This window comes from Winslowiella iniecta (assembly GCF_001267535.1).
Lineage (GTDB): Bacteria > Pseudomonadota > Gammaproteobacteria > Enterobacterales > Enterobacteriaceae > Erwinia > Erwinia iniecta.
Genome location: NZ_JRXE01000028.1, coordinates 1 through 57,671, shown reverse-complemented (window position 1 = coordinate 57,671; position 57,671 = coordinate 1). Strand labels below are relative to the sequence as shown.

Annotated in this window: 53 protein-coding genes and 1 tRNA gene (1 of these 54 running past the window's edge); 19 read left to right on the top strand and 35 right to left on the bottom strand. The window is 50.2% G+C overall.

Going from position 1 to position 57,671, the window contains the following annotated elements; translation table 11 throughout:
• From tssC to NG42_RS17750, 12 genes are all read right to left on the bottom strand, one after another.
• Window positions 1-965, bottom strand: partial view of a type VI secretion system contractile sheath large subunit gene (gene tssC, locus NG42_RS17805; RefSeq protein ID WP_156322217.1) — the 5' portion only. Its footprint begins 529 nt before the window's first position; 965 of the gene's 1,494 nt are visible here — the first part of the coding sequence; it begins with the start codon at window positions 963-965; the stop codon falls past the left edge of the window.
• Window positions 966-968: 3 nt separating this feature from the next.
• Complete coding sequence (gene tssB / locus NG42_RS17800) at window positions 969-1,505, bottom strand: type VI secretion system contractile sheath small subunit (protein WP_052901608.1); 537 nt, start codon at window positions 1,503-1,505, stop codon at window positions 969-971.
• 60 nt (window positions 1,506-1,565) lie between these two features.
• Complete coding sequence (gene tssA, locus NG42_RS17795; RefSeq protein WP_052901606.1) at window positions 1,566-2,582, bottom strand: type VI secretion system protein TssA; 1,017 nt, start codon at window positions 2,580-2,582, stop codon at window positions 1,566-1,568.
• Between the two features lie 20 nt (window positions 2,583-2,602).
• The gene (gene tagF / locus NG42_RS17790; protein ID WP_052901604.1) at window positions 2,603-3,313 is read right to left on the bottom strand and encodes a type VI secretion system-associated protein TagF; all 711 of its coding nucleotides are present in this window, start codon (window positions 3,311-3,313) and stop codon (window positions 2,603-2,605) included.
• Window positions 3,314-3,329: 16 nt separating this feature from the next.
• Window positions 3,330-6,968, bottom strand: a complete 3,639-nt coding sequence (gene tssM / locus NG42_RS17785) for a type VI secretion system membrane subunit TssM (protein WP_052901602.1) — start codon at window positions 6,966-6,968, stop codon at window positions 3,330-3,332.
• Between the two features lie 3 nt (window positions 6,969-6,971).
• A complete protein-coding gene (locus NG42_RS17780) occupies window positions 6,972-8,213 on the bottom strand; it encodes a DotU family type VI secretion system protein (RefSeq protein WP_052901600.1) in 1,242 nt (413 codons plus the stop codon).
• Window positions 8,214-8,227: 14 nt separating this feature from the next.
• On the bottom strand, window positions 8,228-9,571 hold the full coding sequence (gene tssK / locus NG42_RS17775) for a type VI secretion system baseplate subunit TssK (RefSeq protein ID WP_052901598.1): 1,344 nt from the start codon (window positions 9,569-9,571) through the stop codon (window positions 8,228-8,230).
• A 30-nt stretch (window positions 9,572-9,601) separates the two neighbouring features.
• Complete coding sequence (gene tssJ, locus NG42_RS17770) at window positions 9,602-10,108, bottom strand: type VI secretion system lipoprotein TssJ (protein WP_052901596.1); 507 nt, start codon at window positions 10,106-10,108, stop codon at window positions 9,602-9,604.
• A gap of 24 nt (window positions 10,109-10,132) precedes the next feature.
• Window positions 10,133-10,636: a hypothetical protein gene (locus NG42_RS17765; protein ID WP_052901652.1), complete on the bottom strand. Its 504-nt coding sequence runs from the start codon at window positions 10,634-10,636 to the stop codon at window positions 10,133-10,135.
• Between the two features lie 848 nt (window positions 10,637-11,484).
• On the bottom strand, window positions 11,485-12,165 hold the full coding sequence (gene yjjG, locus NG42_RS17760) for a pyrimidine 5'-nucleotidase (RefSeq protein ID WP_052901594.1): 681 nt from the start codon (window positions 12,163-12,165) through the stop codon (window positions 11,485-11,487).
• A 41-nt stretch (window positions 12,166-12,206) separates the two neighbouring features.
• Window positions 12,207-12,647 carry a ribosomal protein S18-alanine N-acetyltransferase gene (rimI, locus tag NG42_RS17755; RefSeq protein ID WP_052901592.1) on the bottom strand — a complete coding sequence of 147 codons (441 nt, stop codon included), beginning with the start codon at window positions 12,645-12,647 and terminating at the stop codon, window positions 12,207-12,209.
• Complete coding sequence (locus tag NG42_RS17750; protein ID WP_052901590.1) at window positions 12,610-13,029, bottom strand: DNA polymerase III subunit psi; 420 nt, start codon at window positions 13,027-13,029, stop codon at window positions 12,610-12,612. The genes rimI and NG42_RS17750 overlap by 38 nt, the downstream gene beginning before the upstream one ends.
• A 179-nt stretch (window positions 13,030-13,208) precedes the next feature.
• Here NG42_RS17750 and rsmC point away from each other — a divergent pair, with 179 nt between their 5' ends.
• A complete protein-coding gene (gene rsmC, locus NG42_RS17745) occupies window positions 13,209-14,243 on the top strand; it encodes a 16S rRNA (guanine(1207)-N(2))-methyltransferase RsmC (protein WP_052901588.1) in 1,035 nt (344 codons plus the stop codon).
• 175 nt (window positions 14,244-14,418) lie between these two features.
• Window positions 14,419-14,505: transfer RNA gene (locus tag NG42_RS17740), tRNA-Leu, on the top strand.
• Window positions 14,506-14,569: 64 nt separating this feature from the next.
• Here the strand turns inward: NG42_RS17740 and NG42_RS17735 are convergent.
• Window positions 14,570-14,806, bottom strand: coding sequence for a DUF1435 domain-containing protein (locus NG42_RS17735; RefSeq protein WP_053115951.1), 237 nt, complete (start codon window positions 14,804-14,806; stop codon window positions 14,570-14,572).
• Between the two features lie 267 nt (window positions 14,807-15,073).
• Between NG42_RS17735 and NG42_RS17730 the strand changes: the two genes are divergently transcribed.
• The 3 genes from NG42_RS17730 (at window position 15,074) to NG42_RS17720 (ending at window position 17,745) form a co-directional block, all read left to right on the top strand.
• On the top strand, window positions 15,074-16,171 hold the full coding sequence (locus tag NG42_RS17730; protein WP_052901583.1) for a GGDEF domain-containing protein: 1,098 nt from the start codon (window positions 15,074-15,076) through the stop codon (window positions 16,169-16,171).
• Between the two features lie 211 nt (window positions 16,172-16,382).
• Window positions 16,383-17,177: a siderophore-iron reductase FhuF gene (gene fhuF, locus NG42_RS17725; protein ID WP_052901581.1), complete on the top strand. Its 795-nt coding sequence runs from the start codon at window positions 16,383-16,385 to the stop codon at window positions 17,175-17,177.
• Window positions 17,178-17,277: 100 nt separating this feature from the next.
• Window positions 17,278-17,745, top strand: coding sequence for a YbaK/EbsC family protein (locus NG42_RS17720; protein WP_052901579.1), 468 nt, complete (start codon window positions 17,278-17,280; stop codon window positions 17,743-17,745).
• A 37-nt stretch (window positions 17,746-17,782) separates the two neighbouring features.
• On the opposite strand, the gene NG42_RS17715 is transcribed toward NG42_RS17720, so the two are convergent.
• Window positions 17,783-18,208, bottom strand: coding sequence for a VOC family protein (locus tag NG42_RS17715; RefSeq protein ID WP_052901577.1), 426 nt, complete (start codon window positions 18,206-18,208; stop codon window positions 17,783-17,785).
• 205 nt (window positions 18,209-18,413) lie between these two features.
• Between NG42_RS17715 and NG42_RS17710 the strand changes: the two genes are divergently transcribed.
• Both NG42_RS17710 and NG42_RS17705 read left to right on the top strand, forming a co-directional pair.
• The gene (locus NG42_RS17710; RefSeq protein ID WP_052901575.1) at window positions 18,414-18,845 is read left to right on the top strand and encodes a DUF2946 domain-containing protein; all 432 of its coding nucleotides are present in this window, start codon (window positions 18,414-18,416) and stop codon (window positions 18,843-18,845) included.
• A gap of 74 nt (window positions 18,846-18,919) precedes the next feature.
• Window positions 18,920-20,347 (top strand): PepSY-associated TM helix domain-containing protein, encoded by a 1,428-nt coding sequence (locus tag NG42_RS17705; protein WP_052901573.1) that lies wholly within the window; start codon window positions 18,920-18,922, stop codon window positions 20,345-20,347.
• A 118-nt stretch (window positions 20,348-20,465) separates the two neighbouring features.
• Here NG42_RS17705 and NG42_RS17700 read toward each other — a convergent pair whose 3' ends face one another.
• The 3 genes from NG42_RS17700 to NG42_RS17690 form a co-directional block, all read right to left on the bottom strand.
• Window positions 20,466-21,452: a nucleoside hydrolase gene (locus NG42_RS17700; protein ID WP_052901571.1), complete on the bottom strand. Its 987-nt coding sequence runs from the start codon at window positions 21,450-21,452 to the stop codon at window positions 20,466-20,468.
• 11 nt (window positions 21,453-21,463) lie between these two features.
• A complete protein-coding gene (locus tag NG42_RS17695; RefSeq protein ID WP_052901569.1) occupies window positions 21,464-22,498 on the bottom strand; it encodes a LacI family DNA-binding transcriptional regulator in 1,035 nt (344 codons plus the stop codon).
• Window positions 22,499-22,576: 78 nt separating this feature from the next.
• Complete coding sequence (locus tag NG42_RS17690) at window positions 22,577-23,971, bottom strand: MFS transporter (RefSeq protein WP_052901567.1); 1,395 nt, start codon at window positions 23,969-23,971, stop codon at window positions 22,577-22,579.
• Between the two features lie 613 nt (window positions 23,972-24,584).
• Here NG42_RS17690 and NG42_RS17685 point away from each other — a divergent pair.
• Window positions 24,585-25,139, top strand: coding sequence for a histidine phosphatase family protein (locus NG42_RS17685; protein WP_052901650.1), 555 nt, complete (start codon window positions 24,585-24,587; stop codon window positions 25,137-25,139).
• On the opposite strand, the gene NG42_RS17680 is transcribed toward NG42_RS17685, so the two are convergent.
• From NG42_RS17680 to NG42_RS17665, 4 genes are all read right to left on the bottom strand, one after another.
• Window positions 25,136-25,771, bottom strand: coding sequence for a CatB-related O-acetyltransferase (locus tag NG42_RS17680; RefSeq protein WP_420911316.1), 636 nt, complete (start codon window positions 25,769-25,771; stop codon window positions 25,136-25,138). The genes NG42_RS17685 and NG42_RS17680 overlap by 4 nt on opposite strands.
• A gap of 118 nt (window positions 25,772-25,889) precedes the next feature.
• Window positions 25,890-26,099 carry an isocitrate/isopropylmalate family dehydrogenase gene (locus NG42_RS23785; RefSeq protein ID WP_052901563.1) on the bottom strand — a complete coding sequence of 70 codons (210 nt, stop codon included), beginning with the start codon at window positions 26,097-26,099 and terminating at the stop codon, window positions 25,890-25,892.
• Window positions 26,100-26,168: 69 nt separating this feature from the next.
• The gene (locus tag NG42_RS17670) at window positions 26,169-27,119 is read right to left on the bottom strand and encodes a beta-propeller fold lactonase family protein (protein WP_052901561.1); all 951 of its coding nucleotides are present in this window, start codon (window positions 27,117-27,119) and stop codon (window positions 26,169-26,171) included.
• A gap of 73 nt (window positions 27,120-27,192) precedes the next feature.
• Entirely contained in the window at window positions 27,193-28,119 is a 927-nt protein-coding gene (locus tag NG42_RS17665; protein WP_052901648.1) for a LysR family transcriptional regulator, read from the bottom strand.
• A 115-nt stretch (window positions 28,120-28,234) separates the two neighbouring features.
• On the opposite strand from NG42_RS17665, the gene NG42_RS17660 reads away from it, so the two are divergent.
• From NG42_RS17660 to NG42_RS17635, 5 genes are all read left to right on the top strand, one after another.
• Entirely contained in the window at window positions 28,235-28,624 is a 390-nt protein-coding gene (locus tag NG42_RS17660) for a tautomerase family protein (RefSeq protein WP_052901559.1), read from the top strand.
• A 196-nt stretch (window positions 28,625-28,820) separates the two neighbouring features.
• Window positions 28,821-31,124 carry a phosphatidylglycerol--membrane-oligosaccharide glycerophosphotransferase gene (gene opgB / locus NG42_RS17655; RefSeq protein WP_052901557.1) on the top strand — a complete coding sequence of 768 codons (2,304 nt, stop codon included), beginning with the start codon at window positions 28,821-28,823 and terminating at the stop codon, window positions 31,122-31,124.
• A 322-nt stretch (window positions 31,125-31,446) separates the two neighbouring features.
• Window positions 31,447-32,313: a peptidoglycan-binding protein gene (locus NG42_RS17650; RefSeq protein WP_241488376.1), complete on the top strand. Its 867-nt coding sequence runs from the start codon at window positions 31,447-31,449 to the stop codon at window positions 32,311-32,313.
• Window positions 32,310-32,771: a DUF1311 domain-containing protein gene (locus NG42_RS17645; protein ID WP_053116022.1), complete on the top strand. Its 462-nt coding sequence runs from the start codon at window positions 32,310-32,312 to the stop codon at window positions 32,769-32,771. Before NG42_RS17650 ends, NG42_RS17645 begins: the two co-directional genes overlap by 4 nt.
• 550 nt (window positions 32,772-33,321) lie before the next feature.
• The gene (locus NG42_RS17635; protein ID WP_052901555.1) at window positions 33,322-33,777 is read left to right on the top strand and encodes a lysozyme inhibitor LprI family protein; all 456 of its coding nucleotides are present in this window, start codon (window positions 33,322-33,324) and stop codon (window positions 33,775-33,777) included.
• A gap of 109 nt (window positions 33,778-33,886) precedes the next feature.
• Here NG42_RS17635 and NG42_RS17630 read toward each other — a convergent pair whose 3' ends face one another.
• Window positions 33,887-35,065: a 5-methyltetrahydropteroyltriglutamate--homocysteine S-methyltransferase gene (locus NG42_RS17630; RefSeq protein ID WP_206541925.1), complete on the bottom strand. Its 1,179-nt coding sequence runs from the start codon at window positions 35,063-35,065 to the stop codon at window positions 33,887-33,889.
• A 606-nt stretch (window positions 35,066-35,671) separates the two neighbouring features.
• Between NG42_RS17630 and NG42_RS17625 the strand changes: the two genes are divergently transcribed.
• Together NG42_RS17625 and NG42_RS17620 are read left to right on the top strand one after the other, a co-directional pair.
• The gene (locus tag NG42_RS17625) at window positions 35,672-36,391 is read left to right on the top strand and encodes a flagellar brake protein (RefSeq protein WP_052901550.1); all 720 of its coding nucleotides are present in this window, start codon (window positions 35,672-35,674) and stop codon (window positions 36,389-36,391) included.
• Window positions 36,392-36,628: 237 nt separating this feature from the next.
• Window positions 36,629-37,354: an EAL domain-containing protein gene (locus NG42_RS17620; RefSeq protein ID WP_052901549.1), complete on the top strand. Its 726-nt coding sequence runs from the start codon at window positions 36,629-36,631 to the stop codon at window positions 37,352-37,354.
• A gap of 55 nt (window positions 37,355-37,409) precedes the next feature.
• On the opposite strand, the gene NG42_RS17615 is transcribed toward NG42_RS17620, so the two are convergent.
• The 9 genes from NG42_RS17615 to NG42_RS17575 form a co-directional block, all read right to left on the bottom strand.
• Complete coding sequence (locus tag NG42_RS17615) at window positions 37,410-38,402, bottom strand: fimbrial protein (protein ID WP_052901547.1); 993 nt, start codon at window positions 38,400-38,402, stop codon at window positions 37,410-37,412.
• The gene (locus tag NG42_RS17610) at window positions 38,393-40,888 is read right to left on the bottom strand and encodes a fimbria/pilus outer membrane usher protein (protein WP_052901545.1); all 2,496 of its coding nucleotides are present in this window, start codon (window positions 40,886-40,888) and stop codon (window positions 38,393-38,395) included. Before NG42_RS17610 ends, NG42_RS17615 begins: the two co-directional genes overlap by 10 nt.
• Before the next feature lie 10 nt (window positions 40,889-40,898).
• A complete protein-coding gene (locus tag NG42_RS17605) occupies window positions 40,899-41,600 on the bottom strand; it encodes a fimbrial biogenesis chaperone (RefSeq protein ID WP_052901644.1) in 702 nt (233 codons plus the stop codon).
• A 54-nt stretch (window positions 41,601-41,654) separates the two neighbouring features.
• Complete coding sequence (locus NG42_RS17600; RefSeq protein ID WP_052901543.1) at window positions 41,655-42,257, bottom strand: fimbrial protein; 603 nt, start codon at window positions 42,255-42,257, stop codon at window positions 41,655-41,657.
• A 492-nt stretch (window positions 42,258-42,749) separates the two neighbouring features.
• On the bottom strand, window positions 42,750-43,244 hold the full coding sequence (locus tag NG42_RS17595) for a DUF943 family protein (protein ID WP_052901541.1): 495 nt from the start codon (window positions 43,242-43,244) through the stop codon (window positions 42,750-42,752).
• 345 nt (window positions 43,245-43,589) lie between these two features.
• Window positions 43,590-44,096, bottom strand: a complete 507-nt coding sequence (locus NG42_RS17590) for a DUF943 family protein (protein WP_052901539.1) — start codon at window positions 44,094-44,096, stop codon at window positions 43,590-43,592.
• Window positions 44,093-44,947, bottom strand: coding sequence for a DUF3289 family protein (locus tag NG42_RS17585; protein ID WP_052901538.1), 855 nt, complete (start codon window positions 44,945-44,947; stop codon window positions 44,093-44,095). Before NG42_RS17585 ends, NG42_RS17590 begins: the two co-directional genes overlap by 4 nt.
• Window positions 44,948-45,237: 290 nt before the next feature.
• A complete protein-coding gene (locus NG42_RS17580; RefSeq protein WP_052901536.1) occupies window positions 45,238-45,552 on the bottom strand; it encodes a type II toxin-antitoxin system RelE/ParE family toxin in 315 nt (104 codons plus the stop codon).
• Complete coding sequence (locus tag NG42_RS17575; RefSeq protein WP_052901534.1) at window positions 45,552-45,830, bottom strand: type II toxin-antitoxin system ParD family antitoxin; 279 nt, start codon at window positions 45,828-45,830, stop codon at window positions 45,552-45,554. The genes NG42_RS17580 and NG42_RS17575 overlap by 1 nt, the downstream gene beginning before the upstream one ends.
• Window positions 45,831-46,373: 543 nt before the next feature.
• On the opposite strand from NG42_RS17575, the gene NG42_RS17570 reads away from it, so the two are divergent.
• The 3 genes from NG42_RS17570 to NG42_RS17560 are packed head-to-tail and all read left to right on the top strand — an operon-like array spanning window position 46,374 to window position 48,812.
• Window positions 46,374-47,825 carry a DUF4153 domain-containing protein gene (locus NG42_RS17570; RefSeq protein ID WP_082203908.1) on the top strand — a complete coding sequence of 484 codons (1,452 nt, stop codon included), beginning with the start codon at window positions 46,374-46,376 and terminating at the stop codon, window positions 47,823-47,825.
• A complete protein-coding gene (locus tag NG42_RS17565) occupies window positions 47,749-48,243 on the top strand; it encodes a DUF7057 domain-containing protein (RefSeq protein ID WP_420911317.1) in 495 nt (164 codons plus the stop codon). The genes NG42_RS17570 and NG42_RS17565 overlap by 77 nt, the downstream gene beginning before the upstream one ends.
• Before the next feature lie 38 nt (window positions 48,244-48,281).
• Complete coding sequence (locus NG42_RS17560) at window positions 48,282-48,812, top strand: GNAT family N-acetyltransferase (protein WP_052901528.1); 531 nt, start codon at window positions 48,282-48,284, stop codon at window positions 48,810-48,812.
• Window positions 48,813-49,008: 196 nt separating this feature from the next.
• On the opposite strand, the gene NG42_RS17555 is transcribed toward NG42_RS17560, so the two are convergent.
• Complete coding sequence (locus tag NG42_RS17555) at window positions 49,009-49,527, bottom strand: hypothetical protein (RefSeq protein ID WP_193787954.1); 519 nt, start codon at window positions 49,525-49,527, stop codon at window positions 49,009-49,011.
• A 243-nt stretch (window positions 49,528-49,770) separates the two neighbouring features.
• Here NG42_RS17555 and NG42_RS17550 point away from each other — a divergent pair, with 243 nt between their 5' ends.
• Entirely contained in the window at window positions 49,771-50,688 is a 918-nt protein-coding gene (locus tag NG42_RS17550; RefSeq protein ID WP_052901526.1) for a restriction endonuclease, read from the top strand.
• A 48-nt stretch (window positions 50,689-50,736) separates the two neighbouring features.
• Here the strand turns inward: NG42_RS17550 and NG42_RS17545 are convergent, their stop codons facing one another.
• The 3 genes from NG42_RS17545 to hsdR form a co-directional block, all read right to left on the bottom strand.
• Window positions 50,737-52,053, bottom strand: a complete 1,317-nt coding sequence (locus NG42_RS17545) for a restriction endonuclease subunit S (protein WP_053115999.1) — start codon at window positions 52,051-52,053, stop codon at window positions 50,737-50,739.
• On the bottom strand, window positions 52,046-53,671 hold the full coding sequence (locus NG42_RS17540; protein WP_052901524.1) for a class I SAM-dependent DNA methyltransferase: 1,626 nt from the start codon (window positions 53,669-53,671) through the stop codon (window positions 52,046-52,048). The genes NG42_RS17545 and NG42_RS17540 overlap by 8 nt, the downstream gene beginning before the upstream one ends.
• 66 nt (window positions 53,672-53,737) lie before the next feature.
• Window positions 53,738-57,259 (bottom strand): type I restriction-modification system endonuclease, encoded by a 3,522-nt coding sequence (gene hsdR / locus NG42_RS17535; protein WP_052901522.1) that lies wholly within the window; start codon window positions 57,257-57,259, stop codon window positions 53,738-53,740.
• Window positions 57,260-57,671 lie beyond the last annotated feature (412 nt).

The window sequence follows — 57,671 nt, the reverse complement described above, 5'->3', positions numbered from 1 at the left end:
CCGCCGTCATCGCCCGGAAAGGTATGGGCTGGCAGACTCTCTACAGCGCCACCGGACTCCACTCCGCGAATCGATGTGCACCAACCGTACTGTTTAAATGAACGATTAATATTGGCCGCCATGGCATAGGCCGCATTGCTCCAGGTGTAATTGCTGTGATCAGCCCCGTCGCACTGTTCTTCAAAATTAAAACTATCGACCGGATTAGTGCGAATGCCGTAGGGCAGGCGCGAAAGAAAACGCGGCATGACCAGGCCAAGATAACGGGCATCCTCAGATTCGCGCAGGCTGCGCCAGGCGGCATACTCCGTATTCTGAAAGATTTTGCTCAGATCGCGTGGATTCGCCAGCTCCTGCCAGGACTCCATCTGCATAATTCCTGCCGCCGTGCCGCTGATAAACGGGCAGTGAGAAGCCGCACCGATGCGTGCCATTTCGCCGAGTAACTCCACGTCCTGCGGGCTGTGATCAAAATAGTAATCTCCCACCAGGCAGCCAAATGGCTCGCCGCCGAACTGACCATACTCCTCTTCATAAACCTTTTTAAAAATCGGGCTTTGATCCCAGCTGACACCTTTATATCGCTTTAGCGTGCGCCCCAGCTCCCGTTTGCAGATGCTGATAAAGCGCACTTTAAGCATTTCATCGCTCTCGGTATTATTCACCAGATAACTCAGGCCGCGCCATGCCCCTTCCAGCTGTCGGAAATCCGGATGATGAATAATCTGATTCACCTGCTGAGACAGTTTTTGATCTATTTCGGCAATTAACGCCTGTATAGTTCGATAAGCATCAGTGGATAGCGTAAGGCTGTGCTCAAGCGCTTGCTGAGCGAGAGTCTTAACTGCGCTTTCGACTGCCGCACGTGCCTGATCGCTTTTCGGTCGAAACTCTTTGTTCAGCAAGGCGCTAAATTCATCTTCGCTAAACTGCTGCGGAGATAGTTCTGGCTGTAGTTGATTCATCAGTTAACCCTCCTCGTCCGGACTATTGGCGGCTTTTTCTGCCGACTGCGGTAAAAAGCTCAGCGACTTCAATAACCCAGGATCTTGCAGAATATTGGCGATCAGCTGCTCGGCACCATTTTTGCCATCCATATAGGTGAGCAGATTTGACAGCTGGGTGCGGGCCTCAAGCATCTGATTCAGCGGCGCAACATTGCGTGCCACCGCATCCGGCGAAAAATCATTCAGGCTGTTGAAAGTCAGATCGATATTCAGTCCACCCTCTCCGGTGAGCGTATTTTCGGTGCGAAACGTCACCCGCGGTCCGAGCGCTTTCATACGATCGTCAAAATTATCGACATCAATATCCACAAACTTGCGTTGGTCGATTTCCGGTTGATTCTCACCTGACTTACCGACTAAATCCGCCATTACGCCCATTACAAAAGGCAACTGGACTTTGCGATCGGCACCATAAACTTCCACGTCATACTCAATCTGAACGCGTGGCGCACGATTTTGGGCGATAAACTTCTGCCCGCCAGCTTTGTTGTTATGCATAGTTAGCTCCATCTGTTATGCGATACAGGAAAGAAATAGGCGACTGAATACCCGGGGTATTCAGTTGGCACGACGGCCAAAAATATTCTCAAGCTGATTAACGCCATCGGGTGCCAGCTCGCGCACCATATCCATAAAATCGAGTCCGATGACCCGCTGAACACGCTCGATCATTAGCGGGGCGGGATGGCCTGGCTCGTATTCGGCAAAGTACTGTTTAACCTTTTCCAGCATCATCAGCGCATCGCTACGTGACTGAGGACCGGTGACGCGGTATCCGTGCTTATCGGGTTGTGGCAGTTGAACCTCAGCAGCAACCTGCTTTATGTCATCGGCAGCGCGGGCGGGCGGAATCATGACGGAAAGATCGGTAATCCGGCAGGCTTGCTCCACCGTGCTGATGGTTTTAATTAGCTGAACCATTGTCGGGGCGCTCGCTTCACCAAACTGTTCAGTCAGTATTTCCCGAATTGTTTGCAAGCACTCACTTATATTTTTCACTGCATTTATATTGGGATGTTCACTGCGGGAAAGTTCATCCATCAATCGCACGCGGCCACCGGGATAATCAGGAAAGTCACTTTTACTGCCTTCAAGCAGCGCACAGGCATCACGCAAAGTGATTTCATCGGCCACTGAACGCAACAGCGAAGCCTGCCGCACTGCGAGGGTCAGTGCCGATTTATCACTCAAGCCTGCCAGGACGTTAATGCGATAGTGAGGACTCACTTCCCCACCCTCTTCCAGAGCCGGATAAAGCGATTGCCAGTAACGTTGTAGTGACTGCGTAATTAATTGCAGCCCCCTGGCATAACCGTTCAGTCCTTTCAGATGTGTCCACGCCCGCGTGAGCGCCAGCATCGCACGCAGATCTTTGCTCCGTAGCAGTACCCCGGATGCCAGCGCCTCCACTTTATTCCAGTCGGCAGGCTCGGCTGGAATCAGGGTATCGCCAAACTGCTGTTCAGCTTTGCCGGTACAGGCAAGTTCCATGGCGATAAAATCGGCGTCATATTCGAGATTTTCTCCACAGGGTCGCTCGGGGCTAACCGGCGCTAATAATGCGTCGAGTTCCATATCGATTCCTTTCTTCAGGCTTATTCGAACATTGGTGGATAGAGGCCATGGCGTCCAGGTCGGGTACCACCAGCAGGATCGAACAGCATCGAAAAAAGCTGTCCGGTCAGATTGCCGCTATGAACATGGGTATAAAGCGGGAAACCGTCAGTCTGATTACTCCACCAGAAACTGGTGTAGTGCTGCGGGTCAAAGCAGTCAGAAACCTGCTTCCAGCTCAGGGTGCTGAGATTGTCGCCATAACCCAGCACATCAAAAATAGCCGAACGTCGCTCCGCTGCCGGATCCGGTGGCGCAGGAATGGCCAGCAGAGTCTGATCGAGTTGCTCGGCGGAGTAACAATGGTTCACGGCATGCTTCAGAGCGCAACCCAACTGCTGATACCATTCACCCGCCATTGACAGCATCTGTGGTGACCACTGGGTTGAGGTAAAGGTACGCTGCGCGCAAACCGGGTAGTGGCGACCAACACTGTCGCAGGCTGGCAGCAGGCATCCCATCTGTATCAGCTGGCTATCCAGCATCGGCGGCACGACAAAATTCCATACCGGTGCATGGCTAAAATGACGCCCGCTCGCCTGCCGCTCCCCGGCATTTTTTTGCCAGTTCACCAGTCCCACCTGAAACCAGTGGGTCCATTGGTTGATCAACGCGTCAGGAAAGCGTCGCTGCAAAAAGTCTCCGGCACTGGGTAATTTTCCGTACCAGCCAATCGCAGTGGAATCACTCATTATCATTTCCTTGCAGCTATGGGCATGAAAAGCCGGGGAGTTGAAACGGATTGCGGATACTGTTTGGCGTGAACTCCAGCGTGACCTGATGGCCGTCCAGAATAAAAGTCGCCTGACGACTGAGACTGCTACTGCCGCTGGCCAGACGCGCACGGTCAAAAAAGCGGTTAAGCGCCCAGGGACCATTCGTCACCAGCGTGGCTGATTTGCCGTTAATCAGCCCTAACTGCATCCGCACCTGACTGGTACCGCCAGGGCCGGGCCAGCTCACCAGCTGGACGACTTGCGGCCCATGGCTGTAGCGCAGGATCTGACCATCGACATCCAGCGTCAGGTTTAAGATGTCGCTATCCATCCGCACCGTACGCAGCGTGGTACGAAAAGAGGGGGAGCTGGCGCCATTGGCAAAAAAAGCATCACGAATGCTTTGCGCCTGCTGAAAAGGTCGCAGAATGGCTTCCCCACCAGGCAACGCTTTCCCGTCAATACCCGGCATAAAACGCCAGTTGGCCTGCGTGGTATCCACCTTATTCGCCAGATTATCGCGGAAGAAGCTGTCCATCAGCCCACTGCCGGGCGCAAACATGCGTGCCAAATCGTCCGGCGTCACCTCTGCCGTGCCCGTACGCACCAGCGGATAACGTCCGGCAATTGCCTGGCGACAAAAGCTACCGACTTCCACATTGCTCCGCTTGCTGACATTTTCCAGATCGCGCCGCTGGGTATCGCTACTGGCGCCCACCGCCAGACCCGTCAGCATGGTTTGTAACGAACCTGGCAGACGCCCGGCACTGGCCTGCAACCGGCTGATTGGCTCACTGGAGGGCGGAGGCATACCGCTGTTAGCCGCATCCTGAACCGCAGTCAGATAGCGATAAAGCTCATCAATCTGGTGGAGAATATCGTCGAAAACCACAACATTTCCGCCTTTTTCCAACGGCTGCGCCAGTTCAATGATCGCGGCAAAGTGATGATTTACCGCCTGTTCTGGCGACGGCGGCGAATCGACCAGCGCCACCGCCTGCGGAGAACGAAACAGTGCCTGTAAGGTTTGAGTCGCACGACCCGACGTCAACTCAGGCTTGGGCTGTGCCTCAGCACGCTGTTCCGGTAACCGTTCCAGCATCAGATACTGGCTGAGATTAACCACCAGCCTGCGCAGCGGTGAATTGTTGCCGGAAAGCAGACGGGCGGTATTAATACGCTGCGCCAGGCTGGCGCTGTTATTCAGCTGAATATCCTCGATCAAACTCTGCCACTGGCCAATATAATCAGTGAGGTAGAGCTGACGCACGGCGTCATCCGTTTGTTGCTTGTTTTCGTTCTGGCTGTGCCCGCCCAGCACCCATAAATCGTCTTTATGCAGCTCTGCGGTGATGGCATCGATATTTTTATTAAAGCTGTTCCAGTAACCCTCCGGAGTAAACAATCCGCTTATTCCCTCGCTGGCAGAAGTTCCGCTCTTGCGTGAAAACACCAGCTCACTTTGCGGTCCACCGAGAGATGACAGGGAAACCGGTTTTAAGTTTGCGTTATGCTCCAGCAGGCGTTTTATACGTCCATAAACTCGCTGTGACAAAGCGACCTGATTAATGAGCGCCTGCTGGCGAGCGATCAAATTGTCATCGCGTGCATAGGGAGAGGCCTGGATCTGAGATTCCAGTAGCTGTGTCAGATGGTCATCAAGTTGTTTAATTTGCTGTTGGGTCACCCCGGATGGCAGATTACGCTGCACATTCAGCATCAGCCAGGCGTGTAAAAATTTACCGTCATACCGATCAGGCTGATACAGCATCCTGTAGGCTTTCAGTGCCTCATAACTGTAATCCGCATCGCTGCCGTTATCATTTTGCAACCAGTGGGTAATCGCCTGCGCGACCAGTGGCAGTAGCAACTGACGTAGTGACTTCTGATACAACGTCATGGCGGCATCATTGACTTCCACACCGCGATAGAGTCCCATGCGCCATGTCAGCGGTGGCGCAGCACGATTAAAATCCTGGCTTTCGGGCAGATGTTGCAGCTGGTTAAGAAACGGCAGCAGCACGAACAGATCGTTCTCACCGGAAATCTGCAACTGCTTACTTTGCTGCTCAATTTGCGGCACTTTTTGCTGTACTTCATGCAGCCAGTGTTGATTGTGGTGATAACTGGTCAGCCAGAGGATAGCGGCAATGATCAGTAATGTAGCCAGCAGCAGATAGCCGGACCACAGCACCGCACGATTACGCAGCTCCCACCAGCGGTTGCTGCCAGCCAGCCCCGACTCTTGAAAAATCACATCCTGCAGCAGATTTTTAAGAAAGAAACTTTGGCCTTTGTTGGCGGGAACGGGCGCAGCTTTATTAACACGATCCCAGGCATTATTGCTGTTAGCAGCAGGCGCTTCATCCACCCTGGGCTGTAGCCGCATGGCACGATGAAGTTCACCCATGACCCGATCAAAAGGCAGCCCCTCCTGGGTTCCGCTGGCGAAATAAACCCCACGTGGAAAAAATGGCGTTTCAAAGTCCGAACGGGAAAACACATTGCCGAGCATCTCGACCAGTAGCTGACGCAATGCGGCAAACTGTTGTGGAAACAGATAACTTTCAGCACGCGCTTGCGCATTCTGTTCCTGTAACAGGGTATCGGGCAGGCCAGCCTCAAGCCGTTGTTGCAACAGCAAATAGTGCTGATTGCAGGCTTCTGCCAGATCAAAGCCCGCCTGCTTTACCTGCTCACGAGGAAAAGTAAAACCCCATATCTGATCGCGCTGCGCTTTATCAAATTCCGCAAAATAGGCGCGAAACCCTTTCAGCAAATCGGTTTTGGTCACCAGCACATAGACCGGAAAACCAATGCCTAACTGCTCATGCAGCTCTGACAGACGCTGGCGAAGGGAACGGGCATGCTGCTGCGCGATCTGCGGATCCTGTGTCAGCAGATCGGCCACGCTGATCGTCACGATCACGCCATTAATCGGCTGGCGCGCGCGATATTTACGTAGCAACGCAATAAAACGCTGCCACTCTCCCGCATCTTGCGCCTGCTGGCTCTGCTGCAAGGCGTAACGCCCGGCGGTATCGATCAGTACGGCTTCACTGGTAAACCACCAGTCACAGTTGCGCGTCCCCCCGATTCCGCGCAGTGCCGTTTTGCCCAGGCTATCGGCCAGGGGAAAATGTAAGCCTGAGTTGAGCAGCGCGGTGGTTTTACCCGCGCCCGGTGCGCCAATAATCACATACCATGGCAACTGATAAAGGTACTGGCGGCTGAAATTTTGTATCCAGAGCGGCTGATACTGACTCTCTGCACGGAGAAAATGGGCTTTTTTTAACAGCCGGGATGCTTCATTAAAACGATCCGCCAGCAGTTGTTCTTCGCCGGTGAGTCTTTTACGCTCGCCTGTGCCGGACGGCGTTACGCGGCTCAGACTTCCCATTAGTTTGCGATTAAGCCAGGCGTTATACAGGCGAGGGACAACGCGACTGATTGCCCACAGCAGGTAAAGTAATCCAATCAGCATCTGGCGATTGATTCCAGGTTCAAGTGGCCGGGCATCAGCGACAGCAAGCAGTGGGCCGATCACCCAAATCATCACAGCCAGCGCGGTGATACCGATAAACCCCCACATCAACCGGCTGGTCAGGAAAGCAAAAAGTCTGTTCAGCATGGGTTAATTTCCTTGCGACCGGCGATTCAGCTCTGCCCGAGTATTCTCGGGTGAAACCAATAGTGTTATTTCAACCCGCCGATTGCGGGCACGGTTTTCGGCGCTATTATTGGCGACCAGCGGGCTGTTCTCACCACGCCCTTCGGCTTTAACACGCTCAGGCTGCGTCAGATGTGACTGCAAAATCTGACGTACCGACTCTGCCCGCGCCAGCGACAGCTCATAATTCGACGCAAAACGGACACTGCGTATCGGCAGGTTATCGCTGTAACCCACCACCAGAATCTTGCCGCTGACGTTATCCATCGCCTGGGCGATGCGATCCAGTACCGGCCGATAACTGCTGCGAACGGTGGTTGATGCCGAAGCGAACAGACCATCGCCATTTATGGTTACCACGCTCTGAGCCGCTTGATCACGCACCGTCACCAGTCCCTGCTCGATTTCGGCACGCAGAAACCCGCGCAGATTTAAAGCTGGCGGCGGCGGCGGTGCCGGATGAGGAATGGCGACTTCAGGTAGTACGATCTGATAAATCGCCGCCAGTACCGGGCTGACGCGATCGCTCAACCGCCAGTTAAGCGCGATATAAAACAAGCAGGCCATTAATCCGGTCAGTGCGGTAACCGCCCAGAGGGGTACCACCGGTCGCCATAGCTTACTGGCCTGCGGTTGATCCAGAGGATGTGGCGACAGCGGTGGCGAATATCCTCCACGCACGCCATGAATCATCTGCAATAAGCGCCGTTTGATGGTGTCGAGTTGTGAGCGCCCGTTATCCGTAACGCGGTAGCGCCCTTCAAAGCCCAGTTGCAGACAGAAATTAATCAACTCGAGTAACCAGAGATGCTCACGCGGGCTTTGCGACAGCTTAGCCAGTAACTGAAAAAACTTTTCGCCGCCCCAGGTTTCATTATGAAAAGTCACCAGCAGCCCACTTCCCGGCCAGACGCCCCTGCTGCCCCACGGCGTCAGCGCCGCAGCCTCATCCAGCGCGGTACACAGGCAATAGCGCGCGCCAACGATCATTTCATAGGGTAAGCCTGAGCGCTGACAATGCATCTCAAACTGGCGGATCTCGTCAATCAATTGCTGACGCAATCCCGCCGGATCAGCATGCGTGACGCAATGGCGAATATCAGGAATAGCGTTCAGTAACGAATTGGCAGCAACCACCAACAGGTTGCTGCTGTTCGCGCCAGGGAAAAGGGTATTACTGCCGGTGGATTGTCGTTCCTGCATCATAAGCGCTCACTGATTCAGACTGAATGACTACGAATCGCCCAGAACTGCATCTCCAGGCCGGGAAAATCCCCCGCCAGATGCAGGGCAAACGCGCCGGACTTTTCCATCTCCTTCCATAGCTCACCGCCTTTCTCCAGCTCAAAATAGCTGTAGCCAGCATGCCAGGGAATTTGAGGTGGTGCGGTCGGCATGGCACGCAGCACCAGGCCTGGCAGTTGCAGATGTACGAGGTCGCGAATTTTTGCCACCGGCGCGATTTTCATTTGCGCCGGGAAATGGATATGCAGCGTTTCGCCAGGGATATCGGCACGCACCGCCAGCACAAAGCCAAACTCGCGAATCATTGCCTGATCGGACACCGTTGCCACGCTAAGACCGTGAGAACGCTCGGTGAGTACCAGCTGAATGGCATGTTCTTCCAGCACCTGCGACAAGCCGTGGCGCAGCATCAGCATAAGTTCCGCAAAACATCGCGCCAGGTCGTCATGGCAGTATTCAGGCAAGGTTTGGTCAGGAAAACGTCGGGGCGTGTAGGTGGTCAGTTCACAGGCAAAAGCCAGCCATTGACGCCACAGCTGTTCAGGGTGCAATAAAGGGAGGTGTTTGAGGTGGCTGAGTTGACCTGAATGATAATTGAGTAATGCCAGCAGCATAAAATCAACGGTATCAGCCTGGTTAAAACGTCCTGGCTGTTGCAGACGCTGGCCCAGCTGCTGACAGCGCTGCGTCAGCATAGTTTGCAGATCATGGAGGTAATTGCGCAGCGTGGCGTTGACGCTGCTGTTAAGCAATGGAGGAATATAAGCCGGGTCGAGGCGCAGCTGATTTTCGCTGCGAGTATCGTTAAACCGCGCCACGCCTAACGCCGTCCACTCGGCCGACAGTTCGCTTTCCAGCATCAGTTTCAGTCGCAGCCGGCCAAACTGAACGGCGGTCTGCCCCACGGCTACCGCGTTAACATCTTCAACTTCCTGCTCAAAACTGACAAAGCGTGCCAGCGAATCCCCCGCCTCGTCAAAAATCACTTCTTCACGCCCACCACGACGCGCAGGCAGTGCCAGCACCACTTTCGCTCCGGCGGAATGGTCTGCGATGAACAATGGCGCGGGCGCATCACGCCCGTCATGAAAGCAGAAGTACGTCCCGTCGGGCAGCAGGCCGCGGGCAGAGTTAAGTGCCAGTTTTCCCTGCCGCAGCAGCGTGTGATTGATTTCGAGCTCGAAAAAACCCCACTGCCAGGGGTGTTGCAGCTCCGCCCTGGCGTGAATAAGGTGATGGAAATAGCTTTCCGATTGCTGGAAATGATGCGGCCGCAGAAACATCCCTTCGCTCCACACCACTTTTGCCGGGTGATTCATAATGACTTCCTTTTCAAAGACTTAATCCTGTCAGCGAATAACGCGAATGCCGTTGATATCCGCAATAACTTCCGCATCTGTCTCCCCTGACGATCCCTGCCAGATGGAGTGTAAAAGCCCCTCACCAGGAGCCGATAGCGGCAATGACAACCGCCATATCTTGCCGTCAAGTGACTGATATTCAGCCAGAATGCCAAGATAACGTGCTTCGCCACTGCCCTGACCGCTGATTTTTTTATTCAGCTGTCCTGGTCGCAGAAAAAACTGCTCGCTGTTAAGCAGATTGGCACCCAACAAGGCGTGGGCATCGTTTTGCAGTGACCAGAAATCTGCCGCCATAAAATCCGCGTCCGATTTCAGTAACAGCACTCTCACCTTGAGCGGAGCGGATTCATTAATTTGCGGATGTGCCTGAAAAGACAGGCTGTAACGCACCTGCTGCGAACTGTTGGAAGATGAAAAACAGCCAGAGACCAGCGGCAGCACCGCCAGTAACAACGCCTGAGCACTCAGACGCAACCCGTTGAATCCATTCATAGCAATGCTTCCATTGAAGCGATTTTAATCGATGATCCAGGTACCGTTGTTAGCGTTCTGGCAAGCTTTGCTCTCGCCAGCAACTGCCACGCAGGTCGGCTTAGCAGATTGATTGCTCCTTACCCGTTTACGGCGGGAATCCGCTTTGACGGTCTTATCCCAGAGCTCACTTTTTACGCCGGCACGCAGAGGAACGTAGCCAATCAGCTCTTGCTGATCGCCGGCAATGGCATACCAGCCATTTTCTACCTTGCCTGCCACCGTGTAGGTCTCACCGTTGCTCAGATAGCGCAGCAGTTTGCCGCCGAAATCAGGACGGTTCATCACTGACGCGTTATACAGTGCGCGATACTCTTCATTCAGCGGCGTGAACTGCGCAGGGGGCAAAATGGCGTGCCGGTAGTTAATTTTCACGCCGTCGACAGTCGTGGAAACTATCGTCTCATCCGTTAACGGCGGCGTTCGAGGGAGACAACCAGCAAGGCTTAACACCCCAATCAGACTTAGTGCGACACGAATTTTCACCATGATCCTCATAAATTTTCCATAACACTAATGACATCACGCCATAATGACTGGCGAGGTAAACAGGCTGATTAAAGCCTCCGATTAGCAGAGAAAACGCAATCGGCACTGCTCTGGCAAACAGATAAAAAACGCCAGTTAATTTAATCAATTTTATTAAGAATAAAAAAATTAAAACAGGCTAAATACAAAGCAACATCAGGGTAATTGATAAGCTAACGAGTAACCAGAAACTGCACTCCTGTGCGGTAATGATGAACATCAGGGGATAACGTTCAACATGCCTTAAAACTTCCTTGCTTCGACTCTCTGTTATCGTCCGGGAGAGAATTTCATTGATATGATAAGTAAACACGTAATGATCACGTTGTAATATTTGTTACTTTATCATGTAAATCATAATGATAATAAAATTTTATCTGACCATGGCTACCGCACGAGCCTGCACCCGGTAACGCACACTTGCGTTTTATTACGGCTTTAAACATCATAATTTGCGCAGTTTATAGTGTCCCGACAAAAATTCAACGCTTTGTTAACCAACTAATAATCATTAATTATTCTTTCACATAGAAATAATCACAAATCCTCGATATTTTGCGCCACGGTTGTAGGAAACAGACGACAAACATTGATAAAATTTATGATATAACGCACAAAAAAAAGCCACCACTCTGGATTTGAGTAGTGAAAAAAACTTTTCTCATTTTTTGATTGTTGCTTCCGGGGCGGGAATGACGGATTGATAAAATAAGTCAGCGAGGAGGTAAACACAGCGGAACCGCTAAAGAGAAGTGTGGTTACCAGAAAGACAGAGTCTGTCTGGCAACCGGAAAAGCCGGGGTGCGCAGTTAAGCGCTGAGAATTTCAGCCAGCTGTTTCAGCGAAGAGACCTGCCAGGTTGGCTCAATCCCTTCAGGTCTGGCACGGTTATCCGCATTCAGCCAGCAGGTCGCCAGGCCAGCGTTGATACCGCCGAGAATATCGGAATCCGGGTTGTCTCCCACCATCATCACGCGATCGCGTGGTGGGTTACCCATTTTCTTTAACGCATAGTCAAAAATCGCCGGATGAGGTTTTGCATAACCCACTTGTTCTGAGATCACCAGCAGATCAAAGTACTCAAGGAAACCGGTGCGCTGCAAACGCGCCTGCTGTAGTGCCGTAAAACCATTGGTGATAATGCCGATTTTGACCCGGCCTTTCAGCAGGTTCATCAGGCCAACGGCACCTTCAAGCGGCACACAAATTTCCGCCATCGCCGCCAGAAAACCGCGGTTAAGCTCATGTGGTTCAACACTCAGTTTATCCGCCCAGCCCTGAAAACGCTGGTGCTGAAGCTGTAATGCACCGATGACACCGTTCTGATAATCCACCCACAGCGGTTTGTTTACCGCCTGGTAATCATCATAATCCGCGGTGGTAAACTGCACATCGTATTGTTGAAACAGGCGCTGTAAGCCAGCAAAGGCATCAAAATGAAATAACGTGTCGTCGGCGTCGAATAAGATCCAATCCCAATCTTTTAACATCTTGTCGTTAAATCCTGTTTTATCTGCGCAGGCGTTGCCCGCTATAGGGTTAAAGCCATGATCAGTGCGTCTTCACGTCCTTCAGCGGTCGGATAATAGTTTCTGCGCACCGATACCTCATTAAATTCCAGCTGTTCATATAGCGCAATCGCCCCGAGATTTGAGGCGCGCACTTCCAGCCATAGCGTTAACACCTCACGCTGCGTCAGCTCAGCAATAATATGTTCCAGCAGTTGACGCCCCAGCCCACGGCGCTGGAAAGCCGGATCGACGGCAATATTGAACAGCGTGGCTTCATCAAGCACGATTTGCGTGACGGCAAACGCAGCCATAACGCCATCGACATCAAGCCGATAGTTGAGATAACGCTCGCCCTGATTACTGGCAAAGGTTTTTTCCGTCCACGGAAAAGCATGGCTACGCTGTTCAATGGCAAATGCGTGACTAAGGTCGTTCGGGGTGAGTAAAGAAATCTGATTCATGTTCACAGATCTGCTGCCACAGTGCGCGTTTGGCACTGGCATTATGATAGAGCTCTTCAAGAGCAGGAGAAGCAAGCTGGGTGCCCTGCAACGTCAGCGGCGTATCAATGCCTAAGCGCCAGCTGGCGCAATGATTATCATCCGGCAGCATCGCCAGCTGATCCGGCGTTAATGCAAAGGCATCGTGCGGATCAACAGCCAGTGCGCGCAAAACGTCACTGACTAATGGATCATCGGTAGAGGGCGGCACATCGGCGATAATCAGCAAGCGCGTGTGCGTCGGCAAGGAGACAGCAATTTCCCCTTGTAAGGCACGCGGACGCCGCAGTACATACTGCGTAATGCCCATTTGCTGTAATAACCAGTCACGTCTGGAAGACATATTTTTTCCCGTCTGGTCGCCCGATTGCGCCGCTATGCTAACAAACCCATCGAATATGCGCCAACAAACCACGCTATTGCTGAACAATCCCTTTTACCGGCATTCATTCTGTTGCTGCCTTGCTGCAACATGGACGACTTAAGGTATAATCGCTGTTCTGATTTATAAGGAGCCATCCGATGTCCGCTTTTACCCCGGCCAGTGAAGTTATTCTGCGCCACAGTGATGAATTTATTGAACGCCGCGTGCTGTTTGCCGGTGACCTGCAGGATGACCTGCCCGCTCAACTGGAGACTGCACACAGCAAGGTTCATACCCAGCAATATCATCACTGGCAGACCCTGAGCCGTGCGATGGGTGAAAATGCGCAATACAGCCTGGTGGCCAGCGCTGAGATGGTCAGTGATTGCGATACCTTAATCTACTACTGGCCGAAAAATAAGCCAGAAGCACTGTTCCAGTTACAGAACCTGCTGTCACTGTTACCGGTGGGTAGCGATATTTTTGTTATCGGCGAAAACCGCAGCGGTGTGCGTAGTGCGGAAGAAATGGTCAGTAAATGGGCAGCGCTGAACAAAATTGACAGCGCGCGCCGTTGCGGTTTGTATCACGGCCGTCTCGACATCAACCCGGAGTTTAATGCTGAAAACTTCTGGGGCGAATATGCCCTCGACGACTTCACCATTAAAACGCTGCCTGGCGTATTCAGCCGTGACGGACTGGATATTGGCAGCGATCTGTTGCTGTCGACCTTTACTGCGCATACCAAAGGCAAAGTGCTGGATGTCGGTTGTGGTGCCGGGGTGCTTTCCACCCTGCTGGCCAGCCACTCACCTAAAGTCCGCCTGTGGCTGACCGATGTCAGTGCCGCCGCCATTGAAGCCAGTAAAGCGACGCTGGCAGCGAATCAGCTGGAAGGCGAAGTCTTTGCCAGTAACGTCTACTCTGACGTCAGCGGCCGCTTCGATATGATTATCTCCAACCCGCCGTTCCATGACGGGATGCAGACCAGCCTCGATGCGGCGCAAACGCTGATTCGCGGCGCGGCAAAACACCTGAATATGGGCGGTGAACTGCGCATTGTCGCCAACGCCTTCCTGCCTTATCCGGCTATTCTCGATGAGACTTTTGGCAGCCATGAAGTGCTGGCACAGACCGGGCGTTTTAAGGTTTATCGTGCGGTATTAAGTCGCGCGGCGAAAGCAAAACGCTAAGCAGCAGTTTGCTGCCGATGCCGCTTTTCGCAACTTACTGATTCAGTTAATCGTCATGGAAATGTTGCTTTTTAAAGCAATCATTCCGTGACGATGAAATATCTGTTGACGTGCCGGTGAAAATCACTAGAATGCGCCTCCGTGGTTGCAATACTAATTAAAGTATTGTCGGTACGCGAAGGTGGCGGAATTGGTAGACGCGCTAGCTTCAGGTGTTAGTGTCTTAACGGACGTGAGGGTTCAAGTCCCTCTCTTCGCACCAAGTTGTAAACTCTCCCTGGCATTTCTCCCCTGATTTTTATGACTTCCCTGTTCCTGTACTTTCCTCACCATGCGGTAAATTTCAACGATATAGCGACTAAACATCCGGCCAATGCCACGCATGACGGCAGCAGCAGGTAATGACGCAGCTTTTTATGATACAGCATGCTGATCGTCGCCAGCAGGGCAATCACCATCACCAGTCGCCACTGATCAAACGAGAGTTCCATCAATGCCATTAACGGCATCATGACACAAGGTAACAGCACGCCCCAGGCGCTATCCAGTCGTTTTCCTGACATCCCGTTTACTCCCCATAACGTATCCGCCACCACTGCCTGCGAATGATAATGATTACCAATAGCATATGATAGTTTTTTTCATTATGCAGCAAGAATTGTTGAATCTTTGACCCTGAGGATGACAGACCAGGAGTAAAGTGATAGATTGCGCTCGATCAATATTTATAAAAAACAAAATAATAACAACTTAAAACTATTCATGTTCGAATAATAAAATTGAATTCGGGCGTAGTGCTTTGATATTTCAGGGCAGCAGCGAGTATATATATGAAATTACAAACTTATGACGAATTGCTTCACAGCAAATATCGGCTAACTGTGATGTTATTTCTTTTTTTAAACACAGCGACATCACTGTTTTTTTTACTTAATCATCATCATCAATCGCCGTCGCGGATACTGTTGCCAACACTGCTGATCCCCACTATGAGCACCATGCTGTTAGGCTGGATGTTTCTAAAGCCACAAGCCAAATTCCCGTTATTGAATAGTGTCGCCCTGATAACAGGAATACTCTGGGCCTGGCATATTGCACTGAAATATGAGCTGATATTTTATTTCGATGGCAGCTACTTACTGATCAGCTTAATCAGTATTTTCTTTATCAGCTCAATCGCCCTGAGCGATCATCTGCTGGCATTTTGCCTGCATACCGCGCCCGCTGCCGCGACCGTACTGGTGCTCGACAACGGTAATAACCTGCTGATGATCCTGTTTACCATTGCGCTCCCGCTGACCGGCTTTACCCTGCACCACTTTATGCGGCGGCGCAGCGATGGCTTTACCCGTCGGCTGATGTCCCAGCTTTATGAAGAAAAACAGACCTACAGCGATCTCAGCATGCTCGACCCGCTGACCGGTTTGTATAATCGTCGCGGCTTGAAAAACCGGCTGCAAAACGTGCTGGAGAACCACTCAGGCAGCCATTTCGTCCTGCTGCTGGATATCGATCATTTCAAGGCCTATAACGACAATTACGGTCATGCGATGGGCGATCAGGCGCTGGCCCGCGTCTCGGTGGCGATACGGGATGCCGTACGTTCGCGTGATATTGTGACGCGCTACGGTGGCGAAGAGTTTCTGGTGCTGCTGACCAATGTTAACGCCTCCATTGCCCTGAAGCTGGCCGAGCGCATTCGTCAGTACGTTCTGGATCTGGATATCCCGCACCGTTTTAATGAACGGGTCGCCACGCACGTCACCATCAGCGCCGGTATCGCTCCGCTGTTTGACGATGACTTTGAGCTGGCGCTGGCTAATGCCGATCGCGCACTGTATGTGGCAAAAAATCAGGGCCGCAATACTATTCTCTGCTGGGATAACCTGCCGGCTGCCAATACCCCGCAACCCGCCGATATTCTTTAACCGATTGCAGCCCCGCGATGGGGCTGAATATTTCCCGCCAGAATATTCCGAGACAAAAAACCTTTAGCACTAATACCCAAACTATTGGCGATAAATGCGGTGGCCGAAAGATCGTCATTGATCAGCTTGCCTGCGTTTTGCATCCTGGATAGAATCAAGAACGATTATCATTTGTTTTCGTATCACGGTTAACGCTTCACACAGGATGCCCATGGCAATCATTACGCGTCAGGCTTATGAGTATGGTTCGAGTCCGCTGATCTTTCTGCAAAGTGACAGATCGCTCGGTGCTGCGCTGCATGCGCTGTTTAGCGAACATCGTGCTTATTTTCTTGATAGCGTTAAGCTGGGTGAAGAAGCCCCCGCGGCCTGCATGCCGCTGGCAAACTGGTCGCAACCTGAGACGTTTTTACCGCTCACTCATCTGTACAGCGATCATCTTTATCGCGACCACCCGCACACGCCACGTGAAGCCAAACCGCTACAGTCACTCTGGGCGCAATGGTATTTCGGCCTGATTGTACCGCCGATGATGATGGCTTTGTTGCTGGAGCCGCGCGCGCTGGATTGTTCCCCGGAACATTTCCATATTGAATTTCACGAAACTGGCCGCCCTGCCTGCTACTGGCTCGACGTGCGTGAAGATGAAGACGCCCGCTACCTCAGCGCCCGCCAGCGCATCGACCGCATGATTCAGCGCCACCTGCTGCCGGTCGTTCAGGGTATTGAACAACATGGCGATATTAATGCCAAACTGATCTGGAACAATACCGGCTACCTGATGCACTGGTTTCTCAGCGAGCTGAAACCTTTTCTTGATGAAGATACGCTGGTCAGCCTTGAGCATGCGCTGTTCTTTTCGCGCGAACTGCTTAACGGCACAGACAATCCACTTTACCGCACCATGATTCCCCGCGACGGTGCCATGCAGCGCCGTAGCTGCTGCCAGCGCTATCGTATCCCTGATGTGCAACGCTGTGGCGACTGCACGCTAAAATGCGCCTGACCTCTGCCGCCATTTTCTGACGATTTTTCCGTTTTCCTCCGGTTTACAGATCCCAGCCATTGTGGCAGCTTTATCTGCTGCTAAAAGTCTGGAGAAAAGCATGAGCCTGGAGTCTGTGCGGCAGTACTTTGCCGATCGCGCCCCTGAGATTGATATTATTGAACTGGCTGAAAGCACCGCAACTGTGGCGCTGGCGGCCAGCGCCCATAACGTCACGCCGGGACAAATCGCCAAGACGCTGTCGCTGAAAGTGAAAGATCGGGTGGTGTTGATTGTGACGCGCGGCGATGCCCGCCTCGATAATCGCAAATTAAAACAGGCGCTGGGAGCTAAAGCCCGCATGCTGACGACCGACGAAGTGGTCAACTGGACCGGTCACCCGGTGGGTGGCGTGTGCCCGTTTGGTCTCGAGAATCCACTGCCGGTTTATTGTGATATTTCACTGCAAGCCTTCGCCGAAGTGCTGCCAGCTGCTGGCGCGATTCACAGTGCGGTGCGTATCTCGCCGCAGCAGATGGCTGACCTGACCGCAGCAGAATGGGTCGATGTCTGTCAGCCAGCTGAGTAATCTGAAATCATGGACAGCAGCCGGTTGCCGCTGTCCGTTACGCCTGGTCGACGGTGAATCCCACCTGTTGACCATATGACAGCTCCAGCGTATTACCATCCGGATCGGCGAAAAACGCCCAGTAGCCCACCGGTAGACCATAATCTTCTGGCGCGCGGCGCAGTACCCCCTCCCGCTGCGCCATCGCCACTTTTTCATCAATCTCTGCGCGGCTGGCACAGGCCACCCCGAGATGACCAAACGGCCCGAGCGGCGTGTCTTCACTGATTTGCGTCTGCACCAACACAATGGCGAAGCGACGCGTCAGATCGGAAAGCCAGGCGACCTTTTCTGCTTCGGGCGCGCCGGGTTCTCGTTGATGAATCACCTTCATACTGGCATAGCGCTGATAAAAATCGATGCTTTTTGCCAAATCCTTTACTTCAAATGCCACGTGGGTGAGACCCGTATCGACAGCGGTCATACGCCTTCTCCTTAATCGCGTGATTCGCGTTATGCCCGCTCAGAGTATGTCAGCCGCGGCGGTTGATTTATCCGCCCGTGCGCAGCCTGCCAGCAAACAGCACAAAGTTCTCTATTGAAGCCAGGAAGTTTCTGCACAGAACGTTATCAACATCTGGGGTGGTTTCCGTTACAATCCCCCCGCGTTGAAAAGGTATAGGCAAAGTGTGTCTCTGATACAGATTTATGCTTCGCGCAGTCGCCTGCCCGCCTGGCTTGGCCTGTTCGCGATTCTGCTGCTGTTTGTTGCACCGGTGATCTCAAAATCACTGGCGCATGCGCGTGGCGCAGAGATGCCAATGATGATGATGTCACACCACGGCGAGATGGCGATGGCCGAAATGCCGCATCAGATGACGTCATCTGAGCTGTCGCCGCCCACGCGGGTGCATCATATGTCAATGATGGATGATAACGCCTGCGGCTACTGTGTACTGCTGATCCATCTGCCGTTGAATCTGAGTAACCTGCCTCCACTCTGGAGTATGCTACAGGCGGCGACGCGCCCGGTGGCACATCCTGAGCCGCTGTATATCGCCATCTTTGTTCCGATTCACTTCCGTTCGCGCGCCCCGCCACTTCCGACACTGATTTCCTGAAAACGCTAATTTATTAACCTGTCGCGACAATCGACAGGCACCTGCACATGCCTGCTATGGGCAAAGGAACTTCTATGTCGGAAAAAATCATTCCGGCCGCGCCAGCCGCGCGCGCCGAAAATGCACAAAGTGCGCAGGCGATTACGCATCTGCTGCGTCGTCTGCACTTCTATATTGGCCTGTTTATCGGCCCGTTTATCTTCGTCGCCGCACTGACCGGCACGCTGTATGTTCTGACACCGCAGCTGGAAAATCAGCTGTATGCGCAGCAGTTATACACCAGCGCCAGTGGTGAAGATCGCCCGCTTTCGCAACAGGTAGCCAGCGCGATTAAACATATGGGCGCTGAAGCCCATATCGTCGCAGTACGGCCAGCGCCCGCTGCCGGGGCGACCACCCGGGTGATGTTTCGCGGCGCGAACGCAGGCCCATCGGAAACGCATGCGGTATTTATCGATCCTGTAACGCTGGAGATTCGCGGCGAGCTGACGGCGTATGGCACCAGTGGCATCCTGCCGTTTCGTACCTGGCTGGACTATCTGCATCGCAATTTATTGCTCGGTGATGTTGGCCGTAATTACAGTGAGCTGGCAGCCAGCTGGCTGTGGATCGCCGCGCTGGGCGGGATGGCATTATGGGCCACAAGCCGCACACCGCGCCGCCGGGTAGCGACTCAGCGAGCCTCACGCACCGCCCGTTTCCTGCGCCAGCGCCACTGGCACACCACGCTTGGCCTGGTGCTGCTTGCAGGTCTGCTGTTCTTCTCGGCTACCGGCTTAACCTGGTCGAACTGGGCAGGTAATAATATTTCGCAAATGCGCGCGCATTTTGGCTGGCTGACGCCCGCGGTGAATACCCAGCTGGATGGCGCGCAACCTGCCATGCCGGTGGATGAGCATGCGGAGCATCATGGCGATCATAAGGCGATGATGACTCACCACGCCGAACATGAGCCGCTGTCACCGGCACAATTTGATGCGGTGCTGGCTGCCGCCCGGGCAGCAAATATTGATGCCGGTAAAGTGGAAATTCGTCCGGCTTACCATGCTGACAAAGCCTGGGTGGTATCTGAGATTGATGGTCGCTGGCCAACGCAGGTGGATGCCGTCGCGGTTAATCCACATAACTTCCAGGTGACAGACAAGGTCGAATTCGCCAGTTTTGGCCTGTTAGCCAAACTGACGCGCTGGGGAATCGACGCGCATATGGGCGTGCTGTTTGGGCTGGCAAACCAGCTGGTGCTGGCGCTGTTTGGCATAGGGTTATGCCTGATGGTGGTGTTGGGCTATCGCATGTGGTGGTTGCGCCGTCCGGCAATTCACCAGCAGGCAAGTCCGGCCGATACCCTGATTTATGGCTGGCGTAAACTGAGTCTCAGCGGGCGCTTTTTACTGTCGGTGCTGGTGATTGCGCTGGCATTTAGCCTGCCATTGATGGGCATCAGCCTGCTGCTGTTTTTGCTGATTGATTACGTACGCTGGAAGAGAAGTCTTAACGCCTGACTCAGCCGCTAATATCTCGCTTTTCCCGAACGGGCGGCGATCTCGCCGCCCGTGACCAGGGTTAGCCATCAGGACGGGAGCCGAAAACGGCTCCGCTACTTTATCAGGTCACTCTTCCTCAATATTCTGACGCGGCCAGCGCCTGCTCCAGCATGCTTAACAGCAAGGTGTTATCCACCGTTTGCAGCACATGTACCATGCCACCTGCCGGCTGCTGAATGCCGACATCGACCCGTAATGGCTGACGATAACGCCACGACTTGCCGCGCGTCGGGCCGGGACGCAGCTCGACATCCGCCAGATAATCGGTGGCGCTGGCTACCCGCTGGTTTAACAGCCAGGCAACCACCAGCGCATCATGGATCCAGCAACCGGACAGATTGCGCGTTTTCATCGAGTAATCAATCCACGGACGAAAAGTTTCCGTGACAAAACGCGCCAGCGGCTTATCGATCTTCGCAATCCTGTCGAGATCCTGATGGGTCATTAACGTCTGAGTGGTGACATCCATCGGCACCAGCGTGATATTCGCTCCGCTGGTCAGTACCTGATGAGCCGCTTCCGGATCGAGACCAAAATTGGTGTCTTTCAGATAATCATCAAGGGCAAAAACGCCACCCATAATGGCAATCTCCGCCACCGATTCGGCCAGCTGCGGATAACGCTGCATCGCGCGCGCCACGTTGGTCAGCGGGCCAATCGCCACCAGCGTAATTTCGCCGGGATGGTCACAAATCAGCTGACCGATGGCATCTACCGCATCGTGGGTCGGCGTATCCTGCGCTAACGGCTGGCGCACGCCCTGCCATAAATGCGTCAGATTCAGCTGATGCACCCGCTGATCGAGTGCCTGTCGCCATGGCTCTGGTGGCTCCTGCAACGCCTGACTTTCGCCTTTATACACCGGAATCGTCAGCCCGAGGCGGTTCAGCAGATCCTGAGCCACGCGATAGCCCACGTCCACCGGCGTATTACCGGCAACGGTGGTGATCATCTCCAGCGCAATATCCGGCGAGGCGATAGCCAGTGCTAATGCCAGACCATCATCAACATTGGCTCCTGCGATGCCATTCCCCGGATCGCAATCAATAATTAATCTTTTCATCGTTATTATCTTTATTTGCTGGCGCTTTCCGGCCTGGCTGACGCGCAGCCACAGGATTCGCCGATTTCCAGCTGGTGAGAAAACTCACGCAGCATCGCTTCGCCATTCCATGCTTTCAGCATCTCAATGGCCGTTTTCGCCATCTCCCGGATGGGCTGGCGCACCGTCGTCAGCGCCGGTACATGATAGGCTGACTGATCGGTTCCGTTAAAACACACCAGAGCAATCTGTTCTGGTACGCGGATATTGTGCTGCTGCAAGGCGCGAATACACCCAATCGCCTGCGCTTCGTTACTGGTAAACAGCGCACGTGGCAGCTTATCGCCCTGCAACATTTGCTCTGTCGCCTGATAGCCGCCTTCGCGGGTATAACTGGCCGGGAAAATCCACGCCGGATTAATCACTAAGCCATAGTTCTCCATCGCGTCACGCCAGCCGTTGATGCGATCCTGGGCATTCAGCATTTCGCCCGGCCCGGCGATAATGCCGACATCCTGATAGCCGTGACTGAGTAAATGTTCGGTCACCTGGCATGAAGCGGCACGCTCATCCACCCGCAGCATGCTGACCTGTAATTCCGGATCGACGCGATCCAGCATCACAAATGGCGTGCCGCTGGTTTTAATCAGATCAATATACGGGTGCCGGTCGACGCTGTTGTAAAACAGGCCATCGACCTGACGATTCAGCAGGCTGTGAATCAGTTCCCGTTCACGCTTACGGTCGTCGCCCGCATCCCCCAGCAAAATTACCAGCCCGTCGTTTAGCGCTTCCTGTATCAGCGCATGCGCCATGGAAGCAATAAACGGGTTGGAAATATTGGGCACCACTAAGCCATAGGTTTTGGTACTGCCGGAAGCCAGCGCACGGGCAATACCGTTAGGCCGGTAACCGGTTTGTTTGATCGCATCAAGCACCCGCTGACGCGTCGCTTCTGCGACCGGCCGCGGGCCATTATTGATAACGTAACTCACCACCGCGACGGAGGTTCCCGCCAGTCTGGCGACGTCAGAACGGGTGACACGCTCAGAATGCTGTTTAGCCAAACCCTTTACCTGCAAATTAATCGATAAAAGAGAAAATACTGGCCAGGCAACGCCCGGCCAGCCTGTTTCGCCGCGCGATCAGATGGCGTCCTCAGGAAGATTGAGGTCGCGCCCGCGAGTTTCCGGTGCCACAAAGGTGGTGAGAAAACCGATCCCCGCCATCGCGGAAAAATAGACCGCAATAGGCCACCAGTGGCCGGTCAATGACAGCATCGCTGCGGCAATCAGCGGGGCGGTACCACCGGATAAAATCGAACCCAGCTCTTTGGCTACCGCCATTTTGGTGTAGCGATGGTGCACACCAAACATCTCCACGCCCCATGCGGCCTGCACGCCGAAAATACCCAATGACGCCAGCGCCATACCGGTAACAATAGTCGCAATCACGATCGCCGGTTCACGGGTATCGAGCAGCATAAACGCCGGCCAGGCATAAATAATCAGTAACAGACAGAACCAGCGGTAAGTAATGCGGCGACCAAACCGGTCGGACAGCCAGCCCGCCAGCGGAATAATCAGGAAGCCTAATAGTGAAGCGATAAACACGGCGGTGGTCGGCACCGATTTATCCACCATCAGCACTTTCGCCACATAGCCGACAATAAATCCCTGAGCCAGGTAAGAAGGGCCATTTTCGCCGATACGCAGACCAACCATAATCCAGAACGCTTTACTGCGCTGCCAGAAACCACGGCTGTCTGCTGCTTGCGGACTTGCCTCAATCATTTCAGCGCGTTGCGCCTGTAACTGCGCTTTTTTGCGTTCAAAAACCGGGGTTTCGCGCAGATTACGCCGAATCCACAGTGCCGTCAGGGCGATCAGCGAGCTGCAAAGAAACGGGATGCGCCAGCCCCAATCCTGAAGCTGTTGCTGATCCATCTGTACCACTGCCAGCCACACGACCGCAGCCAGTAAGGTGCCGCTGTTGGAACCGAGCGCAATGATTGAGGAAACCAGCCCGCGTCGTGCCACCGGGGCATATTCACCCAGCATAACGGTGCCGCCGGAAAGCTCCGCGCCTGCACCAAATCCCTGCGAAAACCGCAGAATCACCAGACAAGCCGGCGCCCATAAGCCAATCGAGGCGTAGCTGGGAATCAGGCCAATCAGGGTAGTGGAAGCGCCCATCAGAATGATGGTGGTGATCATGACGACCTTGCGGCCTTTGCGATCGCCCAGCCAGCCAAAAAACAGCGCACCGATCGGGCGGGCAATAAAACCAACGGACCAGGTCGCAAAACTGGAGAGCAGCGCCATCTCAGGGGTAGCTTCGGGAAAGAAGATGTCGCCGAAGATAATTCCGGCGGCAAGTCCGTAGAGGGCAAAGTCGGCGTATTCCATCGCGGTACCCAACCAGCAGGAGAAGGTGGCGCGCCAGAAATCTTTGCGTCCTTCTTCGGTGGTGAGTCGTTCATCAGCAGCGGAGTGTGCCGCTGGCGAAGCCTTTTGCACTACAGATTGAGGTGCGGTCATTCAAAAAATTCCCTGATGTGAGGAGATCTTAAGAGCGCCCTTCCGTGGGTCATCGTCCTTGCTTACGAAGAGATAACTCCCCGGTGAAGACGCTCAGTTTCTGAGCCATGATGAAAGGTCAGTAAAGGATTCCCTGGTGTCAGGATCTTATTTTTGCTGCGCGTCTGTCGGTTTTTAATTAACCGATCGCTTAAGTAACGCGAAACAAATGCGACCATCACGGAGCAGCCAGAACAACAAGCGCTGTGAGTTATCACTACCCTTTGATTGTATCTACGCGCGTAGATAAATCAATAGCAAACACGACTAATAATTAGCTTACCTTTACATTTATTCGTCAGGGTAAAATCGATAACTCATAAAATCAACAGGTTAAACAATGATCAATCGGTGAAAAAACCGTGATTTTTTTTTCAACTGTTGTAGTGCTAATCTGTTGCCGCTAAGTCTGACACGCTGCTGAACTTTCAACTGGCGACTGTTTGTCGCATGGCAAGATGACATTCAGATGAAGGTATCGTTCACGATGGACTGATTCTGAAAGTGTCTGTCAGAGATGTCAGCACTGGCGCAATCGGCTAACCTGCATGGACGGCAACACAGGCTGAATAATATGGTCATAATTTTGATGCGGCACGGAAAACCCGATCATTCGTTTCCGGCGCGAGTTTCGGCGCTGGCGATGGCGCAATGGTGTGAAGAGTATAATCTTTCGCTGGTCAGCGATCTGCCGCCGCAACGCAGCCTGATGATCGCCAGAAAGGCCGAAGTGATTGTCACCAGCACCCTGCCGCGCGCGCTGTCGTCAGTGGAAAAACTCGGGATGCAGGCGCACAGTAGCGATGCACTGTACGGCGAGGTCGACATCCCGATTCTGCCGCTGGCGCGCCTGCACCTGCCGCCTGCGGTGTGGCTGTCGCTGTGGCGCTTAATGTGGTTCTGCGGCTATTCCGGCTCGGTGGAGTCATTTAAATCTGCCACCGCACGCGCTAAGCAGGCGGCAACTCAGCTGATCCGCTTGTCTGAGCAGGGCACGGTTTTACTGGTCGGTCACGGCATCATGAACAAAATGATCGCCCGTGAGCTTCGTAAGCAGGGCTGGCAAGGCGAAAAACATGCCAGTAGCCGTCACTGGAGTACGGCGATATATAACCGGCCATTTATTTAGTTTTCACCCGCCAGCCCGTCAATATCCCCGGCAATAATTTGCGGCAGACAGGCAGTAATTTTATCCACCGGCCAGTCCCACCAGCACAGCGCTTCTAAACGCGCAATCTGCTCGGGCGCAAAACGCATTTTAATCACCGCAGCCGGGTTGCCGCCCACGACGCTGTACGCAGGCACATCACGCGTCACCACCGAACGTGCAGAGATAATCGCGCCATTGCCGATTTTTATCCCCGGCATAATCAGCGCGTCATAACCGATCCACACATCATTGCCGACCCGCGTATCGCCTTTAAACGGCAACGCGCTGGCTGGCGGCATACTGTTTTCCCAGCCGCCGCCAAATATCCAGAAAGGATAGGTCGAGACGCCGGAAAGCAGGTGATTGCCGCCGTTCATAATGAATTTAACCCCGCGTGCCAGCGCACAAAACTTGCCGATCACCAGCTTATCGCCGATAAACGGAAACAGATACCGCACGTTGCGTTCAAAATTCTCCGCACCCTCGGGATCGTCGTAATAGCTGAAATCACCAATCTCAATTTGCGGGTTCTGCACCACATTTTTCAGATAACAAACCTGGGGAAAACCGGCCATCGGATAAGGATTATCGGGATTGGGTCCCTGCATCATTTACTCCTTGCGTTCACTTAACAGCAGATCAAAGGACGAAGAATCAAGCGGGGTGTTTCAATGCGTACGCGGGTGAAATCCATCAGTATTGCTCCATACGGTGATACCGGCATCACTATCAAATGTGGCGTAATACCGCGTCGGCGCTTTGCGTCTGATGCAGTTGGCCTTCGGCAGTGACGTGCTCCAGCGCCTGCATCATGCCTTGTGCCGCCGCGTGCTCGCCGAGATGCTCCAGCATCAGCGCGCCTGACCCGATTGTCGCTACTGGATTGGCGATAGTCTGCCCGGCAAAATCCGGTGCCGAACCGTGCACCGGTTCAAACATTGATGGCAGCGCCGTCGCCCGGAATCACTGCCACTTTGTAGTTGTTCATCCACTCCCTCTCAAACAGTTTCAGGTCAGGGTAAAATAACTCAGTACTTCACAACCGCGTCCGACCGACGGCGTGGCAATCACTTTGCCGGCCATCACGTCGATGACGCTCAGGGTGCCATCCTCTTCGTTGGCAATCAGTAAGGTGCGATTATCCGGGCTGAAGCAGCCGTCCATCGGTTTATTGCCCACTTCGATCTGTTTCAGCGGCGTCAGCATCTCATCGAACAGCGTGACAATCGGTTCGCCATCACCAATCACCATCAGCAGCGAACCATCATCGCTAAAACGAACAATTTGCGCGGCTTTTTTATGTCCTGGTAACGGCAGATAATGCCGGATACGGTGGCTTTCCGCATCAAGCACGTAGAGCAATGGCCGCTCGGCATCGGTGGCAACCAGGTAGGGATAGCGCGACGACGCGGCAATACCGTTAATCGCGCGCGGCATCAAAATATTCTCCACCACTTCACCGTGCGTGGTGCAGAGATCGATCACCGTGATGCTGGCATCCTCTTCGTTCTCGGTAAACAGTTTGCGACCTGACGGCAGAATCGTCAGGCGATGACTGTTATGCGAAGGCAGCGCGATCTGATCGATCGGCCGATCGGTTTCAGGATCGATCACCAGAATAGTGGCACTGTTTTCACAACAGATATAGACCCGGCCATCCCGGCCCAGCCGCGCGGTATGCGGCGATACCAGCGGACGAATATCAATAAACCCGCTCAGCTGACGTGTCACCAGATCGATAACTGCGATTTTATGTCCGGGATGCGGGTTATCACCGTGGATGCCATCGCCGAAAATCGGCACATAAGCTTTATTCTGCTGCGGCAAAATCAGCAGCTCATGCGGTCGCGGGGGAAAGGCGTTAAGTTGTTGCTCAACGGCGAAAGTCTGCGGATTCAGAAACAGTACATTGCTACCCTGCTTATCAACGGCGATCAGGCCGTATGGCGCATCAGTCATGTTGTTCTCCTTGCTGACAAGTGAGAATTCACTACTTTAAGCGTAGTTCATTGACCGGTGCTGCCGAAAAACCTCAGGAATCGCGCTGAAAAGCGTTGCGCAGCCAGTGGCTGAATTCGGTGACAGCACGGGGTACCTGAGGCGCGTAGGGCCGCACGATATACAGCTTATCGGCGAAGGCTCCGACGGTGCGCCACTGCGGCAAAAGCACTTGCAGACTGCCGTTATCCAGCGCGGCGCGGGCGCTGAAATCCGGCAGCATGGCGATACCTAAACCATCCAGCGCCGCATCGCGAATCGACTCGCTGTTATTGGTGGCAAACGGCCCGCTGACGCTGACCGTCACCTGCTCGCTGGCTGCGCTATGGCGGGCAAACGTCCAGCGCGGTAACTCGACTCCACGTGGATAATAGAGACACTGATGCTGATGCAGCGCTTGCGGCGTCTGCGGTTCGCCATATTCCGCCAGATATCCCGGCGAGGCGACTAACAGCGCACGCGTCTCGCACAGCGGCAGCGCGACATGGGTTTCCGGCAGGCTATTACTGTGGCGGATCGCCAGATCAAAACCTTCACTGGCCAGTGACACCAGACGATCAGACACTTCCAGCTGCACGCGCACCTGCGGATGCTGGCGCAAAAAACTGCTGATATGCGGCACCAGTTGCTGGCGGGCAAACGCCACCGGCGCGGTTACCCGCACCAGGCCACGCAGCGGCCCACTGGAATCCCTGACGCTGAAAAAACTCCGGGCAATCTGCGAAAAAGGCGCTCGCAGATCCTCCACCAGTTTTTCACCGGCGCTGGTCAGCCGCACACTACGCGTGGTGCGTTGCACCAGCGCCACGCCCGCCATCTCTTCCAGCTGTTTAATCTTCTGGCTCATCGCCGCTTTGCTGACTTCCAGCCGTTCGGCTGCGCGGGTAAAACTTCCCTGCTCGGCCAGCACCGTCAGCCAGTGCAGATGAATCCACAGCGCATCGGTTTTCAGTTCTTTCATCGTCATTGTTCAAAATAGTAAATAATCATTTTAAGTATAGCGCTTTTTCTTCGTCGCCAGCAGGTGCAGGATAACCCGGTGAGTTACCCACTTTTACGCAATGTCAGGAGTTACTATGCCGTTATTACAATTCGATGTTATTCAGGGCCGCTCAGAGTCTGAAATGAAAACCCTGCTGGATGCAGCGCATCGCGCGGTACTGGCGGCGTTTCAGGTACCGGAGCGCGATCGCTATCAGATTGTTCACGAGAATAAAAGATATCAGATGGTTTTTGAAGATACCGGCCTCGGACTGCAACGCACCGATAATCTGGTGATGGTGCGGGTATTTACCAGCCCACGCAGCGACCAGCAAAAACAGTTCTTTATGGCGGAACTGGCGCGCGAATTTAAACAGAGCTGCGGCATTGCCGGCAGCGATCTGATGATCTCGTTTATCACCAATGACAAAGGCGACTGGAGTTTTGGCAACGGCGTTGCCCAGTATATCACCGGCGAACTCTGATCATTTCCGACCGCTTCCCTGCCGAAAGACCAGGTTCCCTCAGCCTGGTCTTTTTTTGCCTGATTCTGATACAGCCCGCATTTCTGCTACCTCCAGTTGCCTGCCTGCGCCTCTCAGGCTAAATTGGACGCGGGTATCGCTGCCGGTAAGGAGGGTAAGCGCAAGGGAACGCGGCTTTATGACAAGAGAGGAATTGATGTCGTCGGAACTACTTTCAGTTATTTTATTTTTAACTGCTATTTTACTTTATGCATTAAAGGCCGGGCGTAATAATATTTGGTTTACCGTTATTCTGATCACCTCAGGTTTATTTGTCATTCTTAATGCGACCTTATTTGCCAGTAACTATTTTACCGGCGACGGAATAAATGATGCGGTTATCTACACCCTGACCAACAGCCTGGAAGGTGCCGGGATCAGTAAATATATTCTGCCGGCCACAGGTCTGATGGTCGGACTGCTGCTGATATTCGGTCTGCTCTCCTGGATTTTACGGCGGCGCAAACATCTGCCCCACCATTTTGGCTATAGCCTGCTGGCTTTACTGCTGTCACTGGCCTCAATTAAAACCACTCCCGCTTTTCAGCAGGTATTTGATCTGGTGCGCTCGCAAACGCGTCAGGGCGAATCGGATTTTGCCGCACACTACCAGGTGCCGCACAAAACCATGACCGGCCGTAAACCTAATCTGGTGTATATCTATGCCGAAAGCCTCGAACGCACCTATTTCGACCCACAGGCCTTTCCTGGCCTGACCGAGGAGCTGGGTGCGCTGAAAGACGAGGGGATTGATTTCAGCCAGACCGAGCAACTCCCCGGCACGGAATATACCATCGCCGGAATGGTGGCTTCACAATGCGGCATTCCGCTATTTGCGCCGTTTAATGGCAATGCGTCAGCTGCACTGTCGAGCTTCTACCCGGAAAACGTCTGCCTCGGCGATATTCTGAAAGCTTCCGGCTATACCAACTACTTTATCCAGGGTGCAGATTTGCGCTTTGCCGGTAAAGATCTGTTTCTGAAATCCCATGGCTTCGACAGCCAGAATCTGTATGGTGCGCGTGAACTGGAACAGCGGGTGGCCGATGCGAAATACCGTAATAACTGGGGTTATTACGACGATACGGTACTGGATGAGGTGTATCAGAAATTTAGCGAACTGTCGCAACAGAACACCCGCTTCGCGCTGTTTACCCTGACGGTCGATACCCACCATCCGGACGGTTTTATCTCACGCAGTTGTCAGCGCAAAAGTTACAGCATCGAGGGTAAAGCCAATCAATCCTTCAGCGCGGTCACCTGTAGCCAGCAGCATATCGCGCGTCTGATTGAGAAAATTAAGGCCTCACCCTGGTTCGAAAATACCGTGATTGTGGTCTCCAGTGACCATCTGGCGATGAATAACACCGCCTATAAATACCTCACTAAACAGGATCGGAAGAATCTGTTCTTTATTATTCGTGGTGATCAGCCGAATAGCGATCTCAATGCGGTAAAGCGCAGTTCACTGGATAACGGTGCGACGGTGCTGGATATTTTAGGCGGTGATAACTATATCGGCCTTGGGCGCAGCAGCCTGTCCGGTATCTCGCTCTCCTCCGCGTTTCTCAATATGAAAGAAAAAATTAGCGAGTGGAAGCCGGACATTATTCGCCTGTGGAACTTTCCTAAGACCCTGACCGATTTCACTATCGATAAGAAAAACGGCACCTTCAGTTTCTCCGGCGCTAACTTTAAGCTGCCGTTGCTGCTGCGGGTTAGCGAAGGCAAAGTGGAGCCGTTCCCGGAGGGGGAATACTCTGCCCCGCTGCGCTATCAGCTGGCGGAATTCGCCGCCGGGGATACGTTTCTCTGGGTGGATAAATGTTTCAGGATGGCGCGTATCTGGCAGCCGCAATTAGCGCTTTCCAACGATCTTTGCCTGTCCAGCGGACAGCTAAACGCGCAACCGCAGGTGATGCAGATTGTCGGTGACAACTATCACGGCACCGCCGACTTTAAGCCGGTACAAGGTGACGAAAAACGGTTCAGACAGAATATCGCCCAGCTTAAGATTGAAGATAATGATATCCGCTATCAGGCCGACAGCTTTATTTTCCATCTGCCTGGCGCACCGCAAGCGGTGAAAAGTTTTAGCGGTATTTCGCGTCCGGAAGAGTGGGGACGCTGGTCGAATGCCAATCTGGCCCCGGAAGTGAAAATTGAATATCGTGATCCCCTGCCAGAGAGTTTTGATCTGGTGATAACCGCACGCGCTATCGGCCCGAATATCCACCGCCCGATTCCGGTCAGCGTCGGCGAGGATATTCAGTTGCTGAACCTGGCTGAACAGGCGACCACCACCACTCTGCATTTCCGCAACCCACAGCAGGCCAGCACGCTGGTGATTACCCCGCCAGAGCCGATAATCTCCGATACCGGTAATATTATCGGCCATGACCCGCGCAGACTGGGAATTGGTATGGTGAATATTAAAATTGTGCCGACCCAGCCACAATAACTGACTGATTAACGACGCAGCTTAACGGGTGCGTCGTTAATCACAACGGCTTAAAGAAAGTTGTTGGTAAATAAACCGCTTTATGCTTTACTTTATTCTTCATTAAAAGCGTTATTAATGATTAAACATTATCGTAATAAGCTGTAATTAATTCCATCATTAATAATATCAAATTTATATATAACGTTAATAACCTCGCGATTAGTATCAGGGAAAGAAGTTAAAGGAAACCGCCATTACCGGGCGATGAAAAGGAGTTCTGATGAACCAAAAGCGCTATCACGACCCGATGGTGTTACACCCGAACCTGGTGTTTACCTCGGTGGGCACCTGCGGCACCAACCAGCCGGAAGAAGTCAAAAAACTCCAGCGAATGGTGATGAATGCTGGCTATCAGCAGGCTACCGGCCGCGAACTGGAAATCAGCGGCAAATGCGGACAGGATACTATCGAAGCGGTCGTCTGGTATCAGCGACTGCTCAATTTGTCACCCAGCGGACTGGTTGGCCCCACCGACAGCTGGTTTACCGAAGCGCTAAAAGAGATGTCGCCCCACTGGCGGCAGCGGCAGCCGAATGGCCCGCTGCATGTGCGCGAGGGTCAGATAACCTTTGATGCTGAAGGGCATGACTATATCACCGCAGTAGTGCCTTACCGCCAGCATCGCGCCCCTTTTTTTTCACGCGTGCTGCACTGGCCAGGCCAAAATTCAGGCGTCACGCTGGGCAGGGGCTACGATATGGGTGGCCGCAGCCGAGGAGAAGTCTATTCCACGCTACGTCAGGCGGGTCTGGAGGAGTTTAAAGCGGTTATCTGCTCCAAAGCCGCCGGTCTGAAAGCTAATCAGGCCAGGAAGTTTGTACAAGTGTATGGCCCAATGGTCGGGGAAATCAGCCATCGGCAGCAGATCAGGTTGTTTGAGATTATTTACCCATATTATGAAAAGTTATCAAAAAATTATTATCTGAAATATACAAAAAACATTCCTGACGCCGCAACATGGGACGCAATTGATGTAAAAATAAAAGAGGTATATATTGATATCGTCTATCAGGGTGTAGATGATGTAATTGTACTTGTTAAAGCTGTTGCGAGTAATAACCCAAAGCAGTTGACAGATGTAATAAATCAAAGTGCTCACTATAGTCAATATGAAAAAGAAAGAAAGAGAATAAGGAATTTGTTATGAAAAACACAACCGCCTTGTTTCTATTTATTATTGGATTGTGGGATAACTCTGTATATGCAAGCATGCTGGATATAGAGAAATCCATTAACCATTGTTTTACCGAAGCCTCATTACAAGTTAACAGTTCAAAGGAATGTATTTCTTTAGAAGAGGATAAATCACGTAAAGATCTACAGAGAGAAATCAGCACCATGAAAGCGATTATCATGGAAAAATATGATGATCCTTTCCATTTAACTGAGCCTGACGGGGATAAAATAAACAAAATTTTCATTAAGCAGTTTGATTTATCGCAACAGGCGTGGGAGGAAGCAAGAAATAACCTATGCGAAGCGAATGCTAATTTAATGGGCGAATGGGCTCAATCACATGACTCTTCAGTTATGTCATGCAATATAAAGATGAATATCAGACGCATTGAAGAAATAAAATTAATAACACGTACTGCTAAAAATTAGACTGGTATTATAATTTAACCATATGAAAGATAATACAATTTACTCTATACCATCAGGATTTCTGTCCTCCTCGACTTCTGTAGAAAAGAGTGATATTTATCTCAATTAAATTTTACTTATTAACAAATTTATTTATATCCAGCGCTAATAGACTCGCCAGTAATATTCAAACGGTTATTTGCCACAAAGCCGCCGGTCTGAAATCTAGTCAGGCCAGGAAGTTTGTACAAGTGTATGGCCCAATGGTCGGGGAAATCAGCCATCGGCAGCAGATCAGGTTGTTTGAGATTTCTTACAGAATTAAACGCGATGAGACCGGGAGGTCTTATTTACGGAACACGAAAAATCAGCAAGGAGCAACTCCCTGGCACTTATTAAATCAGAAAATCCGTGACGTGCTGGTTGATATATACTATCAGGGCACTACTCACGCTGAAATTTTATGTTTAGCTGCAATGGATAACGATGAAAGTAAGTTAATTTCACCTATCAGTAGTAATGCTTACTACATGACATTTGAGTCAAGCAGAAAAAGAATCAGGTATCTAAAATGAAAATTAAAGCTTTTACACTCATCACTATGATTCTTTTCCCATCCGTTTGCCTCGCCGTCACTCCACTGATGGCAGGCAGTGAAAAAGATGCATGCTATGCAAAGATAGACAATCGCCATGAAGGTGAAAACTGTATTGCATTACAGTGGAAAAAAAGTAATAAAGAGGTAAACCGTGTTTTAGAGAAAAAATTAACCTCAATAATAAATGACTCTAATTTTATGGATCCATTCAATAGTAAAAGTGAAGAAACAACCGGCAGTGTGTTTCAAAAGCGACTATCGAAATCTCAAAAAACTTGGGAAAGATACAAAAAAGATTTCTGTCTGGCAGTTGCTTCTCAAATTGGAGAGGAAGGCTTTGACTATCAGCCCACAATTGAGCAATGCGAAATAAATATAAATAAACGCCGTATTGAGGAAATCAACCTGATGGGCGATCTCCCGCAATAGATCGGCGGCTTCGTTAATATTAACTTGCCCATATCCTGCCGATCCAAATCACTGAGCATCCGCCAGCCAATGGCCCGAATGCTCAGCCAACACGCTTTAACGGCAAAACTTATTTCCACACCTCTTCGGCGATCTCTTTTACCAGCGCGATCTTCGCCCATTGCTGCTGTTCCGTCAGCGCATTACCCTCTTCGGTCGAGGCAAAGCCGCATTGAGTGCTCAGGCACAGGCGATCCAGAGGGATATACTGCGTCGCCTCTTTAATACGGTCGATAACCGCTTGTTTATCTTCCAGCTCACCGGTTTTGGACGATACCAGACCCAGCACCACCTTTTTGTCACCGCTCACTTCAGCCAGAGGGGAAAAATCACCGGCACGTTCAGTATCGAACTCAAGATAGTAAGCCGAAACGTTTTCTCTGCCGAACAGTACACTGGCAACCGGCTGGTAACCGCCGCTGGCAGCCCAGGTGGAACGATAGTTACCACGACAAACATGGGTAGTCAGAATCAGATCGTCCGGCGCACCTTCGATGGCGGCATTGTTAATCGCCAGCAGTAATTCCGCCAGTGACTGAACGTTATCGCTAATCACCGTATGGGTGGTTGAGTGACAATCACAGGGTTCTTCTTTCAATAATGAGCGATCGGCAACGCCAGCATTATTGTAACGCGCATCAACCATCATGCCCCAGGTGCAGTCATCCAGTTGCAGGTTTCGGCAGCCCGCAGCATAAAGCTCGGCGATAAAGGTCTGATAAGCACGGGTAAGATCCTGAATTAATTCCGCCTGCGTGGGGTAAATGCTTTCTGTCGCGGCTTTATTCTCCGGGCGATACAGCTCTTTAAAAAACTGGGCTGGCGCAGGAATGGTCAGACGCGGAACAATACCCGCGTCGGCAAACGGTAACAGGAAGCGGAAATGTTCCAGAAAAGGATGGTTTTTACCGCCGATCTTAGCGGTTAACCGCGCGGTTTCCGGGCGCGTTTCAATCCCGTCAAATACATAGCCATGGGATAAATCGGCCTTTTCCACTCCATTCAGTCCCCACATAAAGTCGAGATGCCACCAGCTGCGACGGAACTCGCCGTCGGTGATCACCTTCAGCCCCGCCGCTTTCTGCTTCTCAATCAGCTCGGTAATGGCTTTATTTTCAACGGTTTGAAGATTATCAGCGCTAATTTCCCCTTTGGCAAACTGACTGCGAGCCTGATGCAAATAGGCCGGACGCAGATAGCTGCCGACGACATCAGTACGGAATGGCGGTAGTGTGTGTTTTGACGTCATAATTATTCTCATTAATGTTTTTTGATTCCTTTTGGCACGTTACACCAATCAGATAAATTATGGTTTTGAAAAAATCACATGTGACATGAAGAAAAATCATGTTCTTATTTTTTTACGCGAAAAATAGCAAAACACCACTACAAATAATCACTTAATGTTATTCTTCTGTCAGGTAATTATTGTGGTTTATCTGATTCAACTAAACTGACCGGTAGCACGCTCAGATTATCTGTTACACATTACTGGAATATCAATCACGCAAAATGATAAATATAACTTAACTATAACTTTGCGGATGGCAAATCAATCATTCATAATTAATAGGGAATAACAATTAAAGAAATTTTTTTTTGAGATAGACTCAAATTAGCTGGTTACACAACAGTTTAATTAATATATTCTCTGTAATAATTTTACGGGTTTATTATAATATTCCTCTCCAGTCATATTACTGGAAAAAACCTCCATATTTCGTTATGCAAGGCAGTTATATTACATTCAACTTTGTTATCACCCAGGCATTAACACCGCATATTGCCCGCTAACAAGCCTTGTACTGCTCAGGATCTATGATTACCAGAAAGCATTGAAAAGGATGATTGATGTATGGATGGCGTATACGAAAAAAAAGACCGCTTTGAAATTTTAGCCGTGCTGCGGGAAGCATTCAAAAAAAACAGCCGGATTGAGATATCTTGTAACAAAGGTATCGTCATAAGCCGCCTGTGTAAGATAGATTTAAATGGCCTTGCGATACCCTTTAATAAAAAAATTGTTAATGGCAATCAGACGCTGCACTTTTCCATTCAGAATAATATCTCAAACATTGAATTCAAAACGGCAGCCACTCAACTTGTCTGCGCTGACAATGAGGCATTGCTGCATATTCCGATGCCACAAAAAATCAATATTACGCAGCGAAGAAAAGATTTGAGAATTGATGTTTCAGAAGATCATAATTTCTTCTGTCACGGCAGATTTAAAAATGGCGAGCCTTATAAACTGCAAATAAAAAACATTTCTAAAGGCGGTTGCGCGCTGATCGTCTCACCGGTTATTGACGCCCCCGCTCTAATTGGCTCTATCCTTAAAAATACCGTTCTCGACTTTGAAAGCTATGGAAAAATCTCGACAGATATTTTTATCATCAATATCAAAGAGATCAGTGAAATAGACATCAATAACCAGAAAAAAAGCTATCTTCACCTCGCCTGCAATTTCAGAAATATTGGGCATATAGAAAGAGAGCTGGATGATATATTGATGAATCTGATACTCCATCAGAAAAAGCAGAACAAATGGTACAAATACCACTCAATGTCTTAACGACTGGCGGCGACTAATAACTGACTGCATTCTGTCGCCAGCAGTAAAAAAACCGAAGAACTTTGTGGTCAGCCACAGATAAAAAAATCACCTTAAGCACTATAAACAGAAGATTAAACTAAAAAGTTATCTTATAATAAGATGGATTTAATCATTGATGGCGAAGTATGACAGGGATCAGGCAGCCGCACACTCTGAAAAGCTCAGATAAAAACTGCCAATGCTACTGAGAAGAAAATGGAATCAGAAAAAGCTTTTATTGAAAATTTATCCCGGGATGATATCTCTGTCAGCTATGTTTTTCAGAAAATGTTTTCTGCTGCCGGAAAATTGGTGGCTGTAGAATGTTTAACCCGTCTGCACGCCAGTTTAACCCCCCTCTCTCCGGAACACTTTTTTAGCTTTGCCAGCAATGCTGTTCGCGAAGCGATAATACATGAACAACTCGATTTAGTTGAAGCGCACAAAGACTGGTTCAACGAACGTCAGATTTATGTCACGATTAATCTGGATAACCATACGCTTACGCTGTTGAAAGACTCTGCCATTATCCGGCGGGTAAAAGCGACAGGATGCATTCACTTCGAAGTTAACGAACATTCCTGTAGCCTTACCGACAACTCTCCTTTGCAAAGCGCAACCGCGCACGCACTGCCATTATGGCTTGATGACTTTGGCTCCGGCTATGCCGGGCTGGCATCCATTCGACGTCATCACTTTGACTATATAAAAATCGATAAAGACATTTTTTGGTATTTAATGGGAGAAAGTCAGGGTAAACAACTAATGCATTCATTGCTCAGTTTTTTGCACTGTAACAACTACAAAGTGGTGGTTGAAGGTATTGAAAATGAACAGCATCAGCGCTGGCTTGCCGGCATGCCGTGGTTTGCTTTACAGGGACACTACTGGAAAGAGGTCAATATCGCCACGCTGACTGCCGAACCCGCTACGGTGGATTGACCACGCCGGGAATACCCGGCGTGGTGTGAAACCTTATTGTCTGCCGACGCCGGCTTTAATCGTAAGTCAGATTAAACACCATATGTGACTCCACCTCGCCACTGCTGATATTTTGCAGATACTGGTAGAAACGGGCGGTATACGGCAGGGTAATATATTGCGTCTGATTGTTACGTAACTGGCCAATGCTGTACTTTTTATTCATCTCCAGCGGTGAGCCATCCTTCAGCACCTGTACTCCCACTCCCTGCGCCGCGCCGGAACCGGTTTTCTCGTTAATCAGTACGCCCTGACTGGCGGTGGTCCCGCTCGCCAGCGTACCGGAGAAGGTGGTATTAATATTCGCATACCCGGTGGCACTGATACCGCCACTGCATTGCAGTTGCAGATTAAACTGACGTCCCCCGGCGTAGCTGCCCCGGCCTTTAAGATCGCTGCGTTTAATCATTCCGAGATCCACATTCATATTCTTGCCCGCCAGCACCGTGCAGGAAGGGGAAACCACAGTAATCGCATTGGCGCTAAGCCAGGTTTCCAGGATCGGATTATTACCGTACTGATAGTCATACGAGGTGTATTTGCCGCTGGCAATGGTGCCACTGCCGGTCAGCTGGGCGGTTTTAATCACTTCAAGCGTAAAGCGCGAACCTTCCAGTGAGTAATCGGTGGTACGCGAAGTGCTGGAGATATAGTTACCGGGATAGACAATATTGACCGTCGCGCCACCGCGGCTAAAGCGCAGGCCAATGCCAGGCACGTTGGTGGAGTAGATTTTGTTGCCCAAATCCATCGCCCCAGGCGCTACCACTTTTGCGACGAAATTCGAGGTGCCCCGGCAGCGGTAGCTGGCACCATCACCGGCCGACATGGTCCAGTTGCGGGTAGCAATCACCGACCCGACCGGCAGATCCGGATTGACGACAACTCTGCCGACCACCATATCCAGCGTGACGGTGCGCTGCGCCAGGCGCGTGCAGTCAGCATAAGAGGATACCGCGATCACGGCCAGCAGCCCGGCGGCACAGCGCAACATTGTCTTCAGCGACATAGCACTTCCTTAGCGTTATTCTGTTCCAGACTGATGTCGCACTGACCACCACTCCATCTGACCGCAAACTGCTTTACCTTGTCATCATTGATAAACAGCATACTGCCCTGCCCGACCACACCAATCTCCTTACCGGCCGGATCGACGATGCTGGCACCAAACGGTAACGGCGCATGATTGCGCTGACGGGCAACGATCATCCTGTTGCGCTCAACCGTGGTGCCGAACGCCACCTTTACCACGCTGCCTTCATAAGGCACCACCTGGCTGACGGTTTTATCAAATGTCACATCCTGCGCCATGCCTTTGGGATCGATTTCCACCGCGTTAATCCGGTACGGGCGCAGATATGGCAGGATGGCGTAACCATTACTGTCCACTCTGCTGCCCGGCGAGCCAGGTAAACGCGCGCCCTCAGCATTTTTCGCTTCCACCAGCGCCAGCGTGCTGCCGGTTTCCGGCGAGAAGGTCACGCCGCCCCGGTGCGCAATCAGCGTGCCGCTGGCCCCCAGGCCACTCTGACGGTATCCCTCGCCCTGGCTGTAGCTGGCCGATAACGCGCTGTAAGGCGTGCGATAACTGCCATTCAGCGCGACATCATGCTGACCGCCGCGATATGTTGAAGTACTCACGCCGTAACCAAGGTTGTTTTCATCATCGAGCGACCCGCTTACCCCCATCTGGGTGCTGCTGAAGCGCGAATTATTGAAGGCCGTACTGGAGGTCAGACTGGCGGTACGGCTTTCGCCAAAGTACAGCGGGTAGCTAAAGTTAAGTGAAATGCGGTCGTCACGGCGATGCCCGGAGCTGTCCGGGGTATAGATACGTTGCCCGCCCAGCGACCAGGAGAGGCGACCCAACATATTGTTGTAGCTCAGCTGATACTGCTTTTCGCTACCGGAGCGGTTCCAGTAGTCAGAAATCTGCCCGTTAAGATAAAACCCGCCCCATCCCTCTGGCAGATTCTGATTTACCGTAAAGCTGAAGCCGTTTTTCTCACGCCACAGGCTGTAGTTTCGCCCGGCATTCTTCTGCTGATCAACGACATACAGCGCATCGTTCAGGTTGTAATAGTCTTTCGTCGAGTAGCGATAAGCCGCCAGCACGATGCTGGTTTGCGTCTCGGCAAACATGCGGTTGAAGGTGGCGCGATAACTTTGACCACTCTTTTCACCCTGATCCATCTTCAGACGTGACTGAATCACATCCAGTGATAACGCACCAATACCGGTATTCAGCCCGGTCCCCAGCAGAAAAGCCTGATACTGATCAAAGCCCGTTACGCCGACATAGCCGGTAAACAGGTTGTTGACGCCATACTGATAACTGCCCTGATACAGCATCGGTTTATTGCGCAGATTCTCGTTATCCACCTTACCGGCAGATAAGGCATAACGCGTCATACCCGGACGCAGCAGCTGCGCGACCGACGCATAGGGCACGCTGAACACCTGCACACTGCCATCGGCCTCTTTCACCGACACTTCCAGATCGCTGCCATAACCCGAAGGGTAAACATCCGTAAGGATAAAAGGCCCGGGCGATACTGTCGTCTGGTAGATAATATTGTTCGACTGGCGCACCGTCACCAGCGCATTACTTTGCGCCACGCCACGAATTTCCGGCGCGTAGGCGCGCATACCATCGGGAAACATATTATCGTCGGTGGCGAGGTTAATGCCGCGCAAACCGGTGGTATCGAAAAACTCACCGCTGGTAAAGATCTGCCCGCTGCTGACGATCGAATTGATCTGCGGGATCGGTCGCTGTAAATAGGTCTGATTGCTGTTCCAGCTGGCGGATCCTTTTTGCTGCTGCCAGTCCAGATTGCCGATATGTTTCAGTAACCAGCCATCCCATGACAGCCCGGCGTTAATCCCCAGCCAGGCGCTACTGTCGTCGCGGCTATCGACGGATGAGAGATGGCTGTTATAGACGTTCGCCATCCAGCCAAGATTCAGTGCGGTGATACCTTTATTCCAGTATTCCGGGCTGACATAGCTTTTATACAGCTGATCCTCGTAAAGCTGCGGAACCGAAATATCCAGCCGCAGTGAAGACTGAATAAAATGGTCAGTGACATTCGGGTCATCACGCCACTGCTGTAACCGCCCGCAATAACCCTCACGCTGGCTCAGTTCTGGATTCAGTTTTTCCACCGCAATACCAAAGCGCACCAGCATCGCCCGGGTGTAACACACCCCTAATTTTCCATCTTCCGCGCGGGTGATATTCAGTTCCTGACGCCCTTTCCACTCATTATTGGTATACACATCCACCGAATAGCGACCTTCGGTAATGGCATTGGTGGAAAATCGCGACAGATCGACCTTATCCTTGCTGCCCATAATAAAGCCATCATTGAACTGATAAACCGGGTTCTGGCTCTCCTCGGCGCTGGAAAAAGCCGGAAAACAGCACAGCGACAGCAATATCGTTGCTGTCCTTTTTCTCCGACTCACGCCGCTCAACACCCGCTGCTTCATCATCGGTTCCCTACTTCACAACCACTTGTGTCGCGATATCGGCACCGTAATCGTTAATATTATTCACCGTCAGCGTCTCTCCGCGCCGGACCGATCCAGAAAGCGTCAGGGTGCTGCTGGACTGCGGTGCCAGCATTACGGTATGCGCATTCAGCGCCGCGCCGCCATCGTGCGAAATACGCGTCAGGGTCAGATAAAATGGGCTGGGATTACGTATAGTCAGGCGCTTATCCGCCGCACTCAGCACTAATTTATCGGCGGCGGCTTCACGATTTCCCAGCCCGGCAGGCCGGTAAATAAATTTAAAACGCGAGCGAATCGCCAGTTGCAGCATATTCTGGCTTTCGGCTTTTTCACTGGCCGTAACCGGCGGGATTTCCAGAATATTCAGCCACCAGAGTGACTCGCGATCTTTTGCCAGCCCATGATCGTTCGCCAGTTTAATCCGCAACGTCTGGCCGCTTTTGGCATCAACACGCGATACCGGCGGGGTAATAATAAATGGCGTGGTGATAGTATCCGGCGTGGCGTTAGCATCCCCGGTATCCAGCCAGGCCTGCGCGACCGCCGGGCGATCCGCTGTATTCGACAGCTGTACCGTTATTTCTCTTTCATTTCCGGGATAAATAAAGCGGGTGCCATTAGTAATAATATTATTGGCCTGAGCGGCAACACTGAAAATGAAACAGAAAAAAAGCACAATGTACTTCATCATTACCTCAAAAAATAAGCGGCAGAATCCTGCCGCTTGTGGTTAACAGAGCAATTACTGATAAGTGATTTCGTAAGTCGCGTAGCTGTTTACCACGCCGGTAGAAACCGTATCCGGGGTGCTGGTGGCATAACCGACGTAGTAGGTGAAACGCGTACCGTTATTCACCGCACTGGTGGTGGCTTTTGGCTGTCCGCTGGCACCTGGGATGATTTTATTGGTCAGGCTGGCATCAGTGCCGGTCGCCAGTACCAGCTGAATGTTCTGTGCACCGGTGCTCTCGGTATTGGACAGATAACCCTGCTGCTGGGCATTCGCACCGGCTAACAGGTTACCGCCGGTCCAGTTGACCCCCAGTTTGCTGGTGTCATCCTGTGCGGTGCCGTCTGCCGCCTGGCAGTTAGAGACATCGATAGTGAAGGATTTAGGCTTCAGGAAGGTGTTGGCGCTGGCGTTTTTCACTTCGGTCAGGGTAACCGGAGCCAGATAAACGTTAGCATCGCTGCCCTGGCCATTGACAGAAACGGTACAGGAAACGTCAGTCACCTTACCGAAAAAGTTAACCTGGCCGCCGCCTACATTATTATCTGCTGCATTTGCCGCAGACATGCCGAGAACCACAGTAGCAACTGCTGCTGAAAGGATGAGTTGTTTCATTACTATTTCCTATGCCGGAATTGATTGAACATCAGTGGATAAAGCGTCAAACGGCACAAAAATCAGAAATATTTCGCGCCACTCAAACTCTGGTTTAGCAAAATAGAAACCCCGACACAGCGGAAGCGAAAAGAAATATAAGTTCAACATCCATATATATAAGGCGTAACAACGCCAGACTGCAAAGTCAGCCGGTAAAGTGCTTGCTGGTCGTAAAGAAAACTATTTGAGTGCGCATCATATATTGTCGGAAAAATTTGACTTATGGTTTGGGCGATTGTTTTTTGCAGATTGATAGGAAAGTGGCAGATTAGAGGGTGTGGTTAGGATTTTTCGCAGGTTGAAAAGCTATGTGATAAGCCGCGTATGCGGGTGACTACGTTCATTTTCGTAAGCCGCAAAAATGTGTTACACCATATATGGATGTTCAGCAGTAAACACCAGACGGCTGAGCCTGAGCGAGAGAAGCTACCCTGTCCCGATTAACAGTGCTTAAGAGCCAGAGATTTTACGGCGAACCACCTCCCCATTATCCTTTTCGCTATATACTTTATTCCCAAATCGAAAGAGTATTACACCATCACGTGTTTTACCTATGCTCATCAAGGAATCTTTGACAATACAATTTTCTTTGACATTCATATCAGCAAAACATAATAAATAAGAAGTATCTTTACTGGGGAAAAATGAATCTTTATCCGGCTTTTCAATTTGATATCCATCCCCGAAGTTCCAGACAGAAATCGATTCACTTCCCTCAGAACCAAGTTCTGGCACACCATACTTCTCTTTTAACAAGACTCTGTTCTCCTGCCACCATGTTATCATTCCACTGTCAGTAAATGGAAAGTTCTTAACTACTATATAGCTTGCGTATTGACTCAAGTGGACAGCGACTATTTCGGTCGGTCGGGAAAATTTCCAGATCAGGTAGATAGTTGCAGTGATAATTAATGCAGCAAGAATATTTAACGTGAGAGTTTTCATTTGATCCGCTTATAGATTAGTCGTCAGACACTCGATAATTTTTGATTCATCTTCCTTTATTAATTTCACCATTCTGGTTCTGATAATAGTATGTATCACCTAAAGAAAAGCTGATTGGGTTATTTGGAATTGCACTTACCCCCAAATAACAACAGAATAACCACCATCATTGATAATTTCGGAGCCAGCATATCTGTTTTCAAAAACCTTTTGTTAATTAACTACCTGTCAATCTTTCCATGATCCGTTAAAGGAGAGTTATTCATTACTTTACAGCGTCTGTTTTCATCTGAATGAACCGCGATAGCTTTAACAGGCCACCCCTATAATTCCTTATAGAGCATTTTATTTAACCGTATAAGAGAATCTTTCTCCTTCAGATATTTTCCCGTTTTTATCCTGATAATACACATCTCCATTTGCGTCAAACCTTATAAGATTTTCACTGGTGGTATTTATATTCATCAGAATATTTTCTTTCCTTATGCATCTCGCTTTAACCTTCATATCCTCAAAGCAGAACAGATGATCGGTGTCTTTGCTGGGGAAAAAAGTACTTTTATCCGGCTGTTCAATCTCATATCCATTACCAAAATCCCAGAATGTTATTGAATATCTACCATCATTATCTGTTTCAGGCATCCCATATTTTTCCTTTAACCGTGTTTTGTTACTTTCCCACCAGTCGACTTTCCCTCTACTGGTTAAAGGGAAGTTTTTCACCAAAACTTCTGTCCAGTGGCTGTTTGTATGAACTGCAATTATTTGTACTGGTTGCGCAAGAAGCCAAATAAAATAAATTAAAGGCAGGAGAAGTAATATTAATGCTATCTTTAAATAATTACTCTTCATTTTCGTCTCCCTTTGAACTCGATAGTCGCCTCCATATTAGTAACAAATGGCTTGTATCCGAATTTTTCCCAGCGCTGCAGTATAAACCAAATCCGAAAAATTGGCAGGTTATGATATAACTGGCTCATTATATCTTTGTCATCCAGCCCAAAATGATCCTGTCCCTGATAATGAACTATTGCAGTATAACCATCCTGATCCACAGTCAGCGATTGAATTGTGATATGTGTTGCATAAATATCATGAACGGAAATCCCCAAACCGTTAACACGATCTATCCAGAGATTGAATTTTGGTAAAATAACTCCGCTTAACTTTTGATTAAACTCATCCTTGTATTGATCAGGATAGACAGACACACCCCAGTCGATATTACTTTCTATAACATTTTTTATTGTCAGAAGTGAACTATTTTCAGTCGTATCACTTACAATTTGCTTATGATAAGCTGTGTTCAATAAATCATCATAAAATGGCTCACCATCCCCGGTTTGCAGATGGTTTATCAAACTGATAAATAATTTTCGATATCCCATAAAGGAAACGGGTGCAGAGTATTGTCTGAACTGATCAAATAGCATTTGCGCTATTTCTTCACGACTTCGGGTTTCAGTAATAATAGCCGGTCTGGCAAAGCTGTAGTTACCAACAGGATAGCGCGAAATTTCGTTAGTATAAGGATTAACACCTTCAACTATCTGATGTAATCCAAAGTGTTCCTTTAACTGAAACTCACTTAAATCACCATGCCTCATATCATAAGCATGATAATCATTCATTTTGTTTTTTGTCCGGTAAACCGTAAATGGAAAACTTAACGGTGTGCAGGTCAGATTCAGACCGGATGACATAAGAGGCTCCTTCTCAAGATAATGTGGCTTCATGCCTTGCACAGTAATTTATCTCTTTTAGAGTATTTATGACAAGTTTATTTTCATTCAATATTTATTGAATGCATTTTTCAGGGGGGAGCATAATGTTAGCAATAAGCACCAGCATATAACAACCGTAACTGATTGCAGAATTTAACACATTTTAATCTGACAATCATTTAGTCCAAATGCGCTTTATCTGAGGATGGAACACTATATGCTTACAAATGGCAGATGAAACTGACTACCTATACTGTAGCCGATTATTATCAGTCTGTTTCATCGGCCAGCAGATCGTCTTCATAGTCCTGACCGCCATGCCATATCCCCAAAATGCTTACCGTCTTATCACGTACCATAAAGGCGATGATTGTTCTTTTGCGATAATTCGTTACCCTCAATCCTGTCAGGATATCATCACGACGATTTCCCCGGTGCGGAAAACGCTCCAGAGACTCACAGTAACCGATAACACTTTCCGTATAGCCCAGAGCCGTTTCCGGTGTCGCCGCTTTTGCGATATAACGATACAATTCTGCCAGTTGTTCTTCCGCTTCCGATGCGAATACGACCTTGTAGTCCATTATTCCTCTCCGGTAACCTTCCTGTGTTCGGCTTTCAGCCTGTCCCTGATATCGTTACCACTGAGGCTTTCTGTTTCACCGTTTTGCAGTGCTTCCCACGCAGGAACTACCTTCTCCCGCAACCATTGTTCCACCGCATTATCACGAGCCATCAACGCCCGGAGCCCCTCCCGGATAACTTCACTCTCTGATGCATATTCGCCACTGGCCACACGTGCTTTCACCTGCGCTGCCATTTCATTCGGCAGCGTAATACTCATCTGCTGTGTTGTTCTCATCGGTAACACCTTAGTTTCCGCCGGGTAGGATTAAATCCTACTTGCTTTTTTCAACATTGTCAGTGTTCTTTACCTCGCTTTCTGCAATTTTACCCAGCCATCACCTCCAGGCATGGAAGTGATCATCTTGTACAACGCAACAGAAAAGGGTTCAGGAGATGCTGAAACAGTGATTGCACAGGTGCGTCAACATGAGGCAAGCATCCAGAGGATTTTTAGCTAAGGCGAATAGTGCTTGCAGGATATTAATCGGTGAGAACTGACAAAAATCCTGATGTTCAGTAGTATTTATTTTTTATCTATGTCTGACAATTTAACGTCTGAATATTATCGTTATTGAACCGTCAAAAACTTTTCCCTTCATTTTTTTCCAGTAAACCGTAAATGGAAAACGTAACGGTGTGCAGGTCAAATTCGGTTTTGATAGCATCAGAGGCTCCTTCTCATTGCTATACGACATTATTGCTGTGAAGCAATGTACTTCTTAAAAGCTATCCCTGACAATTTTATTTACACAAGATAAATACTGATGTTATTTATCTGATGTGGGATCACATTTCTCATTCTTTATATTGTCAGCATATTGGCCGCAGACACAAACAAGAATATGATTTCCGTACTCTGATACCGAAGATAACGGCTATCAGGATTAACGTTTTCACACGCTGCGCTTGGCATAACAAGGACTGTTTAATGCTTGCAACCTCTCCACTCACTCCGACCTGCCGCTCAGGTATCATTATTACCGGATTTTTAGCTGGCTCAAGCTGGGCCACGCTGATGTATTTCCAAACTTCAGCGCTGCTGCTGGTCCTGCTGAGCGGCTTTACCGGCGTGCTGGTATTCACTGTGACCCGCTTTCGCTCTCCCTTGCCCTGGCTGCTCGCCCTGTCAGTTCTGCCGTTTTTGGCATTAATTACCCTCTGGCTGGACTGGAACTTTCGCGACGACAGTTCGCGCTTCTTTATTGTCGACATCATGCCGGTTATCGTCTTCTGGTTATTTCTGATATTACCGTTTCTGCAGGCGCGTAACTGGAAATCGGGTGACAACATGGCGACCGCTGTGATTGCTTCGCTTTGGGCTAACAGTTTTACTGTGATCGTCGCCACACTGCTCACGGGTTTATTCTGGTTGGTTATGCTGCTGTGGAGCAATCTGTTCGGCCTGATTGAGCTCAGGCTATTTGATCGATGGTTTTTTTATAACGATATTTTTCCGCCCGTGGCCACCGGCGTTGTCATTGCGGCGAGTGTTGCGTTATGCCGCAGCCTTCCTGCCGCCGGCAATATTTTCAAACGGGTTATCTCGTTAATGGCCGCAGTGGCGCTGCCGCTCCACGCCGCTGTCTCGCTGATATTCCTCGCCGTATTGCCTTTTACCGGGCTGATAATTATTCCCAAAAATGTCTCCACCGTACTGCTGCTTACGACCATGGCGCTGGCGATGATGGTGATGACCGCGATAGTCTGCTCACCCACAGCAACCGTACTGCGCTATCCTGGCTGGCTACGCAAATTGGTGGTCATCGCGCAATGGTTGATGCCCCTGTTCGCAATACTGGCAGCCTGGGCGCTATGGCTGCGCGTAGCACAGTATGGCTGGACAATGGATCGCATCAATGCTGCCGCTGTCATTGCTGTCACCCTGGCCTGGACAGTTGGCACTGCCTGGCTACAACGACGAGCATGGCGTGATGACTCACCAAAACTTGATATGCTGAGTACCTGTGTTCTGGGTCTGATGGCGATACTGTGGCTACTGCTACACAGCCCGGCTCTCGACCCTTACCGTATTACGATAAATAATCAGTTATCACGACTTGAGCAAGGCTTGCAGCAGGCGAACCCCGGCGATCTCTACATGTTCAGCATTGCTGGTCGCCGTGGTCATCAGGCGTTGCTAACCTTGCAAGCTCATCCGCAGTGGCTGGCGGACCCAGCAGAGCTGGCGTGGCACCCTCGCATCATTACTGACCAGCCAGACCCGAGATGAATCCCCGGCATTAAAAGCGCTAAAGCTGCGACAAACGATTACATTACGTAAAGGGAGCCCGTTGTTACCGGAAAGCTGGTGGCAGAGCCTGAGCGAGAACAGTTACGGGGTGCGCACCTGCCTTGTTGCTTCATCACCCTGTATCGCGTGGACCATGGATCTCAATAATGACGGTAAGCCTGAAGTACTGGTATACGATCGCGACCAGCGTGAAATCACCGCCTTTAGCGAAGAAAATGAGCAATGGCGTAACATTGCAGGATTTTCGTGTCGGGACAGAATTTCGTGTCCGGACAAATATTCCGCAGCATTTGACCGCGCCATTCAGCAGGGAGAACTTGGCACGATCGAAAAACCGGGGCGCGATCTGCAAATTGACGGGCAACGTTATAAGTTAGATTACTATGGGGCTTATTAATGGGTTATCCATTTTCAGCCAATAATCCGGAGAATTAAATGCCTGCACACTCGGAACGTCTGACGATGCGGCCAGTAACCGCGTCGGATGTCGAAGATTTATTCAGAATTTACGGCGATCCTGCAACGAATACTTTCAACCCTGCTGGCCCTTACCCGGATATCAGCCATGCGAAAGCTGTTCTGAATCGCTGGCTGACTCACTGGGAAGAAAAGGCCTTCGGGTTATGGGCAATTTCATTAAATGAAACGCCAGATAAGATAATGGGTTTTGGTGGACTGAGCATCAGCAGTTATGCCGGTATCAACGTTAACAACCTTGGATACCGTTTTGCTACCGAAGCATGGGGCAAAGGATTAGCAACCGAGTTTTCCCGGTACGCTGTTGATTATGGTTTTGAGCAGCTACAACTGGATAAGATTTCGGCGGTGGTGAGAGGCGATCATTTGGCTTCGCAGAAAGTGCTGTTGAAAGCTGGATTGAAGTATGTTGAAGAAATTTATGATGTAGAGAATGCGCCGCCCAGCTTGCTGTATTCAGTTAGTTTAGATGAGTGGCGTGGTGCGTGAAGGCGGTAACGATCGATTGGTTCAAAATGGGCTTGAGGCTAAGTTGAACCAAGTAACGTTGCTGGACAGAAAACAGTTGATGACCTTTATAATCACCATATTCCAGGCACAAAAAAAGCCGCTCGTAAGCGACTTTTATTTTCATACCATTTGGTGCGAAGGCCGGACTCATGGTTTAAGAATAATTTGCTGATAACTATAAACTTTCTGATTGCCGCGGTTCAGCGATATACGGTAAAAGTCCGTGATGGGTGATAATGCCTGGGTCTGTCTCACTCACCGTAATGCCCGTATAGGCTGTCCAGCCATGTAGGCGTTTCACATACTGCATCACCTCCGCCGGGACCTTGGGGGAAAAATTAAGCACGATCTCTTCTTCCTCACCATGCCAGAGCGGCAGCGTGGTGACTTCCACATCCGCATGAATACTCTGCCAATCCGTTATTGTTAAACCGCAGATTTGCAGCAGGCTGAGTATATCGCCGTTTTCATCATCGAAAGGTAAGATCGCAGGTATCACATTCACTTCAATAGAATGTGGCTTAATCTCAGGGAGCTGCTTTTTCACTAGCTGCTGTACACCCGCTAATAATTTCCCTGCTGCAAAGCGTGGTTTAAACCAGTGCAGAATTTCCCTTTGGAAGTTATCAAGACTAAAATCGTAGTATTCCATTGATATTTCCAAACCAATCATTTCATCATCAAAAAATATCATTGGAAGAATAAGCTTCATTTATTTGGGGGTGAAAAATAAAATCAATCTTTTTATCCATTATAATTAACCTCGAAGAAAGTAATAAAAAGGAGAGTGAAGATTATTAATGGCACCCATTAAATATAACCTATTATTCGCAAGCAAAAAACATAATCAATAAAAATAATTGGTTATCGAACTTCACGCTTTATAAGTTCGATGCCATAATAAAAATATTAAATCTTAAGATAGAAAGAGAGCACCATGCCGGTTCCTACCTACGATAACTTTATTGAGCCCGTATTACGGGTATTACAGCAATCACCTGCGGGAGTCACCGCAAAAGAGGTTTATGAGGGAGCAGCCAACTTACTGCATCTTGATGATAGCCAGCGTAATGAGCTTATCCCCAGCGGCCAACCTGTTTATAAAAATCGGGCCGGGTGGGCCCACGATCGGCTAAAACGTGCCGGACTGTCCCAAAGCCTGTCGCGCGGTAAATGGTGTTTAACCGAAGCTGGCTTCAACTGGCTTAAACAGCATCCATTTCCCCTCAGTAAAGAGCTGGTTGATCATCTGGCGTTTGATTTTATGAACGTCCGACTGACCACCCCTGCGGATGCAGTTATGCTGGATGATAACGGCGCACCGGACACGGTAATTTCCCCACAAACCAGCAGCCCGGATGACCGCTTAGCGGAAGCCCTGGCAGAGATCCGCAGTGCGGTAGCCAGCGAATTGCTGGAAAATTTGCTGCAGGTCTCACCGAATCGCTTTGAAGTGATCGTTTTAGATGTGTTGCATAAGCTTGGTTACGGCGGCCATAGAGACGATCTCCAGCGCGTCGGGGGTACCGGCGACGGCGGTATTGATGGCATTATCTCTCTGGATAAACTTGGGCTGGAAAAGGTCTATGTCCAAGCGAAGCGTTGGCAAGGCACTGTTGGCCGCCCAGAACTACAAGCTTTCTATGGCGCACTGGCGGGGCAAAAAGCCAAACGCGGTATCTTTATCACCACATCAGGCTTTACCGCCCATGCGGTGGAATTTTCCCGATCCGTTGAGGGTTTAGTCCTGATCGATGGCAATCGACTGGTTAACTTAATGATGGATAATGAAGTGGGTGTTACCTCGCAACAGATTAAACTGCCCAAAATCGATATGGATTATTTTGAGCAGTAATATTCGTCGCTGGATTATATTATTACAGCCCACCAGCGTGGGCTGATTTTAGTGGGAGGTCTTTTTAGTGCGTTTTTTTATCGTGCCAGAAGCCAGCTTTTCAGCAGTAATTCTTTCCAGCAGAGCTTCCGCACTATTAAGGCCGCTAATCAGCTCAGGGTTTTCCTCTCGCCATTGGGCGGTTAGTTCGCCGCGGAACGCTTTGGCGATGATGGATTGAGCAATAACATTAACTTTAGATAAAGCTATAAAAACATTTTCCGAAACCTTATCTGAATACGAAAAACATATATTAACTCGCCTAATAATTTCTTTTTGCTCATCTATGTTGGGAAGGAGAATAATACAGTTCTTCACATCATCCTGATTTATACTTGCTTGATTCACAGCTAATTTGGCATTTTTTCTTAGTTCAGAAACACCTTTTTCACTACAAAGGTACAATATTATATATTCTGGAATTACTTTCTCTTCAATTAAAGACAGTCTCATGATATTACTTTCGAACACACATTCACTAGGCATACTCTTGACAAGAGCACACTTACCTAAATATTCTCTGCTATTCACTCTATTTATCAGCACATCATTTTTTCTTAGTGCCCACTTATCTAATTCACCCTTGCTCAATTCAACTTTTTTTATTTTTTCCCAATCGATTATTTCACCATCATAGAAACTATCTATTCTGATTATTTTTGTTCCACGCCCATAAAAACTTGAAGGCTTATACAATCCATTTTGGGGACCGCTAGAAATCAAATCACCTAAAAAAATATTTTCGCCAAAAGAATCGCTATTTCTCCACTCTTCAGTCAACTTCCCACTTACCGCCGCACTCAACACCGACTGCCTAAATTTTTTCAAAATTTCAGGGATATTTTCCAGCCGGGTTTTAATACTCTCCACGCGAGCCAAAAGGTCATCGAGTTTATCGGCGATGATTTTTTGTTCAGCCAAGGAGGAGATAGGTATTTCTAATTCCTTTAAATATTTAAAATGGCGCGAATAACCTTTATCTGGAATATCGATAAATCTGAGCGCGTAATAACCATATTTTGGAAAAATAAATTTCTCTGCTTCTAGAATTTTTGTTCCATCAGCACCAGGTACAAAGTCTTGAGTAACCCACTTTATGACTCTGGTATGGTCGCCAAACACACAAAGTGGGCTTGATATCTTAATTACTTTACTTTCATCATCTATATAGCCGCAGATAAACTGTTGTCCTTGGTCGATGACAGGATATAAACCCTCAGACTTGCAATCTTTAGTTTTAACATTTTTTTTATTAGTTGATATTTGTATAAAGCAATCAAGAGCTTTCCTTGACAGCCATATATTTGGGAAGGATAAATCATTCATAACTACTTCCGCCCATCATTTGATGTAACAACATGCTCTGCGCATCCGCCTCTTCCACAGCCCCTAACTCACGCATCAATGCACCCAGCTCACCCAAGGCCTGTACCAGCTCGCTCATGGCTTCTCCGGCTAATACCGCGGGTTCTGGCAAGCTGGCAGCATCCACGCTGCTATTATCCCGTAGCCAAGAGATATCCAGCGAGTCTCCTTTGGAGTCGCGGATCCACTCCCGGGTAAAGGCCCGCCAGCGGCTGGTCGTGAGGCGCTCGGCCACATTGTCGTTTTCTGCCGTATCAGGGGCCTCAATTTCTTCAGCGTTAAAGCTCCACTCCCCTTCCTGACGCGGACTAATGCCATTGGGCGAATCACCGAAAACCTTTTCAAAAGGTTTTAAATGGTTTTCATTGAAGGGGGTGCGCTTGCCAAAGCTCGGCATATTGGTGCGCAGGTCATAGACCCAGATATTTTGCGTACAGTTCTCTTCCTGATATTTATCCGCCTCGGTGCCTTTGGTGAAAAACAGTACGTTGGTTTTCACGCCCTGAGCATAAAAAATCCCGGTGGGTAAGCGCAGGATGGTATGCAGATTACATTTATTCATTAGGTCACGGCGCACGTCAGTGCCGACCCCGGCCTCAAATAATACGTTATCCGGCAAGACCACGGCGGCGCGGCCGCCCGGTTTTAGATTACGGTAGATATGCTGTAAAAAGGCCAGCTGCTTATTACTGGTGGGATAGGTAAGGTCATCTCGGGTAATACTGGCTTCCCCCCCCTTTGCGGTACCAAAAGGCGGATTAGCCAGAATAATATCGGCTTTCGCCAGCGACTGCCCGGCCATCCCTAAGGCATTACCCTGATGAACCACGCCTTCATCATCCCCTTCCATACCGTGCAGCAGGCAGTTCATCAGCGCCAGGCGGCGGGTTGAGGGCACAAGTTCGATACCGACAAAGGCTTTATTTTTCTGAAACTGCTGCTCTTTGGCCGTTAAGTCGTAGAGATCATCGGTGTGAGACTTAATATACTGGTCGGCAGCGATTAAGAACCCGGCGGTGCCTGCCGCCGGGTCCTGTACAACTTCCCCCGGCTGGGGTTTGATGCAGTTAACCATGCTATTGATCAGTACCCGCGGGGTAAAGTACTGCCCGGCACCGGACTTGGTTTCACCGGCGTTCTTCTCCAGCAAGCCTTCATATAAATCACCCAGACCGTCTTTCTGGACACTAAACCAGTCGATTTGGTCCAGAGAGCGGATCAGCTGCTCTAGGTGGCGTGGCTCACGCAGACGGGTCTGGGCATCGGCATAGATAGCAGTAATCAACGGGTCAGCATGCACGAGGTTGCCTTCCGCATCTTTACCGGTAGAAAGTTTCAGCAGAATTTGTTTGTAATCATTCAGCAGGTTAATCCCGGATTTACCGTTTAAATCAGTCCAGCGACAGCCTTCTGGCAGGGTGTGTTTATCCAGCGTTTCAGCTTCGGTGTTCTCATGCACCATCTTGATAAACAGCAGCAATACCAGCTCAGTGACATAGTCGCTGTAGTTAATGCCGTCATCACGCAGCACATCACACAGGTTCCAGAGTTTCTGGACGATTTCGTTATTATTGCTCATAGGTATTCCGAAGAAGGCCGGTTAACCGGCCTGTTTACTGAAAAATTACGGGAAAGGGTAACACGATCAGGCGGTTTTTGGAGCCCACAGGGTGTCGTTCATTTGCTCAAGAATACTGTCTAATTGATCATCCAGTACCTTATTGAGTCCTTTGGATCCGCCAATGTTTGAGAAAGACTGGTTAACCACGTTTTTATCCAGCACCACCTCATGTACCAGTTGTTTAGCCAGACGATCCAGCCACTTTTTCTGCACAGTGTTCCAGTTATGCTGGGCGTAAATATGCTCCAGTGCCTGAGTGACACGCTCTTCAAAGGGGACAAGTGGCTCATCAAGAGCAGCCTGGCGAATATGGCCGATAATGGTGGCGGCAATATCCTGATTGCTCTCCGTGCGGATAGCGGAACGCAGGCTGGTCTCACTGTAACCAGCTTCATCCAGTAATAAACGGATCTCTTTAAGCTGCTCTCGCGTCAGATCGCGCGGGCGATTCACCACCACCGATAAAGCTGCGGACTGATTCAGGTTATTTTTGATATACTCAGTAAAACTCTGTAGATAGTCTGCCGGTTTTTGATAGCGCCCGTAGTTTTGCTCTCTACTGATCAGCTCATCTTTGTGATCAGAGATCACCGGGCGGTATTCACTACCCAGCAGCGCTCCCACATCTTCCAGCTGTGTAATCAGATTACGGTGCTGTTTCAGAAACACGGAGGCTTGCTGAGTTCCGATTTTATGCAGATGCTGATGCAGGTTTTTCGGCTCGACGCCCCATAAGGCTTCCAGCTCATTTAACTTATGGCGCACTTCCGGCTGCCTGTCAGCCTTGCTCTCGGCTTTACGCAGCACTCGCATCACTTTCTGGCTCAGCTGATTAAGCAGGCTATCCGCTTGCGTTTCCGTGGCACTATCCCCCGGCGTATTGAGTGCGGTGGCCAGTACATCATCATTAGCTAACTCTTCAACCAGCTGTTCAATACTGACCCCGGCATTTTTGACCAGCGGTTTCATGGTATTCACATCTTGCAGGGTGGCATAGAGATCCACCGGATCGTGGATCCAGAAAACGGTTTTACCGATCTCATCACAGCGCCGTGTTGCCCGGCCAATCATCTGTTCATAAAGAATGCGGGACTTCACGCGCCGCAAGAAAACCAGATGCGTAATAGGCGGGACATCAATCCCGGTGGTCAGGAGGTCAACCGTGATAGCAATACTGGGGTAGCGCTCATTTTTAAAGCGCTTGATAAGCTTACTGACCTGATCACTTTTGCCAGTGATTTTTTCTATCGCTACTTGGTTAAAATCAGGGTGAACATCACCCATCGCCTTATCTAACAGGCGCTTAACCATATCTGCATGAGCATCGGTGGCGCAGAAAATCAGGGTCTTTTCATTTCCTGTAGGATCGATCTCTTTCGCCAGCTCTTCACAAATTACCCGATTAAACTCTTCGGTAATCACCCGGCGGTTAAAGGCCTCGATATCAAAATCGAGCTCATCTTCCAGTTCACTGATATCCACTTCACCGGTTTCGGTATCAATTGCACTGACCTCATCACCTTTCTCAAAGTGAATACCATGCTTACTGAGCAGAGTGGTATAGCGAATCGGCGGTTCATGATCAATTAGCCAGTCTTCTGCCACCGCTTCGCGGTAAGAATAGGTATAGACTGGGTGCCCAAAAATCTCGCTGGTATGTTTGGCAGGTGTGGCTGTTAATCCAATTTTTACCGCATCAAAATAGTCCAGCACCCGACGATAGCTGGAAAGATACTGGGCATTATCACGAATAGCGAGTTCGCCTTCGGTCATCTCCTGATCGAGAGTATATCCCCGGTGCGCCTCATCGATAATAATGCAGTCAAAGGTATCCACCGCAGGCGGATTACCTGAACGATAGATACGGCTGACCATGGCCTGAACCGTGGCCACCTGAACGCGTGTCTCCGCTTCGGCTGCCATATCACCCAGCTCAGCAATATTGTAGATCTGCGATAAGGTTTGGTTCTGCTCTAACGAAGCCTCTTTAAAGGCATCCTGGGCCTGTTCCCCCAGCGCTGAACGATCAACCAGGAACAAAATCCGTTTAAAGCGCTCGGCTTTTAAAAAGCGGTAGATCAGGCCGATGATGGTACGGGTTTTACCGGTGCCAGTGGCCATCGCCAGCAGCGCTTCTCGCTCCCCGTCCTCCAGAGACGATTCCACTGCTTTGACCGCTTTTTCCTGATAATCACGTAAACCAAGGTAGCCAAATGGTTCCTTATGCAGTTTGGCTTCGGCATCAGCTCGGCTGCGATGGAGACGATCTATCAGCCCCTCAGGGGTAATAAAATTTTCTAACGGGTAGCGGGTATTATCCAGAGAGCGTACATCCCGGAACCAGGTCCCGGAAAACTCTGCTAGTTGTTTAACGTAAGGGCGTCCATTGCAGGAGAAAACAAAGGGGATTTGGAACACCTCTCCGGTACCGTCATCCCAACCTGCAGTTAACCCCTCTTCCTTCCAGGCAGGCGTTAATGAGGCATCAAACTGAAAGCCTTTGCTATAACGCTCCGCCTGGGGAATTTTCCCTGCGACATTTTCATTTTTCTTTTTCGCTTCAACTGCCGCTAGAGGGATAAGCCCACAAAATAAGACGTAATCTGCTTTACCACGCTCACCATTCAGCAAGGTAGGCCATTCAGCAATGGCTTTGTTGACACCTTTTTCTGGCCGAGCGCCTTTTTTCCAGGTCAGTTCCTCGGTATCTGTCAGCCAGCCCCACTCATTAAGCTGCTGGTCAATCAGAATACGCGTCAGTTCTTCGGTCATCACCTGCTTACGGGCTGAGCTGGACTTACGACCAAACTCCTTCCGCTGGGCGGTAACCACCTGCTGAGCTTGCAGGGCAAGTTGTTCCTGAAGCGTCTTTAACTTAGCGTCATACTCCTTCTGCAAACGCAGCAAATCCTGCTGATTGATCTCCAGCAGGGTTTGCTGTTCCCGCACCTCCTGATCCATCGCCTCGGCCAGTTGGGCATACTCTTCTTTCTGCTGTTTGAGTAATGTCTGTAACTGTTCGCTACTTTCCAGTTTTTGGTTGGTGGCCAGCAGTGTCTGCTTAAGTTTTTCAATGGCTAGCTGAGACTGGGTTAACTGGGTACTGGGATCATGGGGAGCAGTAAAGGGGCCGGGATTGAAGCCACTCCCCGCACTGCCAAAAGTTTGATGAAACCAAATTGCTAAAGCACGGGCGATGCGTAATGCATCCATAGCTTCCCGGTGTTTAGTCTGGAACTGATGGGTGGCTTTATTCCCTTCGATACGTAAAGTATGAAACAGCTGGCGAATGGCAGGGTCGAGTTGTAACTCTCTGTCCAGGCGATACAACAGCTCTTGTTGGCTGGGGTTATCTTCCAGACTGATATTTAACCGGACTGCAATATTCCGGGCGAGAACCTCACCAAATTGCCGCAGTTTCATCAGCGTAGTGTTCGGGTCACTGGCAAACACCTGCTCAGCCGTTGCGGTTATCTGCACAAACAGCGGGTCATATTCTTCCAGAAAAGCAAAGTTAGCTGATAAAGGGGGAATCGGGGTGGTCAACGTCAGGCTCCTCGCGCATTCACCCGTCACTTATTGCTACCAGACAACGGCTGAAAAGTTCGATTTTGGGAAATATCTCTCAAAATCATAGCGCTGTGCTGTTTTTAATCAAGAGATTAACCTTGCTTAAGCATCAATATCACAGGAAATAATACAAAAGGTTATCATTGCCCACTATTTTACCGGCAGAGTCCCCTTTTTTTATCGATAAACACGGTAAGAGACAGCCCATGTAGAGGGATTGAAAATATCTAATTAACAATGAGTTAATTTGATTCCCCAGATTATGGGCCTATAGGGAAAGAAAATGGGGAATCACAGGGTGACGAGTGGACTGACCCCACGCCAGTAGACAAATTCTGTCCTCACGACGAGGCCTGTTCAAAGGCCTGCGGACTGACGCCGCCGAGAT

What these genes read in the sequence shown, in the direction of transcription:
- tssB (WP_052901608.1), bottom strand. Translation starts at nt 1,505, where the DNA reads ATGCATAACAACAAAGCTGGCGGGCAGAAGTTTATCGCCCAAAATCGT.
- tssA (WP_052901606.1), bottom strand. Translation starts at nt 2,582, where the DNA reads ATGGAACTCGACGCATTATTAGCGCCGGTTAGCCCCGAGCGACCCTGT.
- tagF (WP_052901604.1), bottom strand. Translation starts at nt 3,313, where the DNA reads ATGAGTGATTCCACTGCGATTGGCTGGTACGGAAAATTACCCAGTGCC.
- tssM (WP_052901602.1), bottom strand. Translation starts at nt 6,968, where the DNA reads ATGCTGAACAGACTTTTTGCTTTCCTGACCAGCCGGTTGATGTGGGGG.
- NG42_RS17780 (WP_052901600.1), bottom strand. Translation starts at nt 8,213, where the DNA reads ATGATGCAGGAACGACAATCCACCGGCAGTAATACCCTTTTCCCTGGC.
- tssK (WP_052901598.1), bottom strand. Translation starts at nt 9,571, where the DNA reads ATGAATCACCCGGCAAAAGTGGTGTGGAGCGAAGGGATGTTTCTGCGG.
- tssJ (WP_052901596.1), bottom strand. Translation starts at nt 10,108, where the DNA reads ATGAATGGATTCAACGGGTTGCGTCTGAGTGCTCAGGCGTTGTTACTG.
- NG42_RS17765 (WP_052901652.1), bottom strand. Translation starts at nt 10,636, where the DNA reads ATGGTGAAAATTCGTGTCGCACTAAGTCTGATTGGGGTGTTAAGCCTT.
- yjjG (WP_052901594.1), bottom strand. Translation starts at nt 12,165, where the DNA reads ATGTTAAAAGATTGGGATTGGATCTTATTCGACGCCGACGACACGTTA.
- rimI (WP_052901592.1), bottom strand. Translation starts at nt 12,647, where the DNA reads ATGAATCAGATTTCTTTACTCACCCCGAACGACCTTAGTCACGCATTT.
- NG42_RS17750 (WP_052901590.1), bottom strand. Translation starts at nt 13,029, where the DNA reads ATGTCTTCCAGACGTGACTGGTTATTACAGCAAATGGGCATTACGCAG.
- rsmC (WP_052901588.1), top strand. Translation starts at nt 13,209, where the DNA reads ATGTCCGCTTTTACCCCGGCCAGTGAAGTTATTCTGCGCCACAGTGAT.
- NG42_RS17735 (WP_053115951.1), bottom strand. Translation starts at nt 14,806, where the DNA reads ATGTCAGGAAAACGACTGGATAGCGCCTGGGGCGTGCTGTTACCTTGT.
- NG42_RS17730 (WP_052901583.1), top strand. Translation starts at nt 15,074, where the DNA reads ATGAAATTACAAACTTATGACGAATTGCTTCACAGCAAATATCGGCTA.
- fhuF (WP_052901581.1), top strand. Translation starts at nt 16,383, where the DNA reads ATGGCAATCATTACGCGTCAGGCTTATGAGTATGGTTCGAGTCCGCTG.
- NG42_RS17720 (WP_052901579.1), top strand. Translation starts at nt 17,278, where the DNA reads ATGAGCCTGGAGTCTGTGCGGCAGTACTTTGCCGATCGCGCCCCTGAG.
- NG42_RS17715 (WP_052901577.1), bottom strand. Translation starts at nt 18,208, where the DNA reads ATGACCGCTGTCGATACGGGTCTCACCCACGTGGCATTTGAAGTAAAG.
- NG42_RS17705 (WP_052901573.1), top strand. Translation starts at nt 18,920, where the DNA reads ATGTCGGAAAAAATCATTCCGGCCGCGCCAGCCGCGCGCGCCGAAAAT.
- NG42_RS17700 (WP_052901571.1), bottom strand. Translation starts at nt 21,452, where the DNA reads ATGAAAAGATTAATTATTGATTGCGATCCGGGGAATGGCATCGCAGGA.
- NG42_RS17690 (WP_052901567.1), bottom strand. Translation starts at nt 23,971, where the DNA reads ATGACCGCACCTCAATCTGTAGTGCAAAAGGCTTCGCCAGCGGCACAC.
- NG42_RS17685 (WP_052901650.1), top strand. Translation starts at nt 24,585, where the DNA reads ATGGTCATAATTTTGATGCGGCACGGAAAACCCGATCATTCGTTTCCG.
- NG42_RS17680 (WP_420911316.1), bottom strand. Translation starts at nt 25,771, where the DNA reads ATGATGCAGGGACCCAATCCCGATAATCCTTATCCGATGGCCGGTTTT.
- NG42_RS23785 (WP_052901563.1), bottom strand. Translation starts at nt 26,099, where the DNA reads ATGTTTGAACCGGTGCACGGTTCGGCACCGGATTTTGCCGGGCAGACT.
- NG42_RS17670 (WP_052901561.1), bottom strand. Translation starts at nt 27,119, where the DNA reads ATGACTGATGCGCCATACGGCCTGATCGCCGTTGATAAGCAGGGTAGC.
- NG42_RS17665 (WP_052901648.1), bottom strand. Translation starts at nt 28,119, where the DNA reads ATGAAAGAACTGAAAACCGATGCGCTGTGGATTCATCTGCACTGGCTG.
- NG42_RS17660 (WP_052901559.1), top strand. Translation starts at nt 28,235, where the DNA reads ATGCCGTTATTACAATTCGATGTTATTCAGGGCCGCTCAGAGTCTGAA.
- opgB (WP_052901557.1), top strand. Translation starts at nt 28,821, where the DNA reads ATGTCGTCGGAACTACTTTCAGTTATTTTATTTTTAACTGCTATTTTA.
- NG42_RS17645 (WP_053116022.1), top strand. Translation starts at nt 32,310, where the DNA reads ATGAAAAACACAACCGCCTTGTTTCTATTTATTATTGGATTGTGGGAT.
- NG42_RS17635 (WP_052901555.1), top strand. Translation starts at nt 33,322, where the DNA reads ATGAAAATTAAAGCTTTTACACTCATCACTATGATTCTTTTCCCATCC.
- NG42_RS17630 (WP_206541925.1), bottom strand. Translation starts at nt 35,065, where the DNA reads ATGACGTCAAAACACACACTACCGCCATTCCGTACTGATGTCGTCGGC.
- NG42_RS17625 (WP_052901550.1), top strand. Translation starts at nt 35,672, where the DNA reads ATGGATGGCGTATACGAAAAAAAAGACCGCTTTGAAATTTTAGCCGTG.
- NG42_RS17620 (WP_052901549.1), top strand. Translation starts at nt 36,629, where the DNA reads ATGGAATCAGAAAAAGCTTTTATTGAAAATTTATCCCGGGATGATATC.
- NG42_RS17615 (WP_052901547.1), bottom strand. Translation starts at nt 38,402, where the DNA reads ATGTCGCTGAAGACAATGTTGCGCTGTGCCGCCGGGCTGCTGGCCGTG.
- NG42_RS17610 (WP_052901545.1), bottom strand. Translation starts at nt 40,888, where the DNA reads ATGAAGCAGCGGGTGTTGAGCGGCGTGAGTCGGAGAAAAAGGACAGCA.
- NG42_RS17605 (WP_052901644.1), bottom strand. Translation starts at nt 41,600, where the DNA reads ATGAAGTACATTGTGCTTTTTTTCTGTTTCATTTTCAGTGTTGCCGCT.
- NG42_RS17600 (WP_052901543.1), bottom strand. Translation starts at nt 42,257, where the DNA reads ATGAAACAACTCATCCTTTCAGCAGCAGTTGCTACTGTGGTTCTCGGC.
- NG42_RS17595 (WP_052901541.1), bottom strand. Translation starts at nt 43,244, where the DNA reads ATGAAAACTCTCACGTTAAATATTCTTGCTGCATTAATTATCACTGCA.
- NG42_RS17590 (WP_052901539.1), bottom strand. Translation starts at nt 44,096, where the DNA reads ATGAAGAGTAATTATTTAAAGATAGCATTAATATTACTTCTCCTGCCT.
- NG42_RS17585 (WP_052901538.1), bottom strand. Translation starts at nt 44,947, where the DNA reads ATGTCATCCGGTCTGAATCTGACCTGCACACCGTTAAGTTTTCCATTT.
- NG42_RS17580 (WP_052901536.1), bottom strand. Translation starts at nt 45,552, where the DNA reads ATGGACTACAAGGTCGTATTCGCATCGGAAGCGGAAGAACAACTGGCA.
- NG42_RS17575 (WP_052901534.1), bottom strand. Translation starts at nt 45,830, where the DNA reads ATGAGAACAACACAGCAGATGAGTATTACGCTGCCGAATGAAATGGCA.
- NG42_RS17570 (WP_082203908.1), top strand. Translation starts at nt 46,374, where the DNA reads ATGTGGGATCACATTTCTCATTCTTTATATTGTCAGCATATTGGCCGC.
- NG42_RS17560 (WP_052901528.1), top strand. Translation starts at nt 48,282, where the DNA reads ATGCCTGCACACTCGGAACGTCTGACGATGCGGCCAGTAACCGCGTCG.
- NG42_RS17555 (WP_193787954.1), bottom strand. Translation starts at nt 49,527, where the DNA reads ATGATATTTTTTGATGATGAAATGATTGGTTTGGAAATATCAATGGAA.
- NG42_RS17550 (WP_052901526.1), top strand. Translation starts at nt 49,771, where the DNA reads ATGCCGGTTCCTACCTACGATAACTTTATTGAGCCCGTATTACGGGTA.
- NG42_RS17545 (WP_053115999.1), bottom strand. Translation starts at nt 52,053, where the DNA reads ATGAATGATTTATCCTTCCCAAATATATGGCTGTCAAGGAAAGCTCTT.
- NG42_RS17540 (WP_052901524.1), bottom strand. Translation starts at nt 53,671, where the DNA reads ATGAGCAATAATAACGAAATCGTCCAGAAACTCTGGAACCTGTGTGAT.